This is a genomic window from Microcoleus sp. S36b_A4 (assembly GCF_036700645.1).
Lineage (GTDB): Bacteria > Cyanobacteriota > Cyanobacteriia > Cyanobacteriales > Microcoleaceae > Microcoleus.
Genome location: NZ_JAUBPI010000052.1, coordinates 1 through 43,574, shown reverse-complemented (window position 1 = coordinate 43,574; position 43,574 = coordinate 1). Strand labels below are relative to the sequence as shown.

The 43,574-nt window shown below is 44.3% G+C and carries 30 protein-coding genes; 18 read left to right on the top strand and 12 right to left on the bottom strand.

What is annotated here, in order from left to right; genetic code table 11:
* Nucleotides 1-2,341: 2,341 nt before the first annotated feature.
* The 12 genes from QUA03_RS17460 to QUA03_RS17405 all read left to right on the top strand — a co-directional run bounded on the left by QUA03_RS17460 (nt 2,342) and on the right by QUA03_RS17405 (nt 18,491).
* Entirely contained in the window at nt 2,342-3,205 is an 864-nt protein-coding gene (locus QUA03_RS17460; RefSeq protein ID WP_333213507.1) for a calcium-binding protein, read from the top strand.
* A 118-nt stretch (nt 3,206-3,323) separates the two neighbouring features.
* Nucleotides 3,324-3,488 carry a hypothetical protein gene (locus QUA03_RS17455; protein ID WP_333213506.1) on the top strand — a complete coding sequence of 55 codons (165 nt, stop codon included), beginning with the start codon at nt 3,324-3,326 and terminating at the stop codon, nt 3,486-3,488.
* Nucleotides 3,485-6,268, top strand: coding sequence for a tetratricopeptide repeat protein (locus tag QUA03_RS17450; protein ID WP_333213505.1), 2,784 nt, complete (start codon nt 3,485-3,487; stop codon nt 6,266-6,268). The genes QUA03_RS17455 and QUA03_RS17450 overlap by 4 nt, the downstream gene beginning before the upstream one ends.
* Before the next feature lie 24 nt (nt 6,269-6,292).
* Nucleotides 6,293-10,384 carry a tetratricopeptide repeat protein gene (locus QUA03_RS17445; RefSeq protein WP_333213504.1) on the top strand — a complete coding sequence of 1,364 codons (4,092 nt, stop codon included), beginning with the start codon at nt 6,293-6,295 and terminating at the stop codon, nt 10,382-10,384.
* A complete protein-coding gene (locus QUA03_RS17440; RefSeq protein WP_333213503.1) occupies nt 10,377-12,239 on the top strand; it encodes a tetratricopeptide repeat protein in 1,863 nt (620 codons plus the stop codon). The genes QUA03_RS17445 and QUA03_RS17440 overlap by 8 nt, the downstream gene beginning before the upstream one ends.
* Nucleotides 12,240-12,281: 42 nt before the next feature.
* Nucleotides 12,282-12,923: a Uma2 family endonuclease gene (locus tag QUA03_RS17435; protein ID WP_333213502.1), complete on the top strand. Its 642-nt coding sequence runs from the start codon at nt 12,282-12,284 to the stop codon at nt 12,921-12,923.
* Between the two features lie 229 nt (nt 12,924-13,152).
* The gene (locus QUA03_RS17430; RefSeq protein ID WP_333213501.1) at nt 13,153-13,887 is read left to right on the top strand and encodes a glutathione peroxidase; all 735 of its coding nucleotides are present in this window, start codon (nt 13,153-13,155) and stop codon (nt 13,885-13,887) included.
* Nucleotides 13,888-14,088: 201 nt separating this feature from the next.
* Complete coding sequence (locus QUA03_RS17425) at nt 14,089-15,060, top strand: sodium-dependent bicarbonate transport family permease (RefSeq protein WP_333213500.1); 972 nt, start codon at nt 14,089-14,091, stop codon at nt 15,058-15,060.
* Between the two features lies 1 nt (nt 15,061).
* Nucleotides 15,062-15,373 carry a P-II family nitrogen regulator gene (locus QUA03_RS17420; protein WP_223300725.1) on the top strand — a complete coding sequence of 104 codons (312 nt, stop codon included), beginning with the start codon at nt 15,062-15,064 and terminating at the stop codon, nt 15,371-15,373.
* Nucleotides 15,374-15,955: 582 nt separating this feature from the next.
* Nucleotides 15,956-16,987 carry a type I glyceraldehyde-3-phosphate dehydrogenase gene (gene gap, locus QUA03_RS17415; protein WP_333213499.1) on the top strand — a complete coding sequence of 344 codons (1,032 nt, stop codon included), beginning with the start codon at nt 15,956-15,958 and terminating at the stop codon, nt 16,985-16,987.
* A 149-nt stretch (nt 16,988-17,136) separates the two neighbouring features.
* Entirely contained in the window at nt 17,137-17,502 is a 366-nt protein-coding gene (locus QUA03_RS17410; RefSeq protein ID WP_333213498.1) for a DUF1823 family protein, read from the top strand.
* Between the two features lie 293 nt (nt 17,503-17,795).
* Entirely contained in the window at nt 17,796-18,491 is a 696-nt protein-coding gene (locus QUA03_RS17405; protein WP_333213497.1) for an LPS assembly lipoprotein LptE, read from the top strand.
* 311 nt (nt 18,492-18,802) lie between these two features.
* Here the strand turns inward: QUA03_RS17405 and QUA03_RS17400 are convergent, their stop codons facing one another.
* On the bottom strand, nt 18,803-21,112 hold the full coding sequence (locus tag QUA03_RS17400; RefSeq protein WP_333213496.1) for a protein phosphatase 2C domain-containing protein: 2,310 nt from the start codon (nt 21,110-21,112) through the stop codon (nt 18,803-18,805).
* 884 nt (nt 21,113-21,996) lie between these two features.
* Between QUA03_RS17400 and QUA03_RS17395 the strand changes: the two genes are divergently transcribed.
* Both QUA03_RS17395 and QUA03_RS17390 read left to right on the top strand, forming a co-directional pair.
* Entirely contained in the window at nt 21,997-23,268 is a 1,272-nt protein-coding gene (locus QUA03_RS17395) for a transposase (RefSeq protein ID WP_333213495.1), read from the top strand.
* 29 nt (nt 23,269-23,297) lie between these two features.
* The gene (locus QUA03_RS17390) at nt 23,298-23,654 is read left to right on the top strand and encodes a hypothetical protein (RefSeq protein ID WP_333213494.1); all 357 of its coding nucleotides are present in this window, start codon (nt 23,298-23,300) and stop codon (nt 23,652-23,654) included.
* A 215-nt stretch (nt 23,655-23,869) separates the two neighbouring features.
* Here QUA03_RS17390 and QUA03_RS17385 read toward each other — a convergent pair whose 3' ends face one another.
* On the bottom strand, nt 23,870-24,214 hold the full coding sequence (locus QUA03_RS17385; protein ID WP_333213493.1) for an NAD(P)H-quinone oxidoreductase subunit M: 345 nt from the start codon (nt 24,212-24,214) through the stop codon (nt 23,870-23,872).
* A 223-nt stretch (nt 24,215-24,437) separates the two neighbouring features.
* Between QUA03_RS17385 and QUA03_RS17380 the strand changes: the two genes are divergently transcribed.
* Nucleotides 24,438-25,637: an AAA family ATPase gene (locus QUA03_RS17380; RefSeq protein ID WP_333213492.1), complete on the top strand. Its 1,200-nt coding sequence runs from the start codon at nt 24,438-24,440 to the stop codon at nt 25,635-25,637.
* Complete coding sequence (locus tag QUA03_RS17375) at nt 25,631-26,251, top strand: DUF4276 family protein (RefSeq protein WP_333213491.1); 621 nt, start codon at nt 25,631-25,633, stop codon at nt 26,249-26,251. Before QUA03_RS17380 ends, QUA03_RS17375 begins: the two co-directional genes overlap by 7 nt.
* Before the next feature lie 60 nt (nt 26,252-26,311).
* On the opposite strand, the gene QUA03_RS17370 is transcribed toward QUA03_RS17375, so the two are convergent.
* Nucleotides 26,312-26,833, bottom strand: coding sequence for a hypothetical protein (locus QUA03_RS17370; protein ID WP_333213490.1), 522 nt, complete (start codon nt 26,831-26,833; stop codon nt 26,312-26,314).
* A gap of 185 nt (nt 26,834-27,018) precedes the next feature.
* Entirely contained in the window at nt 27,019-29,043 is a 2,025-nt protein-coding gene (locus QUA03_RS17365; protein WP_333213489.1) for a pentapeptide repeat-containing protein, read from the bottom strand.
* 25 nt (nt 29,044-29,068) lie between these two features.
* Here QUA03_RS17365 and QUA03_RS17360 point away from each other — a divergent pair, with 25 nt between their 5' ends.
* Complete coding sequence (locus QUA03_RS17360) at nt 29,069-29,869, top strand: ion transporter (protein WP_333213488.1); 801 nt, start codon at nt 29,069-29,071, stop codon at nt 29,867-29,869.
* 131 nt (nt 29,870-30,000) lie between these two features.
* Here the strand turns inward: QUA03_RS17360 and QUA03_RS17355 are convergent, their stop codons facing one another.
* The 8 genes from QUA03_RS17355 to QUA03_RS17320 form a co-directional block, all read right to left on the bottom strand.
* The gene (locus tag QUA03_RS17355; protein WP_333213487.1) at nt 30,001-31,377 is read right to left on the bottom strand and encodes an ATP-binding protein; all 1,377 of its coding nucleotides are present in this window, start codon (nt 31,375-31,377) and stop codon (nt 30,001-30,003) included.
* 108 nt (nt 31,378-31,485) lie between these two features.
* Complete coding sequence (locus QUA03_RS17350) at nt 31,486-32,841, bottom strand: ATP-binding protein (RefSeq protein ID WP_333213486.1); 1,356 nt, start codon at nt 32,839-32,841, stop codon at nt 31,486-31,488.
* Nucleotides 32,842-33,532: 691 nt separating this feature from the next.
* Complete coding sequence (locus QUA03_RS17345; RefSeq protein WP_333213485.1) at nt 33,533-34,099, bottom strand: hypothetical protein; 567 nt, start codon at nt 34,097-34,099, stop codon at nt 33,533-33,535.
* 82 nt (nt 34,100-34,181) lie between these two features.
* Entirely contained in the window at nt 34,182-35,747 is a 1,566-nt protein-coding gene (locus QUA03_RS17340; protein WP_333213484.1) for a hypothetical protein, read from the bottom strand.
* A 477-nt stretch (nt 35,748-36,224) separates the two neighbouring features.
* On the bottom strand, nt 36,225-37,226 hold the full coding sequence (locus QUA03_RS17335; RefSeq protein WP_333213483.1) for a hypothetical protein: 1,002 nt from the start codon (nt 37,224-37,226) through the stop codon (nt 36,225-36,227).
* Between the two features lie 18 nt (nt 37,227-37,244).
* Nucleotides 37,245-38,621, bottom strand: a complete 1,377-nt coding sequence (locus tag QUA03_RS17330; protein WP_333213482.1) for an oligosaccharide flippase family protein — start codon at nt 38,619-38,621, stop codon at nt 37,245-37,247.
* A 182-nt stretch (nt 38,622-38,803) separates the two neighbouring features.
* On the bottom strand, nt 38,804-39,592 hold the full coding sequence (locus tag QUA03_RS17325) for a TIGR03943 family putative permease subunit (protein WP_333213481.1): 789 nt from the start codon (nt 39,590-39,592) through the stop codon (nt 38,804-38,806).
* A 150-nt stretch (nt 39,593-39,742) separates the two neighbouring features.
* A complete protein-coding gene (locus QUA03_RS17320) occupies nt 39,743-40,822 on the bottom strand; it encodes a permease (protein WP_333213480.1) in 1,080 nt (359 codons plus the stop codon).
* 983 nt (nt 40,823-41,805) lie between these two features.
* Between QUA03_RS17320 and QUA03_RS17315 the strand changes: the two genes are divergently transcribed.
* Nucleotides 41,806-43,245 (top strand): ATP-binding protein, encoded by a 1,440-nt coding sequence (locus QUA03_RS17315; RefSeq protein WP_333213479.1) that lies wholly within the window; start codon nt 41,806-41,808, stop codon nt 43,243-43,245.
* Nucleotides 43,246-43,574 lie beyond the last annotated feature (329 nt).

Sequence of the window (43,574 nt, the reverse complement as noted above, 5' to 3'; positions counted from 1 at the left end):
TTAATTATGAAATGGAACCGAAAGATCAAAAACAAAGGTAACGCGAGTTAATGCAGTTTAGATGTCGAACAGCTTATCCAATTGACTGATGCCTAATTTTCTGTCACATCGTGAATTAATGGTGCGGATCAGTCAAAATTGTTCAGGCAAAATTGTCAGACTCAAATTATCGGACAGCGACCACAACTTTTTTACCCAAAAATTATTTACCACCTCAACCAAGCTCAAAATTAATATGCAATCTAACATAGCCTGTTGCTTGCAAAAATATAACTTAAGACATATTTTCGCCTGCCGCTGACCAACTTAAGAATTTTCATGACTTCCGGCAACTGCGTACCATTAATCGAAGGTGGGAAAATCCTGGCTAGGCGTGGAAAAACAGCTAGGATATTTGCCATTTAAGCTTTTTTAGCTCCATTTTTTTAAATCGTAGTAGCTTTAAACAGGAAATTGTAGAGTTCGTTTCTGCCCAAAATCCCTAACTCTTACCGCAGTTAGATAGACAATTCAAGGCAGAGACCGCAATATGAAATAGGCAACAAAAACTGTGTCACATCTCAAGTAGGACTTATTTTTGGCGATCGGGCATCCGGAGTGTATAACGCGAGCCAGCTAAATTTTTAGAGGTACGAGATGTTTGGGAACTTCTAAAAAAAAGCGCCGTCACGGTATCCAAATTAGTTATTTGCATAAAAAGTAGGAGTCAAAATGAACAAAGTATCTGAGAAACCAATTTATAGAGTTCTTAATCTATTGTCGCTGTTAGGGCTGACCTACTATGCAGCTACTTCCATCAATTATATTTTCGAGAGTGACGCTCACATCTATAGGTACGATAGCCAGAGCAATTCCAACGCTTCACCAGCGCAACTTGCAGCACACCGCTATGAATAAATAGTAGAGATTTTACCTGAATGAATGCCGAACCCAATTTCGGGGAATTGGCTAATCAATCGTTAATGTTCAGCTCGAAGTTAACAACAATTAGTAAAAAAGTCTTTCCTGAAAACTGAAGATTTTCACTCACAGGTATTAGCCCTCAAATGGGGAGCATCTCACTTTTGCAGACAAGCTAGAAATTGGAGTTGGGAGGCAGAAGGCAGGAGGCAGGAGGAAATAGGAAGAAAGAAGGAGCCAGAAGAAGTGTTTTTACAAATATGAGATGCTCCCGATCGAATTTACCACAAAAATTAACTGTTTAATGGGTTATCAAAAAAGACCAGGGTGATGAAAGGATGGCCAAGCATTTTCATCATTAAAAGCATTAATAGCTTTAGTAATCGCTTCATCAAGAACATTTGAAGGTGGATACGCTTCAGGACGGAAAATCGCTTTGATTTTTGCCCACTCTAACTATATGGGAGATAAATCCGGCGAGTATCGAGGTAATAATTTTACTGGGGAGCCGATAGATAGCATCAAAAATTGACGGCTTCAGCATTATGAACAGGTAAATTATCCATAACTACAATTGTGCCAACCCATAACTGCGATTCATCTGTGGACTAAATCTAAAATCTAAAATTTAAAATCTAGTGACAGTACCGTCACAAATCTACCGACCCACCGTTCGTCCCAACTTCACCAAAAGACGATCGCTGCATTGTATGATGATCCGGATGGATGTGGATCATGGTTGAAATGACGGATTGTGGTTTAAAAACAGGGTTTTTTAGCCAAAATTCTGCGTTGATCGTGACTGATTTGGCTGGAAACATCAAGGTGATGAGGCTCAAAAGCCTCTCCAGGACTGTGTTGGGATGCACTTTTGATTAAATACGACCTCCAGCGTGCGTCGGCTTGCTGTGAAAGCCAGTTAAAAAATTTTGATTTGTGGGGAACTCTTGGGGAAAATCTAAAGTCTGGTCAAATACAGTGTACTTAAAAGAAATCGCAGCTTAGTTCCAGCCCCATTGCGGGCGATCGAACTCTCCGGCGATCGACAGTGCCCGCGGGCCCGGTGCAACTTCTCAATCTTGAGAGCATACTCCCATTAAAAATGGTCTCTGTGTATCTTCCGGGTATTGTTTGAATAATGACTAGCCATATCGATGGTCATTATGGTAAACTCGCAAACGTTTAACTGGAATATTTTCGTGTTAGAGGAGGCAGTGGTGGAGTCGAGAGTCAAAAGCAGGAAACAACAGAGATTTGCTGCTCAACGAATACAGGATTCAACTCGCGCTCCGAGGCTCGCTGCTGACAATTTAAATTACATGACAGCTTATAGCAGCCGGGTAAATTAGGGTCTCAACCGATGTCCGGTTTCATTTATTGAATCCCTTTGGAGGGAAAAGTGTATTGTAGAAAAATGATTGATCTTTTAGGAGGAGTGTAAATGACACAGGTAACAAATCCAACACAACCAGCAAGTTCATTACCAGGTGGTGGTGGCGGTGGCTCAACCGTTATCGGCATCACTGGCGCCAACAGGTTGAACGGCAGCGATGGTAGCGATATTATCCTGACTTTTGGGGGCGCAGATGTCGTCGCTGGTGGCGGTGGCAACGACCTGATTATTACCGGAGGCGGAAATGACAGTATCGGTGGCGGCGACGGCAACGATAATATCTTTTCAGGCAGCGGCGCCGATGTGGTCGCTGGGGGCAGCGGCGACGACCGGATCTTTGCTGGTAAAGGGGATGACCTCGTTGATGGCGGTGACGGCAATGACTTGGTTTCTGGCGACAGAGGCAACGACACCGTACTTGGCGGAAGTGGCAGCGATACAGTCTTTGGCGGCCAAGGCAATGATATTGTCGATGGCGGCGACGGCAACGACACTGTCTACGGCGGTAAAGAAAACGATACTGTCAATGGTGGCGGTGGCAATGACTTTATCTCTGGCGACAGAGGCGCTGATGTCCTCACAGGCGGTGCTGGCAGCGATACGTTCTACTTCGCGAGTGCTGGTGGTAGCGATTACCCCCTAGACACCATCACTGACTTTACCCCAGGCGAAGATAAGATCCGCTTGAAGCAGGGCGGTGTGTTCGCTGGCTTGGGCAGCAGCTTCGAGGCAAGCGAGTTTGTCGTCGTTTCTAATTTCAACGAAAATACTCCAGGAACAGCCACGACGAACAAGTTGGTCTACGACCCAACAAGCGGTAAGTTGTTCTTCAACGGCACCAGCGGAGTGCTAACTGTTGCTCAATTGCAGCCTGGCCTGACTATTACCTCGAACAACTTCGAGTTGTTCTAAAACAACTGGCAGTTGTGGGGCAGCACCGGATAAGATTCGGGGCTGTTCTCACAAAGCCGGTAGTTTTAAAGGATTTCAACCTCACTCTGCCACCAGCGGAGTGAGGTTGAAATCTTAAATGCAAGAAATGAAGCAGGGGCAGTTACAAAAAAGTCGATCGACAGTTATTGATAAAATTAATCGATCGCCCGATCGGGCAAAATATAAATACAAAGTTTTTAAATTAGAATTTCTAGGTTTTACTGAAGCGGTAAAGAAACCGCAACTGCACCGCGAGCAATGAGCACTGAAGAATATATCCGGCAAGCCCAAATTTATTTGAACCGGGGGAAGTTAACTGAGGCGATCGAGTTTTGCAAAAAGGCGATCGAACTTCAACCGTTTTCGCCCTCGGCTTACACGACATTAGGCGAAATTCTCGACGCTCAAGGCGATCCGACGGCGGCAAGAGACGCTTTTGTGCAAGCTTTGGAGATTTCGCCACAGTTTTTTCTAGCTCATGCTTATTTGGGTCAACTTTACAGCGACTATGCGTGGCTGGATGAGGCGGTTTTTCACTACCGACAAGCTCTGGATTTGAAACCAGATTGGGCGCAAGTTCATTATAACTTGGGAAATGTTTTTCACAAGCAGGGTAATTTGTTGGCGGCGATCGACTGTTACCGAAATGCGATCGCCCAAAAACCGGATTATCTCGATGCTTTATACAATCTGGCTGTAGTTTTAGATGAAAATAGTCAGCTCAAAGCGGCAATGGATACCTACCGACAGGTGATTGCCGTGGCGCCGGATTACGTGAAAGCTTACAGCAATCTGGGTGTGATTTTGCTAAAGGACGATCGCGCTGCTGAGGCGATCGAAGTTTACCAGCGGGCGATGGAGATTAAGCCCGATTGGGCGACGCTGCACAATAATTTGGGTCAAGCCTTGCTGGATAAAAATCCCGATCGGGCGATCGCATCTTACCTCACCGCTATTGAGTTGGAGCCGGACATGGTTTTGGCTCATTACAATCTGGGGAAAGCGTGGCAATTACAGGGGGAACATTCGGCTGCGGTTGCTTGTTTCGATCGCGCGATCGAGATCAATTCTGACTATATTTCGGGCTATACAGACGCCGGGTTTTCTTTGATGGTTTTGGGCAAAATTGCTGAAGCCATGCCTTATTTTGAGCGGGCAATAGCTCTGAAGCCTGATTTTGTTGAAGCTTACTGCCGCTTAGGAGACAGGCGCAGAGTTGCGGCGGTAGAAGATGATGAATTGTCAAGGGCGATCGCTGCGTGTGATCGATTTCTCACAGCATTGATGGGAAGGAAGAAGGAAGAAGGAAGAGGGAAGAAGGAAGAAAAAGAAACTATTCCCAATGCCCAATGCCCAATGCCCAATGCCCAATTACCAATTGCTGAAATTTGCGATAATTTAGCCGAAATTTACTTGCATTTGGGAAATGCTTTAACAGAGTACGGCGGGCACGAATCTGCCACCACTTATTATCAAAAAGCTTTGCAAATTCAGCCCAAAAATGCAGAGCTTTACTGGCGGGTGGGAAATTCCTTAGCCCAGCAACAGCGCTTGGGCGCAGCAATTGCAGTTTACCGCATAGCTTTGACGATTCAACCTGCTTTACCGCAGGTTTATTTTGAGTTGGCAAAACTGCTGGAAAAACAGGGGCGCTGGGAACGGGCGATTGATTATTATCAAAAAGTTTTAGAGCTGCAATTGCACGGGTATGGGGAGCAGAAAGAATGGAAAACAAAGAGTTTTATCTTGCCAGATAACACCTCTCTAAAACCTCCTCACGGTATTTATTTAGCGAGTTGGGATTGGCTAGTTAATGCTAAGCTGGATGCTGATAATTATGTGGAAATATTTTGGAAATCGGCACCAGAAGCAAGTGCAGAAAATATTCCGAATTCCCAATTTGCGATCGCTAATTCCAAATTGGCTAATTCCGATTGTGCGGGGTTAACTTGCGGGCTGTGTTTGCAGCGACTTTCTAAGTGGTTCGATCCGGTGCATTTGGGTTGGGGAGTTTGCCGTTTGTCCAACTCGCAACCGATACCTGTGGAGGCGCCCAAGACTTTTGTGGCAGCAATTCCCAACGGGCGAGTTTGGATTGTGCCGCAGGAAAATTATTGGCTGATTTGCAAGGCGATCGCTGTAATTACTCCTGACAATTATTTGTTGGCTGATGTGTCGAGAGATTACCCGGGATTTTTGCCGGGATGCGAAAAGCATGATGTGAGAAAACACAGCGTTTTTCAGTTAGAATCCTTTCCAGGTTTAAAGCAAATTGATGGCAGCGTGGCGGTGCTTTCTGGTTTGTCGGGGAATGTCTATTTTCACTGGATGGTTGACGTTTTGCCGAGGATAGAATTGCTGCGGCACAGCGGTAGGGATTTGGCGGAGATTGATTGGTTTTTGGTGAATAGTTGTCAGCACCAATTTCAGCGGGAAAGTTTGAGAATTCTGGGCATTCCCGAAGAAAAAGTCTTGGAGAGCGATCGCTTGCCTCACATTCAAGCAACCGAGTTAATTGTGCCGTCTTTTGCGGGATATTTGGGCTGGCCTTCTGGGTGGGCGATGGATTTTTTGAGGCGGGAGTTTCTCAAGGGAATTCTACCTAGTTCGATATATCCCAAACGCATTTATATCAGCCGCAGCAAAGCCAGATATCGACGAGTTTTGAACGAGGAAGATGTGGTTGAGGTTTTGGAGAAATTTGGGTTTGTTTCTATTTTGCCGGAGTCGATGTCTTTGGCAGAGCAAATTGCTCATTTTTTCCACGCTGAGGTAATAGTTACAGCCCACGGCAGCGGATTGACAAATACGATTTTTTGTGGCAAGGGAACTAAAGTAATTGAGTTGGTGTCGCCTCACTATATCAGCCATTATTACTGGGGAATCAGTCAATATTTGCAGTTGGAACATTACTTTTTAACGGGCGAGGCTTTTGAATGCTATCCTATTAGACAGTTGATGTATCAGAATTCGCTGACTGAGGATATTTTAGTGAACTTGAGTTCGCTGAAAAGGATGGTTGAGGTGGTGGGTTTGAGTTAGTTGGTGTCTGGAGCAAGTTTAATTATGCCCTCGATTGAGAAGATGGAAAAGGCAGCGGTTGATTTGAGTCGGCAAGCAGAAGTTTATTTAGCCGATGGAAGGTTAAATGAGGCAGTTTCTGCTTGCGAGTCAGCGTTGAAAATTGAACCGAATTTGGCGGCAGCTTGTCAGACGCTGGCAAAGGTGATGCAGGTTCGAGGTGAAATCGAGCAAGCTAAGCAGTGGTATGAAAGGGCGATCGATCGCAATCCAAATTTGCCGGAAGTTTACGCTAATCTCGGCAGTTTGTATTCTCAAGAAAAACAGTGGGAAAAGGCGATCGTCAATTGTGAAAAAGCGATTTCTTTAGTACCTAATTTTGCTGCTGCTTACCGCCAGTTGGCGAGAATTTGGACGCAGTTAGAGAAGCGAGAAGAGGCGGCAGACTGTTGGTATCAAGCTTTCAATATCGAGCCGAATTGGGCAACTGCTGAGGAGCACGTCACTCTGGGAAATAGTTTTGTTGAATTGGGAAAGTGCGATCGCGCTATTGAATGTTATTCGCGGGCAATTGGGTTAAACCCGCAACTGGCAACAGCTTATCACAATTTGGGAGAAATGCTGGTTGGGGAAAAACGGTGGGATGAGGCGATCGCCAATTACCGACAAGCCATTGCCATCAATCCCAATTCGTTTGAATCTTATCACAGTTTGGGTAAAACTTGGGCGGAGCGAGGAGAAGTCGATCGGGCGATCGCCTGTTACAACAAAAGCCTCGAACTCAATCCAAATTATGCTCGTGCTTATGTGGGTTTAGGTAATGTTTTGGTGCAGAAGCGCGAGTTGGATGAAGCCATTAAATGCTACCGTCAGGCTCTTGAAATCAATGATAATTCCTACTGGGCATACAATTGCTTAGGGGATGCTTTAGCTCAAAAACAACTGTGGCCCGAAGCTATTAGTTGCTACCGCAAAGCTATTGCAATAAATCCCAATATTCCATGGTTTTATGTCAATTTGGGAGTTGCCTTAACCTGCGAAAAATCCTGGGATCAAGCTGTGGCTGCTTACCTGCACGCGGTTCAGATTGAGCCGAATTTGACGGGAATCAATCAGCGGTTGGGATATGTTTTGCGGAAGCGCAGCGAATCGGGTTTAGACAGCACAATTGAAACTTATTCCCAAGGTGTAGAGGTACTTGCAAGTGGGAAAATTTACCATAGCTTGCTGGCAATTGAGTTAGATGGAGCAGAGTTTTATATAAATTTAGGCAATAGTTTAGCGAAACAGAAGCAGTTGGAAGGTGCGATCGTATTTTATAGCATGGCACTGCAAATTGAACCCAATGCTGCGGAAGTTGTTGCAAAACTACACGAGGTTCGGGCGAAACAACAGGAGTTATACGCACAAATTGCCACTTACCGTCACCAAATAGAAATCGAGCCGACAAATTCTAAGCCTTACAACGATTTAGGAAATATTTTACCGCAATTAGGGGAATTAGAAGAAGCAATTATTTGTCACCAAAAAGCGAGCGAATTGAGGGGTTGGCCTGAGTGTGGGGCGAAAGATTATCAATTTACCCAAGATTGGTTTACCCACAATATCCCTATTTGGAAACGGCATTTGCAGGAATTTACCGGAATTGCGGATTTTCAAGTGGTGGAAATTGGCAGTTTTCAGGGAATGTCGGCTTGCTGGCTGCTGGATAATATTTTAACTCATCCGACGGCAAAGATTACTTGTATTGATTTGTATTTTCAACAACATTTTAAGGGCAATATTGTTAAAACAGGAGCAGCAGATCGGGTAATTGAATTAGAAGGTTACTCTCAAGATTTGTTAGTGAATTTGGCCTCGGAATATTACGATGTTGCTTACATTGATGGCTGTCACAAACCTACCAGCGCTCTGCAAGATGCGATTTTATCTTGGAGGTTGGTGAAAGTTGGGGGATTGATGATTTTTGACGATTACGAGTTTACGTTTCCCGACAGCCCGGAGCAAGATACTAAAATTGGGATAGATGTTTTTTTGGAGATGTTTGGAAGTCAGTTAGAAGTAGTACACAAAGGCTATCAACTGATTGTCAAAAAAATCGGCAATCAAAGTTTGGGTGAAGAGCAAACTCTGGTGTCTCTAGGTTGGGAAAAGTTGGGAGATATTGCAGCAAATGCCGGTTATTTGGATGAGGCGACCGCCCGGTATCAAACAGCTATTAAAATTAAGTCTGGCAACTACTTAACTTACCACAAGTTGGGTAAATCTCTGCAAAAAAAAGAACTATTTGACGAAGCTCGGGCCGCTTACCAACGGGCGATCGCACTCAACCCTAATTTGAGTTGGGTTCACCACTTTTTGGGGGAAACTTTACAGGCAATTGAGGAATACGACGAAGCCGCTGCTGCTTACCGCAAAGCTATTGAGTTAAATCCAGATTTTTGTTGGACTTACAACAATTTAGGTGATGTACTGATGGAGCTTTCTGAGTGGGAGGAAGCTGCTGTTGCTTACCGCAAGTTAGTTGAACTAAATCCCGATTTTTGTTGGTCTTACGATAGATTAGGTAAGGCTTTGGTTGCTCTGGAAAATTGGGAGGAGGCGGCCGCGGCTTACCGCAAAGCTATTGAATTAAATTCCGATGATTGTTGGCTGTACAATTGTTTGGGAGAAGTTCTGGAATCACAAGAAAATTGGCCCGAAGCAGCAGTGGCTTTTGGTCGTGCTATTGAGCTAGAATCTGATCATAGTTGGCTGTACAAAAAGTTGGGTGATGCACTGCGGAAGCAAGGAGAATTGGAAAGGGCGATCGCCATTTACGAAAAAGGCATCAATCTCGATCCAAAATCGTGTTGGTGTTACGAAGGATTGGGTTTGAGTTTAATGGCTAAACAGCAGTGGGAACCTGCAATCACTAATTTAGTTCAAGCCCTGCAAATTAAACCCGATTTGTTTGAAGCTTACGATAATATAGGTTATGCTCTGGGACAACAAGGAGAAGGCGATGAGAGCGATCGGGCAAATTGCAGCAATCTAATCTTACCCTTAAGTATTCTCAAAAAATACTGTGGGTTTACAGAAGATTTGACCGTTGCAGCAGAATCCAATCCTAACCTCACCTGCATTGACATTCATCCTGCGAGTCAAATCAATTTATCAGATTCCAAAACAATCGACACCAGCCGCAGATTTTGGGAACATCAAAGTCATTCGAGAAAAGCTTTTGTTGCCGTCTTGCCAAACGGACGAGCTTGGGCAGATGTTGTGACTACCGCTGTGATTACTTCAGACAATAAACTTGTTGCTGATATTTCAATGGGCTGTTCTGAATTGGTAATCACTTCCGACAAATTGCCTCCCGCTGAACACTTGGAGGGAAATGTGGCTTTTTTATCTGCTCGCTGGGGTGGAGCCGCTTATTTTCATTGGATGTTTGATGTGATTACGCGCTTTGATCTTTTGCAGCGTAGCGGATTGATAGAAACTATAGATAAGTTTGTTGTCAATGCCAGGGATTATTCCTATCAAGCAGAAACTTTAGATACTTTAGGAATTCCTCAAAATAAACTTTTAGAAAGTCGCTGCCATTTACACATTACAGCAGATAAATTAATAGTTCCGTCAATATCTTATGACGGGTCGGGGGCGGTTTCTAAATGGAAGTGTGAATTTCTCAAACAGACCTTTTTAAATGAACAACAGCCAGTAAATACAGACTACTCAGAGCGAATTTATATCAGCCGCCAACAAGCATCCTATCGGCAAATCGTCAACGATGAAGAGGTAATTAAATACTTAGAAAAATTTGGGTTCCGCAGTGTCAAGCTGGAAACGATGTCGATAGCGGAACAAGCATCGTGTTTGGCTGCTGCTAAAGTAGTTGTCGCACCCCACGGAGGGGGATTGACAAATCTAGTTTTTTGCAGCCCGGGAACTAAGGTGATTGAGATTTTTTCTCCCCTTTACGTCCCGCACTGTTATTGGATGATTAGCAATTTGTGCGGTTTGGAACATTACTATTTAATTTGTGATTTGGTTGATGATGGAACTCCGACCAAACCTTTACATAAAGATATGCAGTTGGATTTGAGTTCGCTGGAGAAATTACTTGCTATGGCAGGAGTTTTGCATGGATAATGACTACCACGATTTGGGAAATTCCCTGCAAGAATGCGGTCGGTTTGATGAGTCTGTTGCTGCTTACAAAAAAGCTATTGAATTAAATCCTAATTTTTCTTGGTCTTATCACAGTTTGGGCGATGTTTTGCTGAAACTTGAAAAATGGGAGGAAGCTGTCGCTGCTTACAAAAAAGCTGTTGAGTTAAATCCTGATTTTTCCTGGTCATATCACAATCTGGGCGATGCTTTGCTGAAACTTCGGCGATGGGAAGAGGCTGCTGCTGCTTACCGCTGCGAGATTGCACTCAACTCGGATTTTGCTTGGTCTTTTTGCAATTTAGGCGACGCTTTAACTAAACTCAAACAGTGGGATGAAGCTATCGCTACGTATTTAAAAGCTATTGAAATTGATGGAGATTTGCCGGGAATTTACGAGAAGTTGGGAGACGCTCTCGGACAAACAGATTCTGATTTAAACTTTGTGTTAGAACAATATCAATTGCAAATTACACCGAAAAATTGGGAGTTTTATTTGCAGTTAGGAAAGAATTTAGCCAAGTACGATCGCCCAAAAAGCGCAATTATTTTTTACCAATTTCTCTTGACATCTCTGCCGAATTGTAGTTATGTGTCAGCGGAATTAGAGGAGTTGTTGCAGCAGCAAGAAAAGTGCGTTAGCAAAGCCCTCGAAGAGGATCGCGCCTTAGCCTCATCTCGCGCAACTGTCGCCCAAAAACCAGATGATTGCTGGTCTTATTACAATTTAGGTGCTGTTCTGAGCCACCAAAAATCTTGGGAGGAAGCGGCGGTGGCATTTTTCCAAGCAATAGAAATAAATCCCGATCTTCCTTGGTGGTTTTATTACAATTTGTGGGAAGTTTTTGTTAGGCAAAACAAGCTAGATGAAGTTGAGAACTTGTGCCGCGAAGTTGTTGCAGCTAAACCGGAGGCTTTTTGGCCTTATCTGAATTTGGGGGAAGCTTTGACGAGGCAAGGTAAAATTGCTGAGGCGATTGATTTTTATCGAACTGTCAGTTACAAACAAAGTTTTGCATCTGTTATCAGTAAGAGAACAGGCAAGATGCCTGTTCTACAAGCAGATACAGGCAAGATGCCTGTTCCACAAAATTGGAACTTAAAACCCGTCAAAGTTCCTAACTTTATAATTATTGGTTCTCAGCGGTGCGGGACGACTTCTCTGTATACTTATTTAGCTCAACACCCGCAAATTTTGACTCCGATTAAAAAGGAGATGGATTTTTTTTCGTGGCACTTTGACAGAGGGATTGATTGGTATTTGGCTCATTTTCCACCAATGCCTTCGGGAGAGGAATTTTTGACGGGCGAAGCAAGTCCTAGCTATTTTGACTATCGGGAAGCACCGGAACGGCTCTACAGCTTGTTTCCAGAGTCTAAACTGATTGTACTGTTGCGAAATCCGGTCGATCGGGCGATTTCTCAATTTTACCGCTTGACTGGCTTGAATTGGGAATCGCGAGCGCTCGATCGAGTAATTAGCGATGAAATTGAACGGTTGAATCAAAATCCAGAATACATCATCGGCGAGGAACCGGGCAATTATTTAGCTCGCGGTAGGTACATAGAATTTATTAAAAACTGGCGGACTTTCTTTCCTACAGAACAGTTGCTAATTTTGAAAAGCGAAGATTTTTATGCAGATGCAGCGACAACAGTCAAGCCAGTTTTAGAATTCTTAGATTTGCCGGGATATCAATTGTCTGAGTACCAAAATGCTAATCCCGGTTCTTACGAGCGAGTAAATGAATCGGTTCGCGACAGGTTAAGCGATTATTTCCGACCTTACAATCAGGAATTAGAGGAATATTTGGGGAGGCAGTTTGATTGGGAATAAAGTTGAGCTAAGATTAGAACAACTTGTAAGGAGGTAATACCGATGCTGACGAGCGAGCTAGATACGCTACTTAAGGAACAAGCATTCCAACGCCAAGATCCTGAAGATCGCTACATTACCGATAGCGCCAACTGGGAACAATACGAGACACTGCTGAATCGGATTGGAGATGCGGCAGGATATCGAGTTACTTATTTAGATGGAGTTTTGGAAATTATGTCGCCTTCTCGCCGCCATGAAAGTAGAAAAACTCGCATTGGAGATCTGCTGCTTATTTATTTTGTAGAAGCTGACATCGAATATTTCCCTTTTGGGTCTACAACTCTGCGACAAGAGGAAAAACGTGGCGGTACGGAACCAGATGAAGCTTACTGTATTGGCACAGATAAAGAATTTCCCGATTTGGTAATTGAAGTGATTGTTACCAGTGGCAGCATCAATAAACTAGAACTGTATAGAAGGTTGAATGTGCGAGAGGTTTGGTTCTGGCGAAATGACCGATTTTCTATCTACCATTTGCGAGAAGAAATCCCGGTTGAATTCGTGTCAAACTGCGGTTATGAATTAATCACACAAAGCGAATTGCTACCGGGAATTGATATCGATATGTTGACAGAATGTGTAAAAAATCCTCACCCGTTAGCAGCAGCAAAGGAATGGAGACAGAATTGCCGACCTACTTAAACAGCAAGTTTTAAATCTGCTAGCTGTCGCAAAGACAATGAACTGAGCTCGCGCGCGCCACGAGATTGATTCGGACTATGATTCAAACTATCGTCGCAAAGACAATGGACTGAGCTCGCGCGCGCCCAAGTCCGAGAAAAAACCCGCCTAGCCTTGACAAGTCATACTCGTTATGAGTACGCTATAATAAGCAAAGGAATTGAACCCAAGTACCCAAAAATTTAAAATCATGCTGACGAACCAAGAAGGTCAAAGAGTACCCAAAGTCACCTTTCGCACTCGCAAAGACAACGAGTGGGTCGATGTCACCACCGATGATATATTTGCAGGCAAAACCGTAGCAGTGTTCTCGCTGCCTGGAGCTTTTACTCCCACTTGTTCGTCAACGCACCTCCCCGGTTACAACGAATTGGCGAAAGTTTTCAAAGAAAACGGCGTAGATGAAATCGTTTGCATTTCCGTCAATGACACCTTTGTGATGAACGAGTGGGCCAAAGACCAAGAAGCAGACAATGTGACATTAATTCCCGACGGTAACGGCGAATTTACCGAAGGCATGGGAATGCTGGTAGACAAAACAGATTTAGGCTTTGGCAAGCGGTCTTGGCGTTATTCGATGCTGGTAAAAGATGGCTTGGTTGAAAAAATGTTTATTGAGCCAGAGGAACCGGGCGACCCTTTCAAAGTGTCCGATGCCGAGACGATGCTCAACTACATCAACTCCGCAGCAACCAAGCCGAAGGTAGTTTCGCTGTTTACAAAAATGGGCTGTCCCTTCTGCGCTAAGGCTAAGGCAATGCTGAGTCAGAAGGGCTTGGATTATGAAGAAATCGTCTTGGGCCGGGATATCACAACTCGATCGCTCCGGGCTGTGACTGGGGCTACAACAGTGCCGCAAGTATTTATCGACGGCAAGTTGATCGGTGGTTCCGAAGCCCTAGAGTCTTATTTGTCTGTTGCTTAATTAAACAACAATAACTTAGCCTGCGGGTGCACAGTGCACACCTTCGTTGTAGGGTGCGTACTGTGCACCTTTGCCGTATTTGGGGGTATTTAGCCCGATCGAGCTTCTGAGTCAAAAGTTTGATCGGTCTATTGATCCATTCTCGTGCAACAATTACTGGGGAAGTAATATTAAAAACGCAACGAATGGGAGTGACCGATCGTGGATTTGAGTTTAGTATCGTCAAATATCTTAAATCCCCCAATATTAGCTTTTTTCATGGGAATGCTGGCCATTTTTCTCAAATCTGATTTAGAAATTCCAGCGCCCATCCCTAAACTGTTTTCGCTGTACCTGCTGTTTGCGATCGGATTTAAAGGTGGCGTCGAACTGTCCAAAAGCGGAATTGACCAGCAAATCGCCCTGACAATTTTGGCAGCGATGCTGATGTCAATGCTAGTACCAGTTTATACTTTTTTCATACTGAGAATCAAACTTGACTCCTACAATGCTGCCGCGATCGCAGCCACCTACGGTTCCATCAGCGCCGTCACATTTATCACCGCAACCTCCTTCCTCACAGCACAGGGGATCGACTTTGACGGTTACATGGTAGCCGCGCTAGCATTAATGGAATCCCCAGCAATTATAGTCGGTCTGATTCTAGTTAGTGTATTTGGTGGGGAAGAAGGAAAACGCGAAATAGTTTGGTCCGAAGTGTTGCAAGAAGCATTCCTAAACAGTTCAGTTTTTCTGCTGATTGGCAGCCTAATTATGGGCGTACTGACCGGAGAACATGGTTGGGAAGTTATGAGTCCGTTTACTCAAGACTTGTTTTACGGAGTTCTGACTTTTTTCTTGCTAGACATGGGGCTGGTTGCTGCTAGCAGAATTAAAGATTTGCAAGAAGCAGGAATTTTTCTGATTGGCTTTGCAATCCTAATTCCCATAGTCAACGCAGTAATTGCTTTGGTAATAGCCAAATTAATCGGAATGCCGCAGGGAGATACTTTGCTGTTTGCCGTATTGTGCGCGAGTGCTTCTTATATAGCAGTACCAGCAGCCATGCGCCTAACTGTTCCCGAAGCGAATCCAAGTCTTTACATTTCAACGGCCTTAGCAGTGACATTTCCATTTAATATCATTGTAGGCATTCCCCTGTATCTATACGGAATCAATATGTTTTGGAGGTGAGATGATGGAGTCAGTCAAAAGAGTAGAAATCATAGCCCACTCAGTAGAACTCGGCAAGATTTTAGACGGTTTAGATAAAGCTGGCGTACCCGGCTATTCGGTGATTCGTGATGTCGCTGGAAAAAGCACTAGGGATCACGTTTCCCGTGATTCATCAATGACGGCGCTGGATAACATTTATGTGCTTGCTTTTTGTTCACCAGCTCAAGTTTCAGCAGTTGCAGAAAACATTAGACCCGTACTCAATAAATTTGGTGGGTCGTGTTTTATTTCAGATGCGGTGGAATTGCTAATTACTAGGTGCGTCGGGTAGTCATTAGTTATTAGTGATTGGTGATTATACCAATTCGGAAAATTTGAGCTGCACCTATAACAATCCTCGCATCATTTGTAAATTTCTTACTCCCTCCCCGCCAGTTCGGGGAGAGTTGGGGTGGGGTAAAAAAATTACGACTCCTGCAAGGATTGCTATAGATTGTATGCCCTATGTCTAGGGACACGGCATTGCTGTGTCCTTGCGCGTATCTGCGACTTTAATCCTAGGCTTTGGTTCCGACAATCGCCACTGGTGAGAATGCCAATCCGTTTCGCCTTTTGAATAAGTTTTTTATTATTACTTTAGACTGATTTTGAAAAAGCGATTTTGAAAATAATTTCTGTCTATTATAGCACTTTTACAATTTGACTTAAATCAGCCATTAGCCATTAGTCAGCGGTTATTTCAGGATGAATTGCCCTTCCCAGCCGGGGGAGAATTCAGAATTCTTAAGAGATAGAAAAGAATCAGTTGCAAAAATCAGTGAGCGTGGTAAATTCTAAGCCACAACAGGCGATCCTCTGCGAGGACTTCGCTAACGCCCGATCGACTAACGATATTTTCAATAGGAGTTTAAACATGGCTGCATTAAAAGTCGGCATCAACGGATTTGGTCGCATCGGACGGCTAGTCATGCGTGCTGGCATCAAAAACCCCAACATCGAATTTGTCGGCATTAACGACTTAGTTTCGCCAGAAAACCTGGCTTATCTTTTCAAATACGACTCCACCCACGGCATTTACGACGGCGAAGTTGAAAGCAAACCAGACGGGATTGTCGTTGACGGAAAATTTATCCCCTGTACAGCGATTAGAAATCCTGCCGAATTGCCCTGGGGTAAATCCGGCGCAGATTATGTTGTAGAATCTACCGGATTGTTTACAGATTTTGAAGGCGCATCAAAACACTTGACGGCGGGAGCAAAACGAGTAATACTTTCAGCACCGACAAAAGACCCGGAAAAAGTTCCAACTTTTCTAGTAGGCGTCAACCACCACAAATTTGACCCGGCAAAAGATACGGTTGTTTCTAATGCTAGCTGTACGACGAATTGTTTAGCACCAATCGCCAAAGTGATCAACGATAACTTCGGATTGGAAGAAGGTTTAATGACTACAGTTCACGCAATGACAGCTACTCAACCAACTGTAGACGGCCCTAGCCAAAAAGATTGGCGGGGAGGACGCGGTGCAGCTCAAAATATTATTCCATCTTCGACCGGTGCAGCGAAAGCTGTTACTTTGGTGTTGCCAGAATTGAAAGGAAAATTGACTGGAATGGCTTTGCGCGTGCCAACTCCCGACGTGTCTGTAGTTGACCTTACTTTCAAAACGGCGAAGGAAACTAGCTATAAAGAAATTTGCGAGGCAATGAAAAAAGCTTCAGAGGGCGAACTCAAAAACATTCTTGGATATACTGAGGATGCAGTTGTTTCGACAGATTTTAAGGGCGACGCGCGATCGAGCATTTTCGATGCAGGTGCGGGAATTGAACTGAATTCTAAGTTTTTTAAAGTGGTTTCCTGGTACGACAACGAGTGGGGTTATTCTAGCCGCGTGATTGACTTAATGCTGTCTATGGCCGAGAAAGACGGAATTTTGAATAATTAATTTTTTTGGGGTGGCATTTTGGGCGGGCTCGCGTATCCACCCCACAAACAAATTCCTATGATTTTTTGTGGAACTGGCTGTCCGGCCCGTTCCTGATCATGTTATCTAATGTGAGTTAAACTTTTTTTATTTCCGATTCGATCGCGCTTATGTCTGAATTACCACCGCTGAATAACGAAACTATTTGGGCTATTCTCAACGAAGAAATCGACGATGCTGCTGTCAACCGATTAGTTTGGCAATATCTGGGCTACCGCTGGGATGCCGAGACTGACAAGTGGAACAGTGCAGGTGTTGCAGCCGAGTGGCGGCAAGAGTACCCGGAACCGCCGGATTTTATCGATTCTAGGCCGGCGACGGTAAAATTGACTCGATCGACTCCTCCAGAAAACAAGCAGTTGCTGAAGGAAAAATTGGGCTTTAAAGGCTATAAAATTGGGGAATTCGGGCCCAGACAGACTCGCAGGGCGACGATGGCTAATTGGTTGATGGGTTTTATGGAAGCTGGGGCGTAAGAGGAATTTTGGATGGCTGTGCGGTTGTGGCCACCGTTAAAGTACAGAGATATTAAATTTATTGGCAGGAAAACCCCTAAATCCCTATAAAGGATTGAAAGCTTGATTAAACTCTTCCTTTCTTTCTCAGTGTCCTCTGCGTCCTCTGCGGTTAATTAACCAAAATTAAGCCTGTTGAAAGTCCCAACACACTAAAGCCCGCCAATTCCAACCTCCTCACCCCCCAACCCTGACATCGGACTGTTCCGTAAAGTATCCTAGAGTCGGCACAAAACAACTGTGAGGTAAGCTTTATGAAAACAACCACCATATCTCGCTTAACCAGCATTTCCCTCGCTACTCTAATGCTAGCAGGCGTCTCAGTAAATGCGATCGCCACACCAGCCACCACCGAACCCGCAACCCAACTCGCCCAAGCAACGGCCAAAAAACGCCTCGTCGTCATGGACTTCGACTACGGCCCCACCAACAGCTATTACACTTCCTACAGGGGAGTCGGCGCCGCCAAAGGCATCAGCGAACTGTTAATCAACGAACTCGTCAACAACGGCACTTATACAGTAGTCGATCGCAGCAAACTCGAACAAGTGCTCAAACAGCAAAATCGCAGCGGCGCGATGGATGCTGGCACAGCAGCCGAAATTGGCAAACAATTAGGAGTTGACGCCGTGCTCATCGGCACCATTACCAAGTTTAATATCGACAAACAATCCGGCGGCGGCAGTTTCATGGGAATCGGCGCGGGTTCACAAAAAACCAAAGCTACCGTTCAAATAGATGTGCGGTTAATCGGTACAGCTTCGGGAGATATTCTTGCCACAGCCAAAGCAGTAGGAGAAGCAGATCAAAGCGATTCTAATATTTCTGTCAGAGGTATCAGCAGCAATTCTGGCAGCAGCAATGAAGACTCACTTTTGAGCGCGGCAGTTGACAAAGCCGTATCCCAAATGGTGACTAAACTGGCAGAAGTATCTAACAAATTAGGTTAGCAATTTTGAAACCTTGTTAGATTTGAGATTGGTAATTTAATAATTTCCCATCTCAAATCTAAAATTATGCCAGCTACTTGACCACCGATGGTATCAGTTATATCATGTCCGATCGATTAACCATAATATCCCGGTCGGGGCGGGTTTTTGAGATTGTTAATTATTGCCAGGTACTGTTGGCTTACGGGTTCCTGCAAAAATGGCGATCGCTCGACCGGACATGATATTAATCTTAGTTTTGTTGAGAAATCTGCATTTTTGTTTCTACTAAACTCTATCAATTTAGATAAATATACTCAAGCATTAACAGTTTAATTTGCATTGGGATTTGAGTCAGAATCAACACATTTCCCCTTTTGAATTTGGTTTAAGGATAGGTTAGAGACTACTTTAGAAATGGCATCTTGTTCTTGAATCCATCCGATTTCCCCCGGTTGCAGCTTGGCGCTTTCTACTTCAACTGTTGCCTTAACTGGCGGGGAAGGCGAGGGATTTGCCACAGCGGGAGATGGATTCAGTGTCGGTTTTGAAACTGTAGAAAAATCTTTATTTGACTCGGGTTTGGGAGAGTTCGATCGCACTATTTCAGGAATCGAACAAACTTTCAATTCCAGCCAATTGCCTTGAGGCGTAAGCTGTTTGTTTGTCACCTGCAAAACGCTGCCGGCTGGGACTGTTCCTTTGACAGTCAACTCACCGATTGCGCCTTGCAAATCCAAGCCATCGCCCTCTTTTCCTAATTCCCCAGTCGCAGAACTTTTAATCTCTATAAACGAGCCTGTTTCTAAAGATTTGACCGGAGAAGCTACAGATTCAACTGTTTTCTCCGGCGTCTTTCCAGCTTTAATTAAACCGCGTTTCCCGAAAATCGACTCCCCGGCAGTATCAATCGCGCGACCCACCGGAGGGATGAAAAAATAAGCAAATACACCCCCCAAGCCTAATAAAAATAAAATTTTCAGCAGCAGCGAAAATGGGCTTTTGCTTTTTTCCGGCTGTAACAACTGCGTTTTTCCTTCAGAATTCGCACCGCCAAGGCTTGTGGGCCCATTCAAATCCGTTGGCATATCCTCGCTATCGGAAATTAGTTCGATCGGCGTATCTAAAGGTGCGACAGACAGTTCTGTAAAAGTATTGCCGTCTTCCCTCAAATGTGCTTGACAGTGAATTAAAGCAACAGTGACGTTATCGTGACCGTTTCTAGTATTAGCAATCTCAATCAGTCGATCGCGCGCCTTACCCAAACTAATGCTACCGTCGAGAATTGGCAAAATCTCCGCTTCCCAACATTCCTCAACCCGGTCTTTATCACTCAAACCGTCGGAACACAGCAGCAAAACGCAGTCTTCATCCACCGGAAAACGCTGTATAGTCGGGTGCAGAGTGTTGGACGAAGTAATCCCCAAAGCTTGAATCAGAGCTCCGGCGGCCACTTGTTCCAAAGCATCCCGGTAGAGAGAGTAGCCCAAACGCACCTCGCGGCAAGCCACATTATCATCGAGAGTAACTTGATAGCAGCCGGTACGAGTAATCCAGTAAGCCCGACTGTCTCCGACGTGGGCGACATAGAGCTCGTGAATATGGGCTAAACCCATAACTAGCGTAGTTCCCATCCGCTGGCGGCCTTGGCGGTGTTCGCTGTCGTTGCGACTGGCTATCTTGTCGTTAGCAGCACAAGCCGCCCGTTCCAGCTTGGAAGTCAGGCTCAATGGGTCCCAATTAGCCTGATGCAGGGGCATTTGCTGCAACTTGTCGCACAGCACACCAATTGCTTCTTCCGAAGCGACTTCGCCGCCGTCTTGTCCACCGATACCGTCGCAGACGATCGCGCAAGCTTCTGCGCCCGGGTTTCCTGCGAACAGCGTACCGCTGGGCGGATAGCAAGCATCTTCATTGTGAGCGCGGGATCTGCCTACATCCGTGCCCGTGGCAATTTCAACGTGACGATCGTAAAATCGGCCGCACTTTGCCAAAGCTTTATCCAACTGGCCCATCAGTTGTTCGCCGTGGCGCACTTGACCGGCAACCATTTGCTGGCAAAGTTGCCTTAAAAAATTGGCAATAGTTGGGTGAGCATCTTCGAGCCACTGCTGCCACAATTTGCCCAACTGCGACAAATGAGGCGGTTTGTGATCGGGCTGCAATTCCAGAAACCGCACCAATTGCCCTTCCACCCGTAGCAGTTCCGGAGTCAGCAGCGTCGAAGCCACGCCCTGAGCGATACAAGGCTGCCACAACTGAGCCATTTGCCACAGCCAATTGAGCTGGCGCATCGCTGCGGCTCCTTTCCAGGAGTCCGCCAATTCCGGCATTAAAGATTCCGTCACCTTCAAAATAGGCACGTTTTCCAGTAGCCAGATATCTCCCGATAGCTTGCTCATCCTGGACGATACCAGGCCGTATACTTGAGGTACGTGCAACTGATAGGCAAACAGTCTCAGATAAGGAGTGACAACACTCGGAATCTCTTCGGGCAGTTCCGGCAAGTGTTCGGGTTGAGTATCGACAAGAAGTCGATCGCGCTTGACCAAGTAGCGACCAGCGATCAGATCGCCTGGCTTACACCCTTTGATCCCTTCACCTAAAGCCCATAAGTAGTGTTTTGCCACAGAGTTTTGCATAAGGGTTCCTGACGCCTTTGGGCAAGCGTGCTGATCTGAACTATTTTAGCGATTGAACCTCGACGGGTTGATACGTGGCGATTATTTGACACCCCCGCTTTCTCAACAGACGCAGATTCTTAAGACTTCGCAGTCCTAATATCCTGATTTTTCAGGTTCCCGGGCTCACCACGTTTCCACTGTTGTGTGCGTAGTGATATCTGACTTTCCCCCAGTCTAGGGGTAGGTTTTAATGTCTTGTACTGACACGAACAGTTTACCATTTTGTTGACTGCCGGATGAATTTTACTATGAGCTTTCAGGGTTAGACGATCGCGCGACACCCCAGTCATCGGTTGGAAATCACGCTGTTTTCAGCATATTCCTGATAGCGGCAATTTCCGAAGAAATCGCAGCACTCAAGGGAATTGAGATTTTATACTAACTCTAATGGTATGATGCTGCTAGGTAGAAATCACCTGAGCCGACAGGTATAAATAAATATCACTTCTCGGTTTTCTCGCCAAGGGTGTTCATTGCCTCTTGACCGAGTTTCGCAAGTTAAGTTAAATTTAACCTGGTCCAAAGACGGATAAAAGCCCCCAGATTCATCTCTGGAGTCCATCTAAAGTATAAAATCTACAATCTCACATCTCACATCTCACATCTACTGCCGGATGCCAGCCCCCGACAGGAGTCGGGGAGAGAAAAAAAAATTAGATATTAGTTCAAGCCCCCAGATTCATCTGTGGAGTCAATCTAAAATCTAAAATCGACTGACCGGCCTCTGCAAGCTGTTGAGAATTGTAAAAGTTCATTAAACTTTTAAGCATTAATAAACAATAGTAGTATCATCTACTCATAGAAATCAAGAATGTTGCGAGCGTTAAGAATGGAAAATCCAAATGCAGCTAACAGAGCGACACATCATTAAATCTACGGAACACCGTTTTGCTGAAATTGATGAATTAGCTTTTAAATCCAAAAATCTCTACAAGGCCGCCAATTACATCATTCGTCAGAGTTTTGTTTATGGATGGGGCCACATCAATTACAACGAGATGAACCGTTTGATGAAATCTCATCAAGCATACAAGGCAATGCCCGCCAAGGTTAGTCAACAAATCTTGATGGTATTGGACAAGAATTGGAAATCCTTTTTTGAAGCAGTCAAAGCTTACAAAATTGATTCCTCTAAATTCACTGGTCGTCCGAAGCTACCGAAATATAAGGATAAGACCAAGGGTCGTAATATTCTTGTCTATACGATTCAGGCGATTAGCAGCAAGCAATTGAAGAAAGGAATTATCAAGCTTTCGGGTACGGAAATATTGATAAAGACCCAAGTAAATTCCGCTCAAATTTGCCAAGTTAGGCTGGTTCCCAAATGTGATTCCTATGTGATTGAGGTGGTTTATGATGAACCGGCGTCCACCGCCCGTGACGACACATTCGTAGCTAGTATTGATTTAGGTCTGAATAACTTAGCGGCGTTAACTTCAAATCAGCCGGGTTTTATACCTCTGTTGATTAACGGGCGTCCGTTGAAATCAATCAACCAGTTCTACAACAAACGTAAAGCACGGTTACAATATCAGTTAAAAGGAAGTCGCAAGAGTTCACCCCGCATTCAACGCTTAACTCGCTGTCGCCACCAAAAAGTCGATAATTACTTGCATCATACCAGTCGCCTAATTGTTGACCTTTTGGTCGCTAATCAAATTGGGACGCTAGTTGTCGGCAAAAATGCACAATGGAAAACCGAGATTGATTTAGGAAAGCAAACCAACCAAAACTTCGTCGGCATTCCTCATGCTCGACTGATTGAAATGATAGAATATAAAGCTCGATTGGTTGGGATGAAGGTAATCGTGCAAGAAGAATCTTACACATCTAGGTCGAATTTCCTGAATCTAGACCCGATTCCTGTGTACGGGAATACTGGCGCTGATGGTGTCACATTTAGCGGTAAGCGAATCAAGAGAGGTTTGTACAAGACATCGGTCGGTCAATTAATTAACTCCGATGTCAACGCCTCATACAACATCCTAAGAAAAGCAATCCCAAATGCGTTTAGCGATGGGATAGAGAGCTGTGTAGTTCAGCCAAGGCGAGTCAATCCGCTCAAAGTACGAGCGAAAGGGGAGGGACTCAATGCCTCCTATGTCATGTCATAAATGACTATACTTTTACTAGCTATTTAACCATGCCCCCACATGATCCCAGCGCCTTTCCCAAGAATTTGTCCGATCCGAAGCTGCCGCCTGCTGTTGAAATAGACGAAATACTCACTAGCATTCAACATTCTCACAGTTTCTATTACAAAGTGATGAATCTTGAGGTTTGGGCGCTGGTGGAAACCTTGGATGGGCTGTTTCCCGGCGCTTGGGGTCAGTTTATGACCAACCGTCAACTTGCAGTTAAACAGTTTTTGGAACGCGATCGCGTTCCAAATTCTCCAGTTGATGCTGGGGAGGCGGGGGAGAAGTCCGATCGAAGTCGGAAGAAGGAAGAAGCCGGGAGTCAGGAGTCAGGAGTCAGAAACAAGCAGGAAGAAGAATAAAAGCACATTTTCCCAATTCTCCCCATCTCCACCTTTCCTCTGTATCCAAGTCTAAATCTCCCTCCATCCCCAAAGCCAGAGACGAAACATAACCCTCTTTTTCCCCCGTACTCCCCTGATTAAGAGGAGTAGGAGGGATCGAAACTCAGCTACAAGCGACATTTATTATGGGTTTCAATCTTAACTTGACATAAATGCCGATCGCCCGATCGCCCTTACAGGTGAACTTTGGCATCAACTTGAGGCAATCCCATGCTGTAGTTGACAGCGCGGCTGTTGAGGTTGTAGCTGATTTGGCCTTTTTGTAAGAACGATCGTACCAAGTGTTCCAACTCCGAACCGATACGGCGGAGGTTGTACTCGGTCAAGTCTTCGCCCTCGTAAGCGTCTACGAGTTGGTCGAATTTGGCCTGTACCTGTTTGACTGACTCGTCATCCCAGTTAAGTTCGTTATCTGGGTCAATGTCGAGGGTCAAAAGGTCGTTGCTGGGTACGAGTTCGTTATCTTCGAGGATGGCGGTGTATATGCGAATATGGCGGGTTGTTGACTTAAGCTGCATGAGTTCTTATGTGTAAAGATTTTTTGCTGAACTAATTGTAATGGGTCACAGACCTTTGCAGGAGAGTAGGTCGCCTGTTGTGCGATCGATCGGGATATCTCACTCCCCCTCCGACTTCAAGGCAAAGACTTGGAATCGGTAGTTTTGAAACCTACTTAATTCAAGACTAAAAAGGAAAGCTTTCGTAAAGTATAATAATGCAGAATTGGCATAGGAGGACAAGGTGGAAGGCAAGAGATTTATTCACTCCCTGCAACTGCAAAACTTCCTTTCCTATGGAAGTGAAGGGGAAAAAATTGAACTGCAACCCCTGAATGTATTGATCGGTACTAACGCATCCGGCAAGTCTAACTTAATTGAAGCGATGGGAGTGTTGAAGGCAACACCTACCGACTTACTTACTCCGATTCGTCAAGGAGGTGGTATCAGCGATTTTCTGTGGAAAGGTGGAAAAGGTACTCCCACAGCAAAAATTGAGGCTATTTTAGATTACCCAGAACGAACGATGCCACTGCGCTATCAGATTAGTTTTACCGCAGTCGGTCAGAGACTTGAAGTAGTGGACGAAGCTATAGAAGATATGGCACCGCGCAATAGTTCTGAAAGCCAGCCATTTTTCTATTACCGTTATAGCGATCGGGGTCGCCCTGTTATCAATGTTATACAGGACAACGAGCAGCAACCAAGAACGCTGCGGAATCTGCGGCGAGAAGATATCATTCCCGATCAATCTATCTTATCTCAAAGAAAAGATCCCGAACTATATCCCGAACTATCATATCTGGGAAATAAATTTGCCGACATTGGTTTATATCGTAACTGGCAGACAGGGAGAGATTCAGTATCTAGAAAGGCTCAGCAAACTGACTGGCCAGAACATCCCCTCCTAGAAGATGGTGGCAACTTAGGACTGGTTTTAAATAACTTACAGTATCAATTAGGAAGTAGGCTGATTATTGAAAAATTACAACTGTTCTACGATGCAGCCGAAGAACTGAGTATCAAGATTTATGGCGGTACTGTCCAGATATTCATCCGCGAAACAGGATTAACTCAGCCAATTCCCGCAACTCGTTTATCAGACGGTACGCTGCGTTATTTATTCTTAATAGCTTTACTCCTCGATCCAACTCCCCCGCCACTTATATGTATTGAAGAACCGGAGATTGGCTTGCATCCCGACATTCTGCCTGTTGTTGCTGAAATGTTGATCGAAGCCTCACAGCGCACACAATTGATTGTGACAACTCATTCCGATGCTTTAGTGTCGGCTCTGAGTCCTGAGTCAGTGTTAATATGCGATCGGGATGATAGAGGAAGTCACCTGAACCGTCTCGATCCCGAACGACTGAAAAAATGGCTTGAGAATTACACTTTGGGAGACCTTTGGCGGATGGGAGAAATCGGGGGCAACCGATGGTAAAAGAAATTCGCATTTACATCGAAGGCGGCGGCGAGGGCAAGAATACAAAGGCATTGCTCCGACAAGGAGTTAGCAGTTTTTTCAAAGAAATTGTGCAGGTTGTCCAAAGCAAGAAAATCAAGTGGACTATCACTCTTTGCGGTTCCCGGAATAATGCTTTGAGGGATTTCAAAAATGCTTTTGCCGCTCACCCAGATGCGTTTGTCATCCTTCTGGTTGAATCAGAAGCACCTGTTGTAAAGCAGTCGCCTTGGGAGCATTTGAAGTGGAGGGATAATTGGGATTCGCCTGGGGTTAATGACACTCATTGCTATCTCATGGTTCAAGCGATGGAAGCTTGGTTCATGGCGGATATTGATACTTTAAAAAGATTTTACGGACAGGGATTTAAACAAAATGAGATTCCTAAAAATATCAATGTAGAGACCATTGAAAAGGATTTGTTAGAACGAAGTCTGAAAGCAGCTAGCCGCGACACAAAATCGAAAGGCGAATATCAAAAAATACAGCACGCTTCCAAGCTGTTAGAAATGTTGGATGTTGACAAGGTTCGCAAGGCTTCTTCAGAGTGCGATCGTATTTTTACAACTCTCATCAAACTCATGGAGGATTGAAGCGATGAAAGTAGCCAAGGGCGCGAAGCAAGACAGGGAGAAAGGGAGGGTGGGCGATCGTCAATTTCTCGGAATCCCGAAATTTTTTAGTTGTTCGGCAGTCCAATTTTTGTAATATTCAGTTTTCTCTAAAGAATCGGAAGCTGGCTTCAGCTTAGAATTTACTTGAACAGTGAAGCCCGGATAGGGCATCCTCCTAGTATGAAGCCCGTCAATATTAAAATCTTCTTCGGGATGGACGTGAAAAGCCAGCAAGCCCAATTCTGAAATCTGATTATTCAATTTGTCTATCAATTCTTTAGTTTCTGGCGCAGTAATTGCTGTTTTTTGAGGATTAATTACTACCATTATTTCAAATTCCGAATTGTAAAATTCATAAATCGATTTCATTATTGCAGAATCGCGATCGAACTCAGTTAGCGCTGAAAAACGCTCGATTTTGAATAAAATTTGATTCGTCAAGCGTGCTTTTTTAGTGAATGGACAAATGGGTAAATCGCTGAAAACTGGATGCGGTAACTCAACAAATTCCGTCATCCATCTGAGGGTAGATTCTATAATTTCTGTGTCGGATTCATTCATCGAAAATCTATGTATTTGACATTTAACACTAATCATACTCTATTTGTAGGGCGAGCCATGTCCGCCATTGGTGTCAATTTAACGCTATTTCCCTCAGTCCGGCAGGGAATTCATTCCCTGGCGGACTTTCGGTTAAATTGACACCAATACATTGTCCATCTTACTCTTACTACGTGCGATCGAATTTATTCGTGAGTTGTGCCATCTGGCATAATTGCACCTGCGAGTTTTGTCGTTTCCAGATTAGCCACCCCACTTAGGTTCGCTCCCTTTAGGTTGGCTTTTTCTAGGTTTGTATTATTCAAATCTACACCGCGCAAATCGGCAGAGCTAAGTGTTGATCCACTCAAATCTACGTCTACTAAACTTGCCCCGCAGAGATTAGCCCGATCCAAGTTTGCCCCACTGAAATTGACTGAGTGAAGCTTTGCTCCTACCAGATTAACGCTAGTTAGGTTCGCACTGCTGAAGTTTACACTGCCTAATTGTGTATCTTTCAAATCCGTTTCGCTCAAGTCTGCCGCAGTTAGGTTAGCACAGTATAAATCTGCCTGTTGCAGGTTTGCTCCACTCAAGTTTGCCACAGCTAATTTTGCGTTTTTAAGGTTTGCTTTGAGCAAGTTAGCTTTACTTAGGTTGGCCATAGTTAAGTCAGCAGCGTAGAGATTTACCTCACTCAAATTTGCTTCACTCAGATTCGCTTGAAGCAGTTTCGCGTTCTGCAAATTTGCTCCCCTTAAGTTTGCACGGCTCAAGTTTGCTTCACTTAGGTTGACATAACTCAAGTTAACACCAGCTAGGTTTGCCATTGGAAGTGCAGCATTAGAAGCAATTAAGTAAGCACCTGCTTTAACAGGATCGAAGGCTGCGGGGAAGATAGTTTTTCTGTTGTAAAGCGCTCCTTGAAGGTTTGCTCCTTCAAGATTTGCCCCTTTAAGGTTTGCATCGAATAGTTTCGTTTTACTTAGGTTGGCATTACTCAAATCAGCATTCATCAATCGCGCCTGAGTCAAATCCAACCAATTTAAGTTTGCGTTACTGAGGTTTGCCATACTCAAATCTACCCCGAAAGATAAATGAACAGAGGTAAGATTTACTCCACTCAGATTAACTTCACTGAGGTTTGCAGTCAACAGATTGACTGCACTTAAATTTGCATTCACGAATTGCGTTTTACGTAAGTTTGTACCGCTGAGATTAGCTTTGTAAAGGTTGGCATGAGATAACTTTGCCTCACTCAGGTTAGCACCAGATAAGTTTGCTTGAGAAAGTTCTGCACCGCTTAGATTAGCGCTACTAAGGTTGACCTTACCCAAGACTTTTCTGCTCAGATTGACTCCAGCTAAATTAACTCCCGTAAAATTTCGTTCTTTCTGATACCGTTCCAAAAATTCCTCAGCAGTGATCGCTGGTTCCAGATTTTCTCCTGCCGAATCATCTATTTTTTCCTCTTCCTCAGATTCCACAGTATCGGCATTCACAGGAGTAGCAGCCGGCTGTTCTACCGCTTCGCTAGATACTGGAATCGGTGTCTGATCGATCGCCTCTTCGCGCAATAACCGATCCACCCGATCGCTAAACCGCCTCAAAACCTCAGCATCATCAACCTTCTCACCAGCATTCGCGCCCTTCTCAACCGCATTTTCAACATAATACTTATCTACAAAACTTTGCAACCCGGCATTATATCCCTGTCCTACCGGCTGAAACCTCCATTCGCCATTCTTCTTATACAACCGTCCAAATTCTAAAGCCGTTTCTTGCGAAAATATCTGATTTAAATTGTACCGAACCAATTCCCTGAGATTCTCTGAATTGTAAAGCCGGATAAAAGCATTTTCAACTTGACTAAAACTTTGATTTTTTTCCTTGCCGTCGTGAATAGTCACAACAAACACTATTTCCTGAATCGCCGCATTGATTTTGCTCAAATCCAGATAAACCGTCTCATCATCTCCCTCAATTTGTCCATTCCTGCTGTCTCCAGAATGCCGCACCGAACCGTCCGGCGATGTCAGATTGTTGTAAAATACAAAATACTTTTCATCAGGAATGCGACCGTCCGCCGCTAACATAAAAACAGATGCGTCAATGTCGCAGTTTTGTGCTGTCTGGCTGACTTGCCAACCCAGGGCGATCGCAATTTTACTGAAATTAGGACTTTCTTTAGAAAGATTGAACCTTTCACCCTTAGTTAATTCGATACTCATATGCGATAATTTCCTTACCTCATAAATGGTATTAATTATCTCATCTATGTTAACCCGATCGCAAATTGGATTTTATCTCGAAGATATCGAAACCCCCATTGGCAGAACCGTCAATTTAACTCTTACCGGACTCATTCTTTTATCTTCGACCAGCTTCATCGCCGAAACTTACCCGATTTCGGAAACTGTTAGAATTAATTTGCAAACTCTCGATACAGCGCTTTTAGTTGTTTTTGTTTTTGAGTATTTATTGCGACTATGGTGTGCCCAAAATCGAGTTAAATTTATTTTTAGTTTTTTTTCTATTATTGATTTGCTGGCAATATTACCATTTTTGCTGGGATTTGTCAACGTTAGTTTTATCCGCATTTTCCGCTGGTTTAGAATTCTCCGACTCATCCGTTTTCTGGAATTGAAAATTTCTATTTTCCGCATCAGCAGCGAAGATGGGGCGATTTTTGCTCGGATTTTGTTTACTTTGCTGGCAATAATTTTTGTTTATTCTGGTTTGATTTATCAAGTGGAACATCCGGCAAATCCCGAAAGTTTTGGAACTTTTTTAGATGCTGTTTATTTCTCGGTTGTCACCATGACTACGGTGGGATTTGGCGATGTTACTCCGATTTCGGAATCCGGCCGTTTTCTGACTATTTTGATGATTTTGACGGGAATTGCTCTGATTCCTTGGCAATTGGGGGACTTGATTAAGCACTTAGTTAAAAGTGCTAATCACGGAGAAGCTGTTTGTAAAGGTTGCGGTTGGTCGGTACACGATGCTAATGCTAGATTTTGTAAAATGTGCGGCAGTCAATTAGAGAATGGTTGACTGTTGACTGTTGACTGTTGACTGTTAACTGTTGACTGTTGACTGTTGACTGATAACTGATGACTACTGCCAACTGCCAACTGCCAACTGACTACTGCCAACTGCCAACTGCCAACTGACTACTGACTTCTTCAAGCCAAGGGTAACAAAATTTCAAATTCAGTGCCTCTGCCTAATTCCGATCGCATTCTGAATGCACCGCCGTGTTTGCCCGTCACTATTTGATAGCTAACTGCTAAACTGGTTTCTTTGAGGGCGCGTTTTTCAGTAGAGAATGATTCTATGATTTTTTTGTACTTGCTAGGTGACATTCCTGGCCCGTTATCCGCTATGCAAATCGAAACCCAGCGAACATGAAGTTTGTCTAAATCCGACGCAGGTTCGGGACAGCAGACTTGAGTTGTGATTTCAATTTTAGGCTGGCGATCGGCGTCTCTGAGTCCTCCACCTTTGAACTCTTTTGCCAATTCTTGACCGACTGCTTCGTTAATTAATGTATGAATAGCATTCGTCAATATATTCATAAATACTTGGTTTAGCTGTCCTGCATAGCACGGCACTGGTGGCAGGTAGCCGTAGTTTTTCACTACTTGGATTTCCCTAGTCAAACGACTTTTGAGCAGCAAAAGTATGCTGTCTATGTTGGCGTGCAAGTCGGTGGGTTTGGGATAAATATCGTCGATGTGGCAGAAGTTTTGCAAACTGGTTGCCAACTTGCTCAAACGTTCTGCTCCTGATTTGATGCTGGCAACAGTTCGGAGGAAGTCGTTTTGCAAAAAGTCATAGTCGATCTCTTCTTTGAGCCGTGCTATTTCCGGCGGGGGATCGGTACAGTATGCGTCGTAAACTGAGAGCAATTCCATCAAGTTTTTGCTGTAGTCGCTGACGTAGGTTAAATTCCCCCAGATAAAGCCTACCGGATCTAAAATTTCGTGGGCTACTCCGTTGACTAAACGCCCTAAACTAGCCATTTTTTCGCTTTGAATCATTTGAGTTTGGGCTCTTTCGTAGCGGACTTGAGTTTCTATGCCACGAATTTGCCAGTACGCGATGTTGAGTGCGTTAGGGTCTAAGAGTCGGTAAGATTGGGAGTCTATTTGGACGACGATCGGTTCTGACTGCAATTCGGGCGATCGACGCAGAGCTTGTGGGGCTGCTGCCAAAATGGTTGTACTCTCTGCCACCAATAATATTTCGACGCGAGCGTAACTGTAGAGAACTTTTAGTGGCAGGTGCAAAAATAGCTCTGGGCCTTGGGGTTTGAGCAAATATTCCAGCAGTTGCCTGCGGGATATCATGCCAGCAAACTCTCCTGCTTCCATCAAGACGACCCCCGGCACGAGGGGATGCTGTTCAAACATTTCGGCAACTGCCACGGCCAAGCAGCTCGATTTAACCTGAAAGTCATACAGGGGCAAATCCCAGAGGGTAGACTCTAGCGAAAGGTCTTGATGGCTGCCTTCGGAGACTGAAGGGCCAAGGAGTTTGGAACTGAATTTATTTGCCACTGGAACTTTTAGTTGCCGAAACGCTGGGAAAGTGAAATGAGCACCTACTACTAAGCTACCCTATCATTTCACCGCAGGAGCGAACAACCGAGAATATTCTTAAGCTAATCATGTTGTGCCAACTATAGGCAGGAGAATTTCAAATTCAGTGTTCTTACCTGGTTGCGATCGCAATTTGAGTTGGCCGCCGTGCTTTTCTGTGACGATTTGATGGCAGATAGCCAGCCCCATACCGCTGCCTTTGCCTGCTGGTTTAGTGGTAAAAAAGGTGTCAAATATCTGCTGCTGATTTTCTGGGGGAATGCCTGGCCCGTTATCGGCAATGCAAATTGCGGCTCGCTTGCCGTGTTCGGTTTCTATCACTTTAGTGGTAATTTCGATTTGGGGCTGCCAGTTGTCCCCGCACTGGGTGTGTATTTCTCGATCGGCTGCGTACTCGGTCAGGGCGTCTAGAGCATTAACTAACAAGTTCAAAAACACCTGACTCAACTGACCGGAGTAGCCTCTAACTAGGGGCAGTTCGCCGTAATTTTTAACCACCTCTATGCTGTTTTTAAAGCGATTTTTCAAAATTAACAGCGTCATCTCCACGCATTCGTGAATATCTGTCTCGGCTGGTTTTGTCTCGTCCATGTGAGAGAAGTGGTGCAGCCCGTTAACTATTTTTAGCAATTGTGAGGCTCCCAACTCCATCCCTTCTAAGGTGATCGGCAAATCTTCTTGTAAAAAATCAAATTCAATTTCTTTTTTAAGGGCATCAATTCGGGGACAGGGTGCCGAATATTCTTCTTCATAAACCGACATGAGCTGAAGCAAGTGTTCAAAATAGGACAGCAGAAAAGTTAAATTTCCCCAAATACAATTCAGCGGATTTCTGATTTCGTGGGCTACTTCTGCTACAATCCTCCCCAAACTCGCCATTTTTTCGGTTTGGATGAGTTTGGCTTGCGTTTGTTTGTGGAGTAACTTATTTGTTAATTCGTGAATTCTTGATTGAGCGACCATTAATTGGTGTACGTCTAACAGCTTGTAGGCTTGGGGGGCTATTTCCACTACTACGGGTTCGTAAATTAATTCTGCTGATCTGTAAAGACATTCCTGGGCGGCTTCTACTATTAATTTACTGGCGGGAAGTATGAGTTCCTCTGGCTTGGCAAACTTGTACAGCACCTCTATTGGTCGCTTGAAAAACATTTCTACTCCGTAGCGGCAGTTAACTTTTTCAAAAAATAGACGCCTGGATATCATGCCGACAAAATTACCACTATCTGTCAAAATGACGCCGGGAAGCATTGAATTTTCTTCAAAAGCCTTGGCTACTTCTTTTGCCTGTTGAGTTAATTCAATTTGGCAGTTGGAGAGTGGCAGGTCTAGGAGAGTTGATTCTAAGGAGATGTTCCAAGTACAAAATTCAGGTATATGCAACACTGATAACTCCGAGCTAGTCTCACGCACAGCAAACATAGATGAAACCCCTGTTAAAAATTGTATTCATGAACAACTTAAGTTGCTATTAATTCGTAACTGGTAATTGGTAGCGGGTAGTTGCTAATTTGTGAAATTACAACAGCACCCGATGGGAAAACCCGATCGCAGTAGCATTGTCTCCTAAAGATTTTGTTTCTAAGTCAATATTAAACGATCGAAGCTTTTGTGGAACTTACTGATCTCTGCTGTAAACTTTTTACCATGATATACCTGCGATCGGGTGTTTTCCGAAAATTTTTAATATTTATAACTAATTATTGTGATAAATTATACCATTTTTCCCGTGATAGAAGGGAATTGGAGAACCGCGAGCGGGTTATCAGTGAATATACTGGCATCCTGTGAGGGTTCGAGGGCCCGGATTAGCCATTGTCCAAGGGGCTTGCAGGCTCCAATTGTCAAGACTAGGGCCCTAGCCAAAGGAAGTTCGGCAACGAATTCGCTTTCTTCGGATGTAACCGAATGTAACGGATGGAAGGCTTTAGTTATCGTCGCGAGAGAAGGAAGAAGCAATGTTCCCCAAGGGTTTGTGGAATTAAGAACATCCTAAGCGTCGGCCGCGGTTGCTATACCACTCAAAAGAAATGCAACTTTAGGCAACTTCCGAACCTCGATAGTCATCAGTTTTTTGCAATCTGCAATCTCCAATCAGCAATCTCCAATTCTTTTAGGGTTCCACCTCCGGCCAGAGGCGTTCTAGCTGATACCGCCAAGCGGCGAGAGTTTTTTCGCTAGACTCTCGCCCTAGTTCCATTTCACCCATCAATCCCTCTGCGTAGAAACGGTCTAAAGTTTGAAGGGTGGTTTCGACAGACTGTCCCTGCGTCTTCGCAGCTTTGATGATTTGACGGATGCGGCTTTCTATCAAACCGCCGAAAAAGTCAGACAAACCTCTCTCTTGCAAAGCCAGCACTCGGGCGACGGCGGCTGAGAAATCGGCGGCATCGAGTGTGGCACAACTGTGCTGAAATACTCCCCACAAAACGTTTTGATGTAAGGCGTAGCGAGTTTCGAGGGTGGTGTCAAAGTTAGCTTCTAGGAGTTTATCAAGAAATGGTTGAGCTTCTTGGGCATCGGCGATCGGCAACAAAATCCGCAGCCAACTCCCGTCTTCTGAAAGGAGGACTAACAGGCGAAAATTGGGGGTTTCTACTTGCCAAGAAGTGGCAGCAGGCATCTCAACAGTGTCACCAAATAAGTCTTTAAGGGTATTGCTAATTTCTTCGGGAGTCATAAGGATTTTAGATTTTAGATTTTAGATTTTAGATTAGTCACCAGTCATTAGTCAGCAGTTCGATCTCAAATCTCAAATTGGTTTATGGTAGCCAGCGGGGGTGATAGCCGGCAAAGGGAAGTTCTTCTGGCTGTAGTTTTGCGGGAGAACCATCTGCGGGTATTTCTACTAAGGGTAGCAGCCAGAGGCGGCTGGTGGCGATCGACTGTCCACTATCGTTGCGGGGACTGTCTGCTACGGAGGGAGTTGCTGCTGTGACTGATTGGTCGAAAATTAATGCCAGCCCGTCGGGAGATAAACTGATTTGGGTATCTAATTGGTTGGGCAAAATCAGCAGCGGTTTGATGGTTCCTACCAAACGAGTACCCTCTTTTTTGAGGTCGATGGTGGCGATGAAAGGCTGTTCTTTGTAGCTTTCTGTTTTGAGGCGTTGGGCTAACAAACAGTATAGACGCTGAACTTGGTTGTCTTCGTTTTTGCGGGGATCGAAATAAACAGCCATAATGCTGCCGGGAATACGCAATATTTCTTGTTCTACACCTTGGTTATCTAAGATGAAAAGCGATCGAGTAAAGTCGCTGTTGTATTTAACGTAGGCGGCGGCGGAGTTGTCGCGGGCCATGCCCAATACTTGTTCGTATTTTGGCAAAAATTCTACTGGATCTGCTTCGGGTTTGAGGGGGACGATCGCTAATCCTTGTTTTTGAGATATTACCATCGATTTGCTGTCGGGGCGAATCATAAAATCTCCGCCTTGTTCATTTTCCAAGGGTCTGGGCGCCACTTTTTCTTCCAAAATCCAAGGACTGAAATCGCCGGGATTGCGACGGTTGACGCGCTGGACAACTATGATTTTTCCGTCGGCTGAGAGGTCGAATTTGAGGTTTTGGTAATCTTTGGAGTCTAAGATTTTGTCGATTCTACCGGCTGGGTATTTTTGTTGATTTCCTAAGTCGGATTGGGGGTTGAGGCCGGTGGTGACTGTGAAGAGTTCTTGATTTAGGGTGCCGCGAGTACGGGCGATTGATCGATCTGTGGCGGAGAATAAAATGCGATCGCTGTCGGGATAAGGTTTAAAATCGGTGACAACTAAATCTTTGGGAGTCAGCGGTATCGGTTTTGAGTCGCTGCTGGTGAGATTGACTAGCATTAATCTGCTTTCTGTTTCGCCTTGGACACCGATGTAAGCAAAAGCTCGATCGCGGCTGCGAAAGGAACTGCTAAACGGTTGCATTAGCGTTCCTTTTTTTTGGTTTTTTTCTCCGAAATACTTGTCGGTTGCTCCAGCGAGTTTTAATGTGTAGGTAACGCCGTAGGGTGCTGGATCTTTGAGGGTGTAAGCCATGCGCCTTCCCGCCCAACTAAATTTACCGGGGAGGGGGGGTTCTAGCTTTAAGTTTTCTTCGACCGTGGACTGGTTCATCGGCCGAAAGAATGTGAGGATAAAGCCGGTATCTTCGGCGCCGATTTGTTTATTTTCCCAGGTAAATTCTCGCACTCTGGGTGCTGTGCGATCGCCGCTCAGCAGCAGCAGCCCTATTAAGAAGCTCAGCACTAGCATGAGGACGATCGCCGTGCGGTCGATCGGCTGTTGGAATGGCAGAATAGCGAAGGGTGAAGGATTAATTTTTTTCTTAAAAATACTCACAAATCTTTCTCTCCTACTTTCTGCTGAAAAGTAACTGCCAAATTTTCCCTCTTAAATTTTACTGTCTTGGGCGTACTCCCGGCCCTCTGAAACGGTTTTTTTTACCAGGCTAAAGGGCTGCAACGAAATATAACGAAATATGTTGGTAAAAAACTCGGTTTTTGAAAGTGTGTGTGCCTCCAGGACTGAACTAAACTCACGAGCTTAAATCCGTGGAGTCTGCGGCAATTCCAACAGTATCAACCGAGTGGAGATGTGAAATTTGAGATTTTACCTTTTAGGCTGCCTCAGTGCTAAAAATTGCTCGATAGAGAGAGGCTTTGAGGACAGTAGAGCACCCTACAATTATACCACTTGCGTCCAACACTGTTTGAGATTTTAGATTTTTAATTTAATCTCACATCTCAAATCGCTAATTATTTAATAGGTTTAGGGGTAACGCTTGCGATCTACCCATCCTACTAATAATCATGACGACTACTTAGATCCCTTTGACGAAGCCTTGCCGATGGGTGTGTGGGAACTATTATTAACTGCTGACAGTGTATACGGCGATTCCGGTTCGGGATATAGCTTAGAGTATTTGCTATCGTAATGCCTGATCTCAAAATAGTTTAAGTTTGACGGGTGGGGCTTATATATCGAGAAACATTCCAAAAGACAAAAAGTGGCTGCACTCTCTAAAGGCCCGACCTTCACTACTTGATTTTTGAAGATGCGACCTGATTTTATCCACTCTTTCATCTGCTTTCTTGACAAACAGTAAAATCCTGAATGAGGATTGGTACACTCAGCAAATTTTACAGTTTCTATCTCTACACTAGATAGTTTATTCCACGATAGTTCATCATCTATTGTCAAATCAATGTATCTCTTGGTTCCTTGATACATTTCAAAACGGTGTGGGTAAAGAATAGCATTCTCATACCCGCTTTGTCGGTTAAAACTTTCTAATTTTTCTAGAATGAAAGCATCGTATAAAACAATGTCATCTTCTATAAATAAAAACCAGTCAAATTTTTCTACTTTTTCGACAAATTCTTCCTGAAGTCTAAACTCTACAAACATGGGGTCGCATTCAGGACCTTCTTGGATCTGAATGCACTTAATTTGATATTCAGGTAAGTAGGCTGTAACGTGCCTGTTCGGTAGAGTTTGGATAGTAATTGTCAGGTCGCAATGAGCAAAAGTCGTTAACAGTCCATCTATTGTGTGCCTGAGTCTCTCTATTTTTGCTGTGGCTTTTTCGGGATTGTTAGATTCTTCAACTGATGTAATGTGTGGGACAGCCACAAAGACTTTGGGGCGTTTTTTTTCGGGCTGTTCGTTTTCTTTGAACAAATTTATAACCCGATTTTTTTGATAAAAAAACATCAGTTTACTATACCTTGTTGCCACTCGCGATATTTCTTGTAAAAGAGCCATTTGTAAGAACATAAAGTGCATTACTTTGCTTCTTGTATTTTGTTCGGCTGACATAGAAACAATCTCCTTTTTTTACTGAAATAGTTGATTGATTGGAACTAAATCCATCGGTGATATTTTATCGATTGGCAGACCCCAATCCAAAGCGACTCTACACCAAAGTAGAGTGGCCAGCACCACTACAAACAGCCCTGTTAATTGAATATCCTGCCAAAAACAAGTTAGTCCTTCTTTCCACAAACCGTAGTTAGTTACTGCATAGGTAGGAAGGTCACCGAGAGCTACAGCAATCACGGCACCTAAATTACCTTTTAAGTAGTATCCCAGCGGTATACTTATACATAGATTCAGAAAAGTCAGCAGATTGCCTATAGCTGGGTACTGAGACTTTCCTACGGCTAACAGACAAGAACCCATGATATTGTGGAGGGTGGTGTGCCAGATACCTAACGCCAAAATTGGCATCATCCAAGATGCAGCCTCATACTCTTTCCGATACAGTGTTAAAATTAACTGATCTCCAAAGATTACAAAAATTGCTAAACCTACGGCTAATGGTATTAGAATTAGATTGCGGTTCTTGAGTATCTTCGCGCGCAACTCCTCCCGCGGCAACTCTGCCAGCATAGAAATCGATGGAAAAATTACCCGACCGCTAATGGCGATGATGACTTGGCGCGGCATATCCCCCAGGGTAAAAGCGATGCCGTAAATGCCCAACATTGTTAAAGTAAATATTTTCCCTAGGATCAGTCGATCGGCTTGAGAACACAAGAAAAACAAAGCCGTAGACAAAAATATCCATTTTCCATAAGAAAATATTTCTTTAGCTGCTTCTTTATCCCAAGCAAAGCGGTTTGACTTGCCTGGAATCAAAAAATGGCTCCATACTAACTCCATGAAAGCTCCAGTAAAGCCACCGACGATAATCGCCCAGATGCTGCGATCGAACCATGCCCAGACAATCATCACTGTTGTAGAAACAATCTGTATGCCCAACTCAAAAATTACTACTTTCTTCACTGCCATTTTGCGTTCTAGGCTGGCTGTTGAAGTAGATTTAAACCCTCCGAGTAAGGAATTTATACCTATGATTGGAATCAACCACAGAAGACGGGGCTCTTCATAAAAACTCGCAACGGGCTGGGTAATTATAAGCAAACCAATCCAAATGAACAAGCTGCGAATAACTTGCAGTGTCCAAGCGGTGTTGAGAAATTGAGGATCTTCCCCCCGTTTGTTCTGGATGATACTTGGGCCCAAGCCTATGTCTGTAAATAAGTTGATCCCTGTTATAAAAACGTAGGTTAGACCTACTAGACCAAATAATTCGGGTAAAAGCAGGCGCGTCAGGATTAAGTTACTGCCAAATCGGATAATTTGACTGCTTGCATAACTGGCGATCGTCCAGGCAGCACCTTTGATAGCTAATTTTTTTTCTGATGACATATACTCAGAATTTATTTTCTAATTACGAGTGTAGTTGCTGAATTTGTTATTTGCAACTCCTAAAGGAGGATGCTGCCACTTTTTTAGCTGACTTTACCGTATCTTGATCTGTATACGGAGATTGGGTCTGGACTTTCCATTTCGCAATCAAGGTAAAATTTCATCTGATACTTACTCAACATCTAATAATCATAAGGGTTTTTGGGTGCGGGAATTGGTTTGAGGGAGGATGCTTGAATGATTAATTTGCGCTTGCCTTGGAGTTCTTCTACGATCGTTTCTCCTTCTATTTCTAGCCAAGTGTCTGGGGCAAAGGTGGTGCGGCTTTGACCAATCAGTAATTTTACTGGCAAGCCGATCGGATAGGCGTCTGCCGCGCAGCAGGTAATGATAAAACGCCCAATCCACATATATTGTTCTGTTAGGTTAGGGGGGTGAATTACAAATCCTTGAACTTTGACTTTTTGACCTCTGTATGTATCCGGTTCGGGGTTGAAATTTAACAGCCGCACCCATTCGACGAGCGATCGCTGTTCGGGTTTTGTAGTATTGCGAAATTCTTGGGGTTGCAGTCTGGTGATGGGCAGGGATTCGGTGAGGCCTCGTTCTAATGCTGTCTGGCTGGTAAAGGTGCGTGGCGTTGTTAGTAAACCTATTAATGCGATGCCCAACATTAAGGTGCTGCCGATACTGGGGGGAAACAAAGTAACGTGTTCAACTTCTGTGATTCTGAGAGAGTTATTTGCTGTTGATGTCCGCGATTGCTGGGTAGTGCGAGCGAGTTTTAAGAGTTCCCAAGTTTTTAAACCGCCAATAACCAATAAGCCGATTCCTCCTGCTAGAGTCAAGCCAAAGTAATTGGGGTGAATGAGAATGCTTAATTGGCCGGTGATCCAATATTTGAGGAGCAATATTCCCCAGCCTAAGATAGCTAGGGCGTCTAGCCAGGGGCTAATTTTTTTAAGATTCATTTTTTAAAAGTGATGGGGAAGGAAGAAGGAATAGGGAAGATGGCAAATGAAAAACACCTATCCGTATATTCGTGACTTCCGTATCTGCGAGCAAGGTAATTGAAAATCGCCAAGCGAAAATGGTATTAGTTGTCTGTTTGAGCTAACTTATTAACCTAAATGCAAGTTGACAGCGAGGGTCATTAAAAAGGTTAACTGAGCTGCCAAGACAATTAAGTAAACTACGGCTCTACCTTTAAAAATTGACAGCATTAAACCGATACCTTTGAGGTCAATCATCGGGCCGAAAACGAGAAAGGCTAACAGCGAACCGCTGGTAAATGTGGAAGCAAAAGACAGGGCAAAAAAGGCATCCACTGTAGAACAAATCGATACGACTGCCGCTAATAGCAGCATGGCTATAATCGAGGAAACGGGGCCTTGGCCGAGGTTGAGAATTAGTTCGCGGGGGGCGCCAACTTGAATGATGGCTGCGATCGCACTTCCGATTACCAACACTCCTCCCAATTCGCGCAACTCCTGTACCATAGTCTCTAAAAGCAGGCGCAGACGCTGTTTAGAAACCCGGTGAAACATTGAGGAACGTTTCGAGGTTTTTTCTGTTTTGCCTGTTTTTAATGGCTTCCAGTCGTCTTGTAGCAAAGATTCGATCGGCACCACCCCCCCCGGCTGACCGAGCATAAAAGTTCCCGACTGCAACAGCAGCGGAGTGTTAGCTTGGACAACTTCTTTTTCGGAAAACTCTGGTTTTGGCAAGGGGATTGCGCGGGCTACAGAGGGTTGCAGCAGAGGCCGCAAGTCTTTTTGGCCGCTGAACACCCAGCCGATAATTGTGGCTATAGACAGAGAAAATACCACCCGGAAAACTACAATTTCTGGCTGATCGCGAAATGCCGTCCAAGTAGCCCAAATTACCACGGGGTTGATGGTGGGGGCCGCCAGCAAAAAGCCGATCGCCGCTGGTGCGGGTACTCCCTGCATCAGTAACCTGCGGGCTACGGGCACGTTACCGCACTCGCACACGGGAAACAAAAAGCCGATTAAACTGCCCATCAAAGCCGCCAGCAGCGGGTTTTGTGGGATGCGCGATACGAGTTTGCGTTCGTCTACAAACCCCAGCAGCAAACCTGAAAATAAAACTCCCAGCAGCAGAAAAGGTATTGCTTCTACTAACAAGCTGAGAAACAGGGTGAAAGCATTATTTAACTGATTTGTCAGGGCGGGTTGCATCGATCACCTACTGGTAGATTGCTATTTAGCTATACGTCTTTGGTAGAACTCCTTGTATATCATACCAAAGCATAGCACTAAGTTAAGATCGAGTTAATTGTTTTTGGTCTTTTTTTTGCTATAATTTGTAGACCTGCTAATTTGATCAATGCTAAGATATGGAATGATTCCGACTGCTTAAAGCCGTTTAAATTTGACTGGATTTTTATTCATATCCGCCTCGTACAGCCAATCAATAATTAACTAAGCCAACCGTCGTGGATTTGATGGATATTTCGGTTAACAATAATTGATTTTAGAACAAATGCCAAGGCAGATTTTGCAGATTCCGGGCAAGGCTAACTGTTTTATATAACGATCGCTAAAAAATATGTTTGTAGCGATGACTTTAGTTTTCACTACAAACCTATAAGGGACGCACTGGCAGGTGTGCCGCTAGCTGGTCGTTACGGGGGGTTTCGAGTACCGGATCGGGGAGATGGGAGGACATAGCCTCAGATGCTCTAGCTTGCAAGGCGTCCCGCCATCGCGATTGCAAGCTAAAACTCAGGGACGCGATCGCCCTAGCTTTGTGCTTTTAACTTGTTTCAGGCTGTTGTATCGCCGGGGCGATCGGGCAATTCCCATTTTCTTCTATTATCAATCAATTATATTTCTTAGCCTAATAATTTATTAACAAAAGGTTAAGACGATTAATTAAGATTAATGAATAGTTAAATAGTCCAAACAAGCGTTAATACTGCTCAAGCCAGTATAAAATAAAGTCAGGTATAATTACCAGGGCGCATTTATCTCGGTGATCCTCAATCTTGCCTAATACTTTAAGTGGTAAAATTTTCCTTGCTACAGTCAGTTTTTTGTGTAATTTAAAATGCAGTTTGCCAGGGCGATGCCGGTCAAAGCACTCAGCAACTCACCTGTTGACCTTTGGTAGCTGAATGTCTACTGGCAAATAGAACCCAAAAAAGCGTGCTGATAAATTTATGTTGAATACCTCCTGCGTAGAAAGACCCGTCCAACCCATCTCTCAGGCTGACCTAGGAGAACTTTGTTTAGACTCTACTCTCCACCAATTGTCGCTTTACGATTTTCAGGTAGAAGCTACGGATTGGGGAATGCGAATTTCTCAGATGCTAGAAGCTAATCCGCTGTTACCGGGAGTCATTGTCACCCATCAAGGTGAATTTGCCGGTATGATTTCCCGGCGGAGATTTTTAGAATTTATCAGCCGTCCTTTTGGGCGAGAATTATTTTTAAAGCGCCCTGTGAGGGCTTTGTACCGCTTTGCCGAAACTGAGAGTTTAATTTTTCCCAGCAATACTTTAATCGTGGATGCAGCCAGGAAGTCGCTGTTGCGATCGAAAGAATTGCTTTACGAACCGATTGTGGTTCAATTGTCACCTCAAACTTATAGTTTGCTAGACGTGCACGAACTCTTAGTAGCGCAATCCAATATTCACGAACTAGCGACAAAATTGCTGAGGCAGCAAACTGAATCTCAATTAATTCAAACCGAAAAACTAGCGAGTTTGGGACAGATGGTAGCTGGAGTCGCCCACGAAATTAGAAATCCCGTCACCTGCATCAGCGGAAATCTCGGCTTTTTGTCCAACTACTCGAAAGACATCATGGATTTGCTGTCTGCTTACGAAGACATTGTGGGTGAAAGCGAAAAAATTAGCGAACTCAAAAAACACATAGAATTTGATTTTTTACAAGAAGATTGGGTGGAAATTCTCAAAAGTATGAAAGTTTCATCGCAGAGGCTGACCGAACTCGTCACCAGCCTGCACACCTTTTCTCACATGGACGAAACCCACTTGAAGCAAGCTAACATCCACGAATGTATTGACAGTACCCTGCTAATTATGAAAAACCGTCTGAAGTACGGATTTAAGGTAGTTAAAAACTATGGTGATTTGCCTTTGGTCAAGTGTTACTCTGGCCAGTTGAGCCAGGTATTTATGAATATCATCAGCAATGCGATCGACGCTTTGGAAGAGGTAAAAGCAGAAAAAGATTTTATGCCTGTGATTACTATTGAAACCGAGGTAATAGACAGTTCTGACGGAGACTGCGTGAATTCGGAATTAATTCAAAATTATGTTATGGGCGATCGGCAAAATGTCAAACAGCTATCATCCGCCAGCCAAAACGGCGATTTCTGCCCAGAAACAGCGGAAAAAAATCAAAATAACGCTTGGATAGCCATCCGAATTGCCGATAACGGGCCGGGAATTCCGCCAGAAATTCAGCGGCGGATTTTTGAGACATTTTTCACCACTAAACCCGCCGGGAAAGGTACTGGTTTGGGGTTGGCAATCACCCATCAAATTGTTACGGAAAAGCATAAAGGCAAGTTAAATTTGCATTCTACGCCCGGTACAGGTACTGAATTTGAAATTTTGTTACCATGGATTTGAAGCACTAACTCATATCAAATCTCTCTTCTCTTTATCTGCGTGAATTAGCGTCCATCCCTTGTCATCTGCGGTTCAAAAGTTCTCTTTTTTTTACCGCAGATGAGGGCAGATTAACACAGATTAACGCAGATGAATTAGATCGAGTTCGGTTGCACCATCGGTGATTGTTAACTGTTGACTGTTGACTGTTGATTGTTGACTGTTGATTGATGACTGTTGATTGATGACTACTGACTAATGACTACTGACTACTGACTAATGACTAATGACTAATGACTAATGACTAATGACTAATGACTAATGACTAATGACTAATGACTAATGACTAA

Bases quoted from the DNA above. Each gene is read 5' to 3' on its own strand.
- QUA03_RS17460 (WP_333213507.1), top strand. From the start codon at position 2,342: ATGACACAGGTAACAAATCCAACACAACCAGCAAGTTCATTACCAGGT.
- QUA03_RS17410 (WP_333213498.1), top strand. From the start codon at position 17,137: ATGTCTGAATTACCACCGCTGAATAACGAAACTATTTGGGCTATTCTC.
- QUA03_RS17385 (WP_333213493.1), bottom strand. From the start codon at position 24,214: ATGCAGCTTAAGTCAACAACCCGCCATATTCGCATATACACCGCCATC.
- QUA03_RS17360 (WP_333213488.1), top strand. From the start codon at position 29,069: ATGGTATTAATTATCTCATCTATGTTAACCCGATCGCAAATTGGATTT.
- QUA03_RS17405 (WP_333213497.1), top strand. From the start codon at position 17,796: ATGAAAACAACCACCATATCTCGCTTAACCAGCATTTCCCTCGCTACT.
- QUA03_RS17435 (WP_333213502.1), top strand. From the start codon at position 12,282: ATGCTGACGAGCGAGCTAGATACGCTACTTAAGGAACAAGCATTCCAA.
- gap (WP_333213499.1), top strand. From the start codon at position 15,956: ATGGCTGCATTAAAAGTCGGCATCAACGGATTTGGTCGCATCGGACGG.
- QUA03_RS17420 (WP_223300725.1), top strand. From the start codon at position 15,062: ATGATGGAGTCAGTCAAAAGAGTAGAAATCATAGCCCACTCAGTAGAA.
- QUA03_RS17320 (WP_333213480.1), bottom strand. From the start codon at position 40,822: ATGCAACCCGCCCTGACAAATCAGTTAAATAATGCTTTCACCCTGTTT.
- QUA03_RS17450 (WP_333213505.1), top strand. From the start codon at position 3,485: ATGAGCACTGAAGAATATATCCGGCAAGCCCAAATTTATTTGAACCGG.
- QUA03_RS17365 (WP_333213489.1), bottom strand. From the start codon at position 29,043: ATGAGTATCGAATTAACTAAGGGTGAAAGGTTCAATCTTTCTAAAGAA.
- QUA03_RS17445 (WP_333213504.1), top strand. From the start codon at position 6,293: ATGCCCTCGATTGAGAAGATGGAAAAGGCAGCGGTTGATTTGAGTCGG.
- QUA03_RS17440 (WP_333213503.1), top strand. From the start codon at position 10,377: ATGGATAATGACTACCACGATTTGGGAAATTCCCTGCAAGAATGCGGT.
- QUA03_RS17390 (WP_333213494.1), top strand. From the start codon at position 23,298: ATGCCCCCACATGATCCCAGCGCCTTTCCCAAGAATTTGTCCGATCCG.
- QUA03_RS17335 (WP_333213483.1), bottom strand. From the start codon at position 37,226: ATGTCAGCCGAACAAAATACAAGAAGCAAAGTAATGCACTTTATGTTC.
- QUA03_RS17375 (WP_333213491.1), top strand. From the start codon at position 25,631: ATGGTAAAAGAAATTCGCATTTACATCGAAGGCGGCGGCGAGGGCAAG.
- QUA03_RS17455 (WP_333213506.1), top strand. From the start codon at position 3,324: ATGCAAGAAATGAAGCAGGGGCAGTTACAAAAAAGTCGATCGACAGTT.
- QUA03_RS17330 (WP_333213482.1), bottom strand. From the start codon at position 38,621: ATGTCATCAGAAAAAAAATTAGCTATCAAAGGTGCTGCCTGGACGATC.
- QUA03_RS17430 (WP_333213501.1), top strand. From the start codon at position 13,153: ATGCTGACGAACCAAGAAGGTCAAAGAGTACCCAAAGTCACCTTTCGC.
- QUA03_RS17400 (WP_333213496.1), bottom strand. From the start codon at position 21,112: ATGCAAAACTCTGTGGCAAAACACTACTTATGGGCTTTAGGTGAAGGG.
- QUA03_RS17370 (WP_333213490.1), bottom strand. From the start codon at position 26,833: ATGAATGAATCCGACACAGAAATTATAGAATCTACCCTCAGATGGATG.
- QUA03_RS17345 (WP_333213485.1), bottom strand. From the start codon at position 34,099: ATGACTCCCGAAGAAATTAGCAATACCCTTAAAGACTTATTTGGTGAC.
- QUA03_RS17395 (WP_333213495.1), top strand. From the start codon at position 21,997: ATGCAGCTAACAGAGCGACACATCATTAAATCTACGGAACACCGTTTT.
- QUA03_RS17325 (WP_333213481.1), bottom strand. From the start codon at position 39,592: ATGAATCTTAAAAAAATTAGCCCCTGGCTAGACGCCCTAGCTATCTTA.
- QUA03_RS17350 (WP_333213486.1), bottom strand. From the start codon at position 32,841: ATGTTTGCTGTGCGTGAGACTAGCTCGGAGTTATCAGTGTTGCATATA.
- QUA03_RS17315 (WP_333213479.1), top strand. From the start codon at position 41,806: ATGTTGAATACCTCCTGCGTAGAAAGACCCGTCCAACCCATCTCTCAG.